The sequence below is a fragment of the Rhodococcus sp. NPDC059179 genome (assembly GCF_042754885.1).
Taxonomy (GTDB): domain Bacteria; phylum Actinomycetota; class Actinomycetes; order Mycobacteriales; family Mycobacteriaceae; genus Rhodococcus_G.
Window position 1 is genome coordinate 1 of record NZ_JBHZBV010000008.1, and the last position, 57,671, is coordinate 57,671.

A 57,671-nucleotide genomic window follows, 5' to 3' on the forward strand; every position below is an offset into this window, starting at 1 on the left:
AGGAGGAGCCGATACCGCTGTTGTATCGGCGACGACGACAACGCCGCAGGGCGGCGATTGGACGTCAGGGGCGCCGAAATGGGGATTGGGAGACATGCCCTAACCCGCCAGTACCAGCTCGCCCGCCGCCTGGTCGGCGCCTGCCAGCAGTCCCGCGTACCGCCCGCCGAGCGCGACCAGCTCCGCGTGGTCACCGCGCTCGGCGACCCGTCCGTGATCGAGCACGACGATCTGGTCGGCGCCCTGGATCGTGGAAAGCCGGTGCGCGATGGTGATCGTGGTGCGTCCCCGGCTGACGCTGTCGAGCGCGGCCTGGACGGCCCGCTCGGTCTCGTTGTCCAGCGCGCTGGTCGCCTCGTCGAGGATCAGCACCCGCGGGTCGCGCAGCAGGGTGCGGGCGATCGCGATGCGCTGCTTCTCGCCGCCCGAGAACCGGTGCCCGCGGGCGCCGACGACGGTGTCGTAGCCGTCGGGCAGGGACGCGATCAGCTCGTGCACCTGGGCGTCGCGCGCCGCCGCCTCGATGTCGGCGTCGGTGGCCTCGGGCCTGGCGTGCCGCAGGTTCTCGCGGATGGTGGCGTGCAGCAGGTACGTCTCCTGCGAGACGACGCCGACCAGTTCGGACAGTTCCGCGAGCGGGATGGATCGCAGGTCCACCCCGTCGATGCTCACCGCGCCTGCGGTCGGATCGTGCAGGCGGGCCACCAGGGAGGCGAGAGTTGTTTTGCCCGAGCCGGTTTCGCCGACCAGCGCGAGCGAGGACCCGGCGGGCACCTCGATGCTGACCGAGTCGAGCGCGTTCCGGTCCGATCCGTCGTAGCGGAAGCCGACGCCGGTGAACCGCACCGCGCCCGCCGCGTCCTGGCGGCGCAGGTGCACGGGATGCTCGGGGTCGTCGATCTCGACGGGGAGGTCGAGGTACTCGAAGATGCGGCTGAACAGGGCGAGCGAACTGGTCACCGAGACGCCGACGTCGAGCAGGCTCATCAGCGGCCGGAACAGCGCGGCCTGCAGCCCGGTGAAGGCGACCAGGGTGCCGATGGTCATGCCGCCGGAGGTGGCGGGCAGCCCGGCCGCGAGATAGAGCAGGGCGGGGATGGCGGCGAAGACGATGTTCATCGTGGCCATCCGCCAGCGGCCGGACAGCTGGGACCGGACCTCGAGGTCGGCGAGCGTCTGCGAGGTGTCCGAGAAGCGTTGCGACATGGCGGGTCCCGCGCCGAGGGTCTTGCCGAGCTGGATGCCGCTGATCGACAGGGACTCCTCGATCTGGGTCTGCATGTCGGCGAGGGTGCGCTGGCGCTGGGCGGTGATCTCCCGTCGCATCTGGGCGACCTTGCGGGTCAGCCAGATTGCGGGCGGCAGCACGATCAGGGAGAGCAGCGAGAGCCGCCAGCTCAGCACGGCCATCGCGATCGCGGTGCCGACGACGGTGGTGACGTTGGACGCGATCGAGGTGGCGGTCGAGGTGACGACCGTCTGCATGCCGCCGATGTCGTTGGTCAGGCGGGACTGGATCTCCCCTCCCCTGGTGCGGGTGAAGAAGCCCAGCGACTGCCGCTGCAGATGGGTGAACACCCGGGTCCGCAGTCCGTGCATGATGCGCTGGCCGACGGTGGTGGAGATCCAGGTCTGTACGACGCCGAGCACCGAGCCGGCGACGGTCACCGCGAGCATGCCGACCACCGCCCAGACGAGCAGCGTGACGTCCTGGTCGGGGATGGCCTTGTCGATCACGGCGCGGACCAGGAACGGGTTGGCCAGGGAGATGGCGGAGGCCGCGACGATCAGCGCGGTGACCATGGCGATCTGCGGGCGATAGGGCGAGAACAGGGCGCCGATCCGGCGCAGGCTCACCGGCGAATCGGCCAGCTGGGCGCGGTCCGCGGGATCGATCTTCTGTGCACGGGGGCCCGGTCCGGGCCCGCCGTTTCGGGGGCTTGGCATTCAACCACCCCTCTCGTGATGTCGGGGTAAGACATACTGAGGTTCCCTCACTATGAGGTTTATGTCAAGTGAGGTAGCCTAAGTCACATGGCCGAGCAGCACCCCGACACGCTCCGGGATCTCGTGATGACCAGCGCCCGCGCCCTGCGCCGACGCTGGTTCGTCGCGTTGGAACCGTGGCAGCTCTCCCCCCACGAGTACCGCGCACTGCACGTGATCGGCCGCGAAGCGGACCGGCATCCCCGGCTCGGGGACGTCGCGAAGGCGCTGCACATCGCGCCGCGATCCGCGACCGAGGTCGTCGATCGGCTCGAGCAGCGCGGGCTCACCGAACGGGTCCCGGACGCCGCCGACCGGCGCGCGACGTGCGTCCGCCTGACCGCGGCGGGTCGCCGGATCATCGGGGAACTCGAGACCGCGCGCACAGCCGACGCCGAGGACTTCTTCGCGGCGCTCGACGAGCACGACCGCGCCGAGCTGCGGCGCATCCTGGACAAACTGTAGGCAGCTGCGCTGCCTGTGCGCGTTTGACGGGCCCCTGGACCCGTCAAACGCGCACAGGTGCCGAAGGCGCCTAGAGGATGGGCGACGGCGAGTACTTCGCCGCCTCGGGGTTCTGCTCGACCAACAGCCCGACCCGACGCACCACCGAGGCGACCTGCGCCTCGGCCGCGCCGATGAAGGCGGACTTGTCGGCGAGGGCGGCGTCGAGGGCGGCCCTGTCCAATGGCAGACGCTCGTCCGCGGCGAGACGGTCCAGCAGGTCGGGCTCGCGGCCCTGCTCCCGCATCGCCAGCGCGACGGCGACCGCATGCTCCTTGATGACCTCGTGCGCGGTCTCGCGTCCGACACCGGCACGGACCGCGGCCATCAGCACCTTGGTGGTCGCGAGGAACGGCAGGTAGCGGGTCAGTTCCTTCTCGATCACGGCCGGGTAGGCGCCGAACTCGTCGAGCACGGTCAGGAAGGTCTCGATCTGTCCGTCGATCGCGAAGAACGCGTCCGGCAGCGCGACCCGGCGGACCACCGAGCAGAACACGTCGCCCTCGTTCCACTGGGCGCCTGCCAGCTCCGCAGCCATCGAGGCGTAGCCGCGCAGGACCACCTGCAGGCCGTTGACGCGCTCGCAGGAACGGGTGTTCATCTTGTGCGGCATCGCCGACGAGCCGACCTGACCGGGCTGGAAGCCCTCGGTGACCAGCTCGTGGCCCGCCATCAGGCGGATGGTGTGCGCGAACGACGACGGTCCCGCGCCCACCTGCACAAGCGCGGAGAGCACGTCGTGGTCGAGCGAGCGCGGGTACACCTGGCCGACGCTGGTCAGCACGTGCGCGAAGCCGAGGTGCTCGGCGACCTTCGCCTCGAGGAAGTCCAGCTTCTCGGTGTCGCCGTCGAGCAGGTCGAGCATGTCCTGCGCGGTGCCCATCGGTCCCTTGATGCCGCGCAGCGGGTACCGGTCGATCAGCTCACGCAGCCGGGTCAGCGCGACCAGCAGCTCGTCCGCCGCGGAGGCGAACCGCTTGCCCAGGGTGGTCGCCTGCGCGGCGACGTTGTGGCTGCGGCCCGCCATGACCAGCGACGAGTACTCGGCGGCCTTCTCCGCGAGCCGCGCGGCGACCGCGACGCCGTGCGCGTACACGTGCTCGAGCGAACGGAAGATCTGCAGCTGCTCGACGTTCTCGGTGAGGTCGCGGCTGGTCAGGCCCTTGTGCACGTGCTCGTGCCCGGCGAGGGCGTTGAACTCCTCGATCCGAGCCTTGACGTCGTGCCGGGTCACCCGCTCGCGGTCCGCGATGGAGTCGAGGTTCACCTGCTCGAGCACCCGCTCGTAGTCGGCGAGTGCCTCCTCCGGCACGTCGATGCCGAGCGAGGCCTGCGCCCGCAGCACCGCCAGCCACAGCTGACGCTCGAGCACGATCTTGTGCTCGGGCGACCACAGCTCCCGCAGATCGGGGCTGGCGTATCGGTTGGCAAGGACGTTGGGGATGCGGCTCACGAGTGCCCAGTTTACGGCCTACGTCCCCGGCTCCTCCGGCGGGAGCGGCGGCGCCGCGACGTCGATGACCTCCAGCAGCATCTCCCTGGCCAGCTGTTTGGGGTCGGGGTCGGACTCGCTCAGCGCCCCGACGACGGCCCCGTCCACCACACACAGCAGCCTGCGCAGCCCCTCCTGCCGGACCTCCCGGCCGGACCTGCGCAGCACCTCACCGAGGGCATCGTCGAACTGAATCCGCAACCGCCGCTGCACCTCCCGCAGCTGGGGGTGCCGGGCCGACGCGATGAAGCACTCGTACCGGGCGATCAGGTGCTCCCGCGCGGCGCCCTCGATCGGGCCGACCAGCAGCTCGATGATCAGTTCGACGATGGCCTCCGCGTCGCGGTCGGCCTGCGCGATCTCGTCGATGTGGGAGCGCATGGTCGACATCTCGCGGCTGCCACTCAGCTCCACCGCGCGCGCGATCAGGTCGTCGAGGGACTCGAAGTAGTAGGTGGTCGAGGCGAGCGGTAGACCGGCCCGCTGCGCCACCGCCCGGTGGCGGACCGCCTCGAACCCGCCCTCGAGCATCAGATCCGCTGCGGCCTCGACGAGCGCCATCCGACGCCGTTCACCCTTGGGAGTCGCGGCGGAAGACACCCGGCCCATCGTGCCAGCGGAGGCGCTGCGCCGAGCCGGTTTCGTTCGACCCGGTGCCGACGCGGGCGGGACGGCCGCCCCGTCAGTGTCCGAGTGCAGCACTGCGCCCCAATCTTTCCAGCGCCTCGGCCACATCGGCGGTCGCGCCTGCGAACGAGATCCGCACAGTCCGATCGCCTCTGACCGTGTCGAAGTCGACTCCCGGCGCCAGCGCCACCCCGGTCTCCCGGAGCAGTTCCGCGCACCACGACGTCGAATCGCTTGTGAGGTGGCCTATGTCGGCGTAGGCGTAGAACGCGCCGTCGGCCGGTGCCAGATCCGTGATGCCCAGCCTCGGCAGCGCGGCCAGCACCAGGTCGCGGTTCGCCGCGTACCGCAGTACGTGCCCGTCCAACTCGGCACGGGACTCGTCGGTAAAGGCCGCGACCGCCGCGTACTGCGAGATCGCCGGCGGGCAGACCGTCATGTTCGACGCGAGCCGCTGCAGCGAGCGCCGCAGCCCGGTCGGCACCAGCATCCAGCCCAGGCGCCACCCGGTCATCGAGAAATACTTGGAGACCGAGCCGACGACAACGGCCTCGCGCGAGGTCTCCCAGGCGGACGCGGTGGCCGAGTGCCCGGAGCCGAACTCGATCCCGTGGTAGATCTCGTCGGAGACGAGCAGGGTGCCGTGCTCCTCACACCAGCGCGCGAGTGCCGCGAGTTCGGCCGGGTCGATGACCGTGCCGGTCGGGTTCGCGGGGCTGGCGACGACCAGTCCGGCAGGCGGCTCGTCAAGCGCCTCGAGCATGGCGACCGTCGGCTGGAACCGGGTGTCCGGGCCGCAATCGAGTTCGATCACCCGGCAGCCGAGCGCGGCGAGGGTGTTGCGGTACGCCGGGTAGCCGGGCCTGGCCACCACCACCGTGTCGCCCGCGTCGAAGGCCGCCAGGAAGATCAGGGTGAACGCGCCGGAGGAGCCGGTGGTGACCACGACGTCCTCCGGGTCGACCGCGATCGACGACTTCCCGCTGTGATAGTCGGCGATCGCCTCCCGCAGCGGCAGGATCCCGAACGTCTCTGTGTAGCCGAGCAATTGGGTGTCGAGAGCCTCGCGGGCCGCGCGCAGCACCGGCGCAGGAGCAGGCGTCGACGGCTGACCCGCGGCCAGGGTCAGGACATCGCCATGGGTCCGGGCCCGCTCGGTGGCGGCCTTCCAGACATCCATCACGTGGAAGGTGGGGACCTGGGATCGCTTGGACTCTGCTCGCACCGGGACGAGGGTAGTGCCTTGCGCTCGAAGTCCATTGGCGATTGCCGTGACCGGAACCACACGACAGCGGCCCCGAGGATCGGATCCTCGGGGCCGCTGCCGGCAGGGGGGCTGCTATTCGGTACAGATCGTGCGCACGCTCAGTGCATGTCGTTCGCGACGATATGGGCGATGTTGCGTTCGGCCAGCGCGGTGATGGTGACGAACGGGTTGACACCCAGGTTGCCCGGGACCAACGAGCCGTCCATCACGTACAGGCCCGGGTGCCCGTGCAGCCGGCCGTGGTTGTCGGTGGCCTTGTTCAGGATGGCGCCGCCGAGGGGGTGATAGGTGAGGTTGTCCCCCCAGGTCTTGTACCCGCCGAACATGTCGGTGCGGTAGATCGTGCCTTCCTTCTTGTTGATCTTGTCGAAGATCCGCTTCGCCATGTTGATCGCCGGCTGGTTCTGCGAGGTCTGCCAGGACAGTCCGACCTTGCCGGTCGACGAGTTGTACTGGAACTGCGCGCGTTCCGGGTTCTTGGTGATCGCCAGGTACAGGCTGATGTACAGCTCGGCGCCGGCGGGGAAGGGCGCGATCTCCGCGAATGCCGGTCCCCCGACGTCGTCCCAGTTGTCGATGCCCATCGTCGGGATCGACGATTGGTTCTTGCCGGTGGCGTCCCACATGTGGTTGGCCCGGCCGACCATGACGTTGCCGTTGTTGCCCCAGCCCTGACCGACCTCACCGGACAGGTTCGGCAGGTGGCCCTGCGCCTTCATCGCCACCAGCAGCTTGCTGGTGCCGACGCTGCCTGCCGCGAAGAACACCTTGTTCGCGGTGACCGTCTTGGTCGCGATCACGCCGCCCTGCTCGTTGATCTGCTCCATCTCCACCGAGTAGCCGGCCCCGCTCGGGACAACCTTGGTGACGCGGTGCAGCGTGGTGATGGTGACCTTGCCGGTCGCCGCAGCCTGCCCGAGGTACGTCTTGGGCAGCGACTTCTTGCCGTGGTGGTTGCCGAAGATGACCTCGCCCGCCAGCGCGGACTTCGTGGCCTGGCCCGCGGCCTCCTGCTTCATGTAGTTCATGTCGTAGACGTTGGGCACGAAGACCGTCTTGAAGCCCGACCGTTCCGCGGTCTTGCGGCCGGTGCGCGCGAACTTGTACCACTCGGTCGACTCGAACCAGGCCGGATCGATGTTGTTGACGCCGAGCCCGGCGTTGGCCTTGGGGAAGAACACGTTGTACATCTCGGTGGAGTCGACCGAGGGAAGAATCTCCTCGAAGTAGCCCCGCCGGGGCGTGACGGCCATGCCGCCGTTGACCAGTGAGCCGCCGCCGACGCCGCGGCCCTGGTAGACATTGACCCCGCCCATGTTCTCGCAGTCGAGGATGCCGGTGTACTTCTCGATGTCCTTGTCGATCGAGACACCCATGAAGTGCGAGACCGGCTGGGCCGTGCGATCCCTCAGCCAGAAGCCGCGCTTGTCCGGGGAGGTGGTGTTGGTGAAGACCCCGGAGCCGGCCGTGCCCCAGTCCCGGCCCATCTCGACGATGTGGGCGTCGATGCCGGCCTGCGCCAGCCGCAGCGCGGTCACCGCGCCGCCGTAGCCGCTGCCGATGATGAGGGCAGGCACCGTGTCGCCGGTGTTGAGGGCGCGCCGCGGGGAGGCCGCGGCCGTGGTCGCAAGCATCGACGGCGCGAGCGCAACCGCACCGGCCGCAACACCCGTCGCTGCCATGAACGTCCGGCGGGAAAACTTTGATTTCGTGGTCGCGGTGAAGCTGCTTCGCGACGTCTCGTACTCGGTCAACGGAACCTCTCTGTTTGAGCGGGCCAATAAAGTAGAACTCGTTATACAGCCGTGACCACACCGAATTTCGCGATACCGGTCGGTAACAAGTGGAAACTTTGCAGGTCAAACAGAAACCACCGAAATGCCTGTGCTACAGCACTATCACCTGTACCGTTCAACGCTTCTCACGCGCCGAAGGCACCCATTGCGGGTCCGAACCCACAAAGGATGCCTCCGGCGTAGCGAGAACATGTTCACGCAGAGTTTCGGACTAGTGCATGTCGTTCGCGACGATGTTGGCGATGTTGCGTTCGGCCAGCGCGGTGATGGTGACGAACGGGTTGACACCCAGGTTGCCCGGCACCAGCGAGCCGTCCATCACGTACAGGCCCGGATGCCCGTGCAGTCGGCCGTGGTTGTCGGTGGCCTTGTTCAGGATGGCGCCGCCGAGGGGGTGGTACGTGAGGTTGTCGCCCCAGGTCTTGGACCCGCCGAACATGTCGGTGCGGTAGACCGTGCCTTCCTTCTTGTTGATCTTGTCGAAGATCCGCTTCGCCATGTTGATCGCCGGCTGGTTCTGCGAGGTCTGCCAGGACAGCCCGACCTTGCCGGTCGACGAGTTGTACTGGAACTGAGCACGTTCCGGGTTCTTGGTGATCGAGAGGTACAGGCTGACGTACAGCTCGGCACCCGCCGGGAACGGCGCGATCTCCGCGAATGCCGGTCCCCCGACATCGTCCCAGTTGTCGATGCCCATCGTCGGGATCGACGACTGCTTGTTGCCGGTGGCGTCCCACATGTGGTTGGCCCGGCCGACCATGACGTTGCCGTTGTTGCCCCAGCCCTGCCCGACCTCACCGGACAGGTTCGGCAGGTGCCCCTGTGCCTTCATTGCCACCAGCAGCTTGCTGGTGCCGACGCTGCCCGCCGCGAAGAACACCTTGTTCGCGGTGACCGTCTTGGTCGCGATCACGCCGCCCTGCTCGTTGATCTGCTCCATTTCCACCGAGTAGCCGGCCCCGCTCGGGACGACCTTGGTGACGCGGTGCAGCGTGGTGATGGTGACCTTGCCGGTCGCCGCGGCCTGCCCGAGGTACGTCTTGGGCAGCGACTTCTTGCCGTGGTGGTTGCCGAAGATGACCTCGCCCGCCAGCGCGGACTTGGGCACCGAACCGGCCGCCTCCTGCTTCATGTAGTTCATGTCGTAGACGTTGGGCACGAAGACCGTCTTGAAGCCCGACCGCTCCGCGGTCTTGCGGCCGGTGCGGGAGAACTGGTACCACTCGGTCGATTCGAACCAGGCCGGATCGATGTTGTTGACGCCGAGCCCGGCGTTGGCCCTGGGAAAGAAGGTGCTGTACATCTCGTTGGAGTCGATCGAGGGCAGGAGTTCCTCGAAGTAGCCGCGCCGGGGCGTGACGGCCATGCCGCCGTTGACCAGCGACCCGCCGCCGACACCGCGGCCCTGGTAGACGTTGACGCCACCCATGTTCTCGCAGTCGAGGATGCCGACGTACTTCTCGATGTCCTTGTCCAACGACGCGCTCAAGAAGTGCGAGACCGGCTGCGCCGTGCGATCCCTCAGCCAGAACCCACGCTTGTCCGGCGAGGTGGTCGACGTGAAGACGCCGGAGGAACCGGACCAGTCCTTGCCCATCTCGACGATGTGCGCGTCGATGCCGGCCTGCGCCAGCCGCAGCGCGGTCACCGAACCGCCGTAGCCGCTGCCGATGATGAGGGCGGGCACTGTGTCGCCGGTATTCAGCGCGCGACGCGGAGAGGCCGCCGCGGCGGTCGCCAGCAGCGACGGCGTGAGAGCAACGGCACCGGCCGCAACACCCGTCGCCGCCATGAACCTGCGGCGGGAAAACTTTGATTTCGTGGTCGCGGTAAAGCTGCTGCGCGACGTCTCGTACTCGGTCAACGGAACCTCTCTGTTTGAACGATGCACTAAAAGTAGAAACTCGTTCTACAGCAGAGGCAGCGCCAGAATCTACAGCTACCTACCGGTAACATTCCCAAAGTTTGTTTTTCCGAGTGAACCGTCGAAACGCCTGCGCCACACCAACTCTTGCCAGTACTGTTCAACGCTTCTCGGTCGCAAATGACCTCCCTACTGGTCCGATGACACAAAGAAATCCTCGTGCTTTGTATGAGTGCGCCCACCCGCGCTGACATAGGTTGCAGAGCTCCGAGGTTCCGCCCCACGGCCAGTAGCGTCGAGGGCGCCCCGCGTGGGCAGGCAAGCCCACACGAGACGCCGTCGCGCCCCGACTGCGCGCAGCTGGCTAGTGCAGGTCGCTCGCGACGATGGTCGCCATGTTGCGTTCGGCCAGCGCGGTGATGGTGACGAACGGGTTGACACCGACGTTGCCGGGGACGAGCGAGCCATCCATCACGTACAGGCCCGGGTACTCGGGCAACCGCCCGAAGTTGTCCGTCGCCTGATTCAGGATGCAACCGCCGAGCGGGTGATAGGTGAAGTCGTCGCCCCAGGTCTTGTACGTACCGAACATGTCGGTGCGGTAGATCGTCCCCTCCTTGGCGTTGATCTTGTCGAACACCCGCTTGGCCATGTCGATGGCGGGCTGGTTCTGCGACGTCTGCCAGGACAGCTCCGTCTTGCCGGTCGATGAGTTGAACTGGAACTGAGCACGTTCCGGGTTCTTGGTGATCGCCAGGTACAGGCTGATGAACAGCTCCGCGCCCGCAGGGAACGGGGCGATCTCGGCGAACACCGGCCCCGCCGGGTCGGCCCAGTTGTCGATGCCCATCGTGGGGATGCACGACTGCTTGGCACCGGTGGCGTCCCAGGCATGGTTGGCGCGGCCGACCATCACGTTGCCATTGTTGCCCCAGCCCTGGCCGACCGCGCCCGGCAGGTTCGGCAGGTGCCCCTGCGCCTTCATCTTGACCAGCAGTTTGCTGGTGCCGACGCTGCCTGCCGCGAAGAACACCTTGTCGGCGGTGACGGTCTTGGTCGCGATCGTGTTGCCCTGCTCGTCGATCTGCTTCATCTCGACCGTGTATCCGCCGCCGGTCGCGGCGGGCGCGACCTTGGTGACCTCGTGCAGCGTGGTGATGGTGAGCTTGCCGGTCGCCGCGGCCTGCGCGAGGTACGTCTTGTCGAGCGACTTCTTGCCGTGGTTGTTGCCGAAGATCACCTCACCGTCCAGCGCCGACTTGGTGACCTGCCCCGCATCCTCCTGCTTCATGTAGTTCATGTCGTAGACGTTCGGCACGAATGCCGTTGCAAATCCGGATCTTTCGGCGGTCTTCCGACCAACGCGGGCGAACTTGTAGTAGTCCGTCGACTCGAACCAGGCCTGGTCGATGTGGTTCACGCCCAGGCCCGCGTTGGCCCGGGGAAAGAACGTCCCGTACATCTCGTTCGAATCGACCGAGGGCAGGATCTCCTCGAAGTAGCTGCGCTTCGGCGTGACCGCCATGCCGCCGTTGGCCAGTGAGCCGCCCCCCACCCCGCGCCCCTGGTAGACCCGGATCCCGCCCATGTTCTCGGAATCGAGCACCCCGACGTACTTCTCGATGGGCCGGTTGACCAGCGGCACACCCAGGAGGTACCCGACCGGCTGATCGGTGTAGTTCCGGAGCCAGAACGAGCGCTTGTCGGGGTTGAGCATGTCGCAGAAGATCTTCCCGTCGGAGCCCGGGGTGGTCCACGACCTGCCCATCTCCACGATGTGGGTGTCGACGCCCGCCTGGGTCAGCCGCAACGCGGCGACCGCACCGCCGTAGCCACTCCCGACAACAAGGGCCGGCACCCGATCGCCGGTATTCAGTGCCCGTCGTGGCGCCGCCGCGGCGGTTACCCAGGACGACGAGAGCGCCACCGCTCCCGCCGCCAAACCCGTCGCCGCCAAGAACCTCCTGCGGGAGAACCGGGTGTCGGTTACTGCCTCAAAACCTTGTGATGCTCGGTGAACGCTCAACGGAACCTCTCTGTCCAGGGCCAGCAAAACTGGAACCTGTTATACGAGAGATACCGCCGGTTACCGCGTGGTAACCGGCCAATCGTTCACACTGCGGAACGGCTTCGCGAAACCGCCCGCGAGACAACGACATCGACTGTAGTGTTATACGCATTGGAGCCCTGGACGGGCGCCCAGCCGGTGTCAGGAGTGGGCTCAGATACCGATGCGTCCCTCGACGGCGGCCAGGCCGATGTCGCGGCGGTAGTGCCCGCCCGGCAACCGAACCTCGGCGAGCTTGGCGTAGGCGTCCTCGCGCGCGCCGGTCAGATCGGACCCCACCCCGACGACGCTGAGCACACGCCCGCCTGCCGACACCACGGCACCGTCCTCGCGCAGGCCGGTGCCCGCATGCAGCACACCGTCCGCGTCCGCGCCGCTGATCACGTCGCCCGTACGCGGGCGTCCGGGGTAGTTCTCTGCGGCCAGCACCACGGTGACCGCGGCGCCATCGCGCCAGCGCAGCGGCGCCACCTCGGTGAGGGCGCCGGTCGCGGTGGCGTTCAGCAGCTCACCGAGCGGCGACTCCAACAGCGCCAGCACGGCCTGGGTTTCGGGATCACCGAAGCGGCAGTTGAACTCGACCACGGCGGGCCCGTCCTTGCCGATCGCGAGGCCGGCGTACAGCAGCCCGGAGAAGCCGCTGCCCCGCTTGACCAGCTCGGCGGCCACCGGGACGACCACCTCGTCGACGATCTGGGTCACGGTCTCCGCGGGCAGCCACGGCAACGGGGTGTAGGCGCCCATGCCGCCGGTGTTCGGCCCGGTGTCGCCGTCGCCAACCCGCTTGTGATCCTGCGCGGGCAGCAGCGGGACCACCGTCTCGCCGTCGACGAGGCAGAACAGCGAGACCTCCGGCCCGTCCAGGTAGGACTCCAGCAGCACCGGGTGCCCGGTCTCGAGCAGCTCGGCGGCGTGGTCGCGGGCCGCGCCGCGGTCCGTGGTGACGACGACGCCCTTGCCCGCCGCGAGCCCGTCGTCCTTGACCACCCAGTGCGGACCGAACCGGTCAAGGGCCGCGTCCAGGTCGGCGGGGTTGTCCACGATCTCGCTGTGCGCGGTCCGCACGCCCGCCGCGGCCATCACGTCCTTCGCGAACGCCTTGGAACCCTCGATCCGCGCCGCGGCCGCGGACGGCCCGAAGCACGCGATCCCGGCCGCCCGGACGGCGTCGGCGACCCCGACCACCAGCGGGACCTCGGGACCGATCACGACCAGGTCCGCGGACACCTCCCGTGCCAGCGCCACCACGGCCTCCCCGGACGCGACGTCCACGGGGTGCTGCTCGGCGATCTTCGCGATCCCGGCGTTGCCGGGGGCGGCGAACAGGGCCGTCACCCCCGGGTCGCGCCCGAGGGCGAGAAGAAGGGCATGTTCACGGGCTCCGGAGCCGATAACGAGTACGCGCACGGACCTCAGACTACGGCCCGCCCTGTACCCGAGGCGCGGTCAGGTCGTACATTGTGACGCCATCGACCGTGGTGGAGGCGAAATTCTCTGCCACCCAAGCGGAAATCTGCGACCCCGTGCCCTCCGAGCCACCCCGGCCCATGCCGCCGCCCCCGATGAAGTAGTGGATCCTTCCGTCGGCCACGTACTGCTGGAACTGCTCGAGGGTCGGCGAGGGGTCGCTGCCGTTGAAGCCGCCGATCGCCATCACCGGCTCCTCGGTGGCCAGCTGATATCCGGAGGCACTGTTGGACCCGATGGTGGCGGCCACCCAGGTGTAGCTGTCGGCGTCGGCCTCGAGCAAGGCGGTCAGCTCCGCGCTCGGCTCGCTTCCGCGCAGCAGTCCGCCCGCGCCGCCGGTTCCGCCGGGCAGCCCCCGACCCATCCCGTCCGGCGGGGTCATCCCGACGGGCGCGCCGGGGAAGCCGTCGGCCCCGCCCGGTCGCGCACCGTCCGGTCGCGACCCGCCCTGCCGTCCGCCGCCTCCGCCTGGTCCACCCATGCCGCCGGTGCTCGGCCCGGCCGAGACGATCGAACCGGTGTGCGGGGTGCCGATCGTGTCCACCGCGTAGGCGGCCGGACCGGCCAGCCCCACGAAGAGCGCGGCGAGCACCGTGACGGTGCCGAGCCGGCCGGTGAGCCGGGGCAGGAGCATCAGTGCGACCGCGACCGCGCCGACCACCACGATCGCCCAGCGCAGCCACGGCAGGAACGATTCGCCACGGCCGAGCAGCACCCAGGCCATCGCCGCGGTCACCGCGACCGTCACGGCGAGAACGATCCGCACCCACGGTGCGTCGCGTCGACGCCACGCGGCCACGGCCCCCGCCCCGACGAGCGCGCCGATCTGCGACGCAAGGGCCACCGTGTAGTAGGCGTGGAAGATCCCGGCCATGAAGCTGAACACCAGCAGCGTCACCGCCAGCCAGGTGCCGAACAGCACGAACGCTGCCCGCTGAGGATCCCGACGGGACGCCTTGCCGCGCAGCACGATTCCCAACACCGTCAGAATCAGCGCCGCCGGGATCAGCCAGGCGATCTGACCGCCCTGGGCGGCGTCGAACATGCGGGTGATGCCGGTGCTCCCCCACATCCCGCCACCGCCGCCGGGCGGGCCGCCCGCCATCGCCTCGCCCCCGCCGGGGACGACGCTGCCGCGCTCGTTGCCGTTGAGCCGGCCCAGCCCGTTGTATCCGAGGGTGAGCTCGAGGATCGAGTTCTCCTGCGAGCCACCGATCCACGGGCGCGAGTCCGCCGGCCACAGCTCCACCGCCAGCAGCCACCAGCCCGCCGAGACCACCATCGCGGCGAGCGCCGCGAACAGCTGCACGATCCGCTTGCCGAGGCGGGGCGGCCCGAACAGCAGGTAGGTCAGCGCGAGCGGCGGCACCACGAGCATCACCTGGAGTTGCTTGGTGAGGAAGCCGAAGCCGACGAAAACGCCGACGAGCACCAGCCACCGGGTGCGGCCGTCCCCGATCGACCGCAGCAGCGCCCATGCGGCCGCCACCATCAGCAGCACGAGCAGCGCGTCCGGGTTGTTGAACCGGAACATCAACACCGCGACCGGCGTCAGCGCCAGCACCAGGCCGGCGAGAAGTCCCGCGGCGGAACCGAAGTACCGACGAACAGTGGCCCAGAGCAGCGCAACCGAGGCGACGCCCATCAACGCCTGCGGCACCAGGATGCTCCACGCGCTGAGGCCGAACATCCGCACCGACAGCGCCATCACCCACAGCGAGGCGGGCGGCTTGTCCACGGTGATCGAGTTGGCGGCATCGGACGAGCCGAAGAAGAAGGCCTTCCAGGACTGCGAACCCGCCTGCACCGCGGCGGAATAGAACGAATTGGCCCAGCCGGAGGCGCCGAGGACCCAGAGGTAGGCGACGGCGGTCCCCAGCAGCAACGCGGCGAGGAGCCACGGTTCCAGGTTCCGGCGGACCGGAGCGGGCTCTGGATCGGCGGTGACGATCGGTGGCACTTCGGTGGTGGTCACTGGGTGACTCCTTCGTGGTGATGGCGGAACACCCAGCGCAGTGCGACAAAACGGGTGACGGTGGCAATGAGATTCGCGATCACCAGGACCGCGAGCTCGAGATGTTTGGAGGCGTCCGGCAGCCAGCGGTGCGCGGCGAATAGCGATCCGCTGGTGAGCAGCAGCCCGAACGCGAACACCGCGAGGCCCTGAGCCTGGTGCCTGGCGGCGCCGGCCGAGCCGCGCACCCCGAACGTGAACGCCCGGTTGGCCGCGGTGTTGAGGACGGCGGTGATCAGCAGCGCGACGAGGTTCGCGGCCTGCGCGCCGGTCACCGCGTGCAGTGCCAGGTACAAAAGCGCGTACGCCACCGTGGACACCACGCCGACGACCGCGAACCGCACCAGCTGCCCGACCATGCCGTGCGGCACGCCCTGCACCAGCGGCTCGCGGCCCATGCTCGTGCGCAAGGCCGCGACGGGCAGCGAGCCGGTGGCCAGCGCACGACCGACCCGGGCCACGCCCTTGAGGTCGGCGACCGCGGTGGCGACGATGTCGACGGTGCTGTCCGGGTCGTCGACCCAGTCCACGGGAACCTCGTGGATCCGCAGCCCCACCCGTTCGGCGAGCACGAGCAGCTCGGTGTCGAAGAACCAGCCGGTGTCCCGCACCAGGGGCAGCAGTTCGCGGGCCACGTCGGTGCGGATCGCCTTGAACCCGCATTGCGCGTCGGAGAACTTGGCGCGCAGCGCGCCGCGCAGGATCAGGTTGTAGCAGCGGGAGATCACCTCCCGCTTGGCCCCGCGGACCACCCGGGCCGAGCGGGTCAGGCGTGAGCCGATCGCCACGTCGGAGTGCCCGGAGACCAGCGGCGCCACCAGCGGCATCAGCGCATTGAGGTCGGTGGACAGGTCCACGTCCATGTACGCGACGACCTGGGCGTCGGACGCGCTCCACACCGCGTGCAGCGCGCGGCCGCGCCCCTTCTGGTCGAGGTGCACGACCCGGACCTCGGGGAACTCGGCGGCGAGGCGACGGGCCACGGCCAGGGTCGAGTCGGTGCTGGCGTTGTCGGCGATGGTGATCCGACTGGGGTACGGGACGGACCCGGTGAGGTGTTCGTGCAGCCTGCGCACGCAGCGCTCCAGGTCGCGCTCCTCGTTGTACACCGGGATCACCAGGTCGAGGGTGACGGTGGGCGCGCCGTCGGGTGGCGGCCGATCGCCACGGCGGACAAGGGAGTTCGTCGTCATGGTGGCCACGGTGCTGGCCGAATCTGCAACCTCCCTGGACCGCAGCTGGCAACTTCCTGTGGACGCCGAAGCGGGAGGTGTGTGCTACGTCACACGGTGGCGGCGATGAGTACCGGAGCCGATCGCCGTCTCCATTGGCGAACCGATCGCACGGCGACAACGGAGATCGACGAAAGGCCTCAGACCATGGAAACCATCACCACCCCAACCGGCATCACGCTCGCCTTCGACCGCTATGTCGGCGGCGATCGCGGAACCGTCATTCTCGTCGGTGGCGCATTCAGCTACCGCGAGTTCCCCAAAATGGTGGAGCTGGCCCAGAAGCTGGCCGATGAATACCGGCTCACCGTCATCAATTACGACCGTCGCGGCCGCGGCGACAGCAGCGATTCGCCTGGCGTGTACGACGTCGAGAACGAAATCGACGATATCGCCGCGCTGGTCGAGGCGACCGGCGGATCCGCCGCACTGTTCGGCTGGTCCTCCGGCGCGGGACTCGCACTGCTGGCGGCCGCCTCGGGCCGGGTGCCCGGCATCACCAAGGTGATCGCCTTCGAGCCGCCGTTCGTGGTGAACCACGAGAACTTCGTTCCCCAGGAAAATCTCCATCTGACGCTGCACAGGCTGATTGCCGAGGACCGCCGCGGCGAGGTGGTGAAGTTCTACATGACCCACGCGATGGGCATGCCCCGACCCTTCGTCGCCGTCATGCGATTCACGCCGTTCTGGAAGAGCCTGAAGGCGACAGCCCCCGCGGCAGCCCATGATTGGGCCGTCATGGGCGACTACATGCGCGGCGAACCGCTGCGCGCGGCGAACTGGTCCGGCATCACCGTGCCGACCCTGGTCATCTCCGGAGGAAAGAGCGGCGATCTGCTGCGCACCGCCGCTCGCGCGATCACCGCGGTGCTGCCCAACGCACGGCATGTGGAACTGGCCAAGCTGAGCCACAATCCGAACATCGCGCTGCTCACCCCGCCGGCAGGTGAATTTCTCACCGGTGCATCGTCCCGCATCGCCGCACCGGGTGACCCGGCATAATCGGGCCATGGCATCCGTCTTCAGCATGATCATCGCCGGCGATCTCCCGGGCCGGTTCGTCTGGGAGGACGACGACGTCGTCGCCTTCCTGACCATCAACCCGATCACCCAGGGGCACACGCTGGTGGTTCCGCGGGCGGAGATCGACCAGTGGCAGGATCTCGACGGTGCCGTGCTCGCCAAGTGCACCGCGGTCGCGCAGATCGTCGGGCAGGCGGTGCGCAAGGGCTTCGATGCCCCTCGGGTCGGCCTGCTGATCGCCGGCCTGGAGGTGCCGCACCTGCACCTGCACGTGTTCCCGGCGTTCAGCCTCGGTGACTTCAACATCTCCGGCGCCGACCCGAACCCGTCGCCGGAGTCCCTCGACGAGGCGCAGGCGACCATCAAGGCGACGCTGCGCGAGCTCGGCCACGGCGCGCACGTCCCCGCCTGACCCCCGCCCCCACCCACACACACCGCGACCCCGCACGGCTGCTGCCGGGCGGGGTCGCGTGCGTCGTAGGGCTGCGGTCGCTCAGACCACCGACGACATGTCCGCGCGGCCGAGGTAGGCCTCGCGCAGGCTGTCCCGGTTCGTGATCGCCGCCACCGGCTTGTCCATCACGACCTTGCCCATGTCGATCACCGTCACGTGGTCGGCAACCGACAGCGCGGTGTCCACCTCCTGCTCGACCAGCAGCACCGCTAGGCCGCGGGCCTTGAGCGCCTCGACCTGACGCAGCACGTCCTTGACGATGACCGGTGCCAGGCCGCCGGACGGCTCGTCGAGCAACAGCACCTTCGGCTGCGACATCAGCGCCTGCCCGATCGCCAGCATCTGCTGCTGACCGCCGGACATGGCCCCGGCCAACAGGTTCTTCCGCTCGGCGAGCATCGGGAACATGTCGTAGACGTCGTCGAGCGAGCCCGCCAGCTTGCGCCTGCCCAGCCCGCGGGAGAAGCCCCCGAGCACCAGGTTCTGGTCCACCGTCTGCTCCCGGAAGACCTTCTTGCCCTCCTGCACGTAGGCCAGCCCGGCGGCGACCCGCTTGTGCGCTGGCATCGAGGTGATGTCCTTGCCCTCGAGCCGGACCGTGCCGGAGTTCGCCTTGTTCAGCCCGGTGATCGCCCGCAGCGTGGTGGTCTTGCCCGCGCCGTTGCGGCCCAGCAGCGCGGTGATCTGCCCGGGGACCACCGTCAGGCTCACGTCGGTGACCACCCGGATGTCCCCGTAGCCGGTGGCCAGCCGCTCGACCGTCAATCCGTGTTCCGACATCAGGACGACACCTCCTCCACGCTGATCCCGAGGTACTCGGTGAGCACCCGCGGGTTGGTCTCGATCTCTTCCGGCGGGCCCTGCGCGATGACCTCGCCGCGGGCCAGCACGTAGATGACGTCCGCGAGCTTGAGCACCAGGTCGAAGTTGTGCTCGACCAGCACCACCGTGCCACCGGCCGCCCGGATCTGACGCACCAGCTCGGCCAGGCGAAGGATCTCGTCCTCGTCGAGACCCGACGCGATCTCGTCGAGCAGCAGCAGCGCGGGCCGCGCCACCACCGCGCGGGCGAGCTCGAGCAGGCGGCGGTTGCCCAGCGGCAGGGCCGACGCCTTCTCGTTGGCCTGACCGGCCAGGCCCACGAGGTCGAGCACCCGCATGGCCTCGGCGCGGTCCTCGCGAACGATCCTGCGGTACTTGGGTAGTCGCAGGATCGCGCTGACCATGGAGACCCGGTCGGTGCTGTACCGCCCGGTCTGCACGGACTCGAGGACGGTGATGTCCTCGGGGATGTTCGGGGTCTGGAAGGTGCGCGCCACGCCGCGGCGCGCGACGGCGTCGGAGGTCAGGGTCTGCAGTTCGCCGTCACCGAGCCGAATGACGCCTGCGTCGGAGCGGTAGAAGCCGCCGATCATGTTCATCAGCGTGGTCTTGCCGGATCCGTTGGGCCCGATCAGCGCGGTCACCTCGCCGGGGCGGGCGGTCAGGTTCACCCCGTTCAGTGCCTTGTTGCCGCCGAAGGCCTTCTCCAGCCCGTCGACCACCAGAACCTGGCCGTCGATCCGCTCGCCCCGGCCGCCTGTCGCGGCGCCGTCGACCGCAGGCGTCGCAGGCACGTACCCGGCTCTACGGTCGAGCTTCTCGATGGCCAGCTTGCCGAACTTCGCCAGGCCGCCACTGAGCAGCACCCCGCCGATGATCAGGAAGATGCCGTAGAAGATCAGGGCGTAGTCCTGGAACTCGGTGGACTGGTTGGGGCCGAACTGCATGATCATTGCGCCGGCCAGCGCGCCGTAGATGCTGGCCGAGCCGCCGAGGATGCTGGCCGCCAGCACGGTCATCGCAAAGGTGAAGCCGAAGGACATCGGCGAGATGTAGAGGTCGGTGTTGGCGAACAGCGCACCGGCCAGGCCGGCCGGGATGGCACCGATGGCGTAGCCGGTCAGCTTCATCCGGTAGACCGAGATGCCCTGTGCCGAAGCGAGAACCGGACTCTGCTTGAGCGTCCGGAATGCCACACCGTGCCGCGAGAGGACCAGGTTCCGCAGCACCGCGAACCACACGATCATCACCACGACCACGACCACATAGAAGCTCTCGGAGTCGACCACGGAACCGAACAGGGTGGCCTGCTCCATCCCGCTGAGGCCGTTCTTGCCGCCGGTGGTCTCGCTGAAGATGGACAGGACGTCGGGGATCAGCAGCACCAGGAAGAACGACGTCATCGCCAGCGACCAGCTGCCCAGGCGCAGGCCCGGGATGCCGGTGAGCAGGCCGACGAGCAGCGCGACCGCGCCCGCCGCGACGATCTGCACGATCAGGTCGGTGTGGCCGTGCACGGAGAGCAGGCCGGCGGTGTAGGCGCCTGCCGCGTACATCGCGGCCTGGCCGAGCGCCAGCTCGCCCGCGTAGCCGAGGCTGAGGTTGAGGCCGCTGACAACCAGCGCCAGGATGCAGGCCAGCTGCATGTTCCGGGTGGTGCTGTATCCGAGCCCGAAGGCCGGTAGGAAGATCAGCAGGACGCCGATCGCGAGCGGGAAGACCCAGCTGGGAATTCGCCGAATGGCTAGCCACGCGGACATGGTCACACCACCCTTTCCTTGACTTTGCCGAACAGGCCTGCGGGCCTGATCATCAGGATCACGATGAGCACCAGGAAGACCGTGAGGTTGCTGTACTGCGCGCCGAGCTGATAGGTCGCGACGGCCTCGATGACGCCGACCGACAGGCCGCCGATCAGGGCTCCGTACAGCGAGCCGAAGCCGCCGATCGCCAGCGCGACGAAGCCCTTGAGCGCCAACGACGTTCCGAGCGTCGCGACCGCGAAGGTCTTCGGCCCGACGAAGACGCCGAGCAGGCCTGCGATCGCACCGGAGAGCAGGAACGCGGCGAAGATGAAGGCGCGCACGTTGATTCCCTTGAGCTTGGCGGCCTCCTCGTCCTCGGAGATGCCGACCAGCGCGAGTCCGTAGCGGCTCATCTTGGTGAAGCGGCTGAGCGCCACCACCAGCACGACGGCGACGACGAGCAGCGCGATCTCGGCCGGATAGGTTCGGCCGCCGAGGATCTCGACGACGTTGTTACCGCCGGTGAAGGGCACGGAGAGCGGGTCCCGGCCCCAGAGCAGCTGGGTCACACCGTCGAGCAGGATCGCCACACCGAGCGTGGTGACCAGCAACGTCCGATGATCGGAGACCGGCCGGATCGCCAGCACCTCCTCGAGGCCTGCCACCACCGTGACGACGAGCATCGCCATGATCACCACGACGATCACCGGGAGATCCAGGGTGACCAGCCCCGTGTAGGCGACGAACGTGCCGAGCATCATCAGCTGCGCGTGCGCGAAGTTGAAGGCCTTCGAGGAGATGTAGACGATGTTGTAGCCGATGGCCACCAACGCATAGACCGCGCCGAGCGCGAGTCCTGACCACAGAAGTGTCATCGGCGGTCAGGCCCCGCCTGCGGCCGGGTTCGCGAACTGCCCGTTGAGCAGCGGCGTCGGTGCGATGTAGGTGAAGGTCGAGGCGTCGGGGTTCGAGCTGTGGCTCTCGGCGCTGTAGTTCGGCACCGGGATCATCGCGGTCTTCGCCTGCTTCTGCACCTCGATGTCCTCGATGGCCTCGACCAGCTTGTCGAGGTCGGTGCCGCCCGCACTCTCGGCGGCAGCGGCGACCATCGGGACGGCGTCGTAGGAGGCCGCGACGATCAGCGTCGAGGCGATGGTCCCCATGCCTGCCATCGTGTCGACCGCGGTGTTGACCAGCTCGTCCGCCGGGTCGTACGCGGTGCTGTGGAACATCTGCATGACCATGTCCTTGGTCTGCGGGACGCCGAGGAAGCCGCCGGGCGGCGGGGTCGCGATCGACGAGGTGCCCGCGACGGAGTTGTTGCCGATCAACGGGACGTCCCAGCCGAGCCGTTCGAGGCTCTGGATCAGGTAGCCGAGGGGCGCGCCGTACGCGTCGACCACCAGGGCCTTGGTTCCGGCGTTCTTGAGCGACTGCAGCTGCGCGGTCATGTCCAGCGCCGCGGTGTCGTACTCCTTGCTCTCGGTGACCTTGACGCCCGCCGAGCCGAGCGCGGCGACCATCGCGTTGCCGAAGTTCTCGCCGTAGGTGCTGTTGCCGTGGATGATGCCGACGTCCTGATACTGCTTGCCCGCGATGAAGGCAGCGATGCCCTTGGCGTACACCTCGGCACTCGGTGAGATGTCGAAGTTGTACGGCGCGACCTTGGGATCGGCCCCGGATGCGGTGGGGCTCATCGTGAACGACAGGATCCGGTTCTGCGTCAGGATCGGGACGGTCGCGGTGCCGACGGTCGAGGAACCGGTGTTGACGTAGAGGTCCGGCTTGCTGTCGCCCGAGGCGATCTCCCGCAGCTTGGAGACCGCGATGGTCGGGTCTCCGCCGTCGTCGAGGACGGTGACCTTGATCTGCCTGCCGCCGATGCCGCCGGACTCGTTGGCGATCTTGGCGCTGGCCTCGACCGCCAGCACGGAGGTCTTGGCGTTCTTCGCCAGCTGGTCGGGTCCGCTGATCGCGCCCGCGACGTAGACGTCGAACGCGTCGTCCGATCCGCCCGCGCCGCCGCCGGAACAACCGGCCAGGGTCAACGCGCCTGCCCCGGCCAGGGCGACGACCGACAAACTGAACTTCTTCACTTCGGACTCCTACTCGATCCGGGGCCCAGGGAGCTGGGACCGGTGGTTTTTAGGCCGCATCCAAGCGCTTGCTCGATTCCCTATCAAGCGCTTGATCACTCTATGCATATGATCTACGTCATATCAACTGTTTGCCCACAGGGCGGTCCGTCGCGACCGGCCCAACCCCCGCCACCCAGGAGAAACCGTGACCTCAACCCCCACAGGCGACGTCGACGCGGGCGAGATCGCCCGCCGGACAGCCGACATCGAGGAGATCAAGCGCCTCTTCGCCGCCCGCCTGCGCTGCATGGACACCAAGCAGTGGGACCGCTACGCGTCGTTCCACACCGACGACATCGTCAGCCAGTCGTGGGGTGGACTCCCCCAGGACAAGCAGCCGGGAACCGACGGCGAGGCCAACCGGGTGGTCGGCGGCGAGGCCCTCACCCGGGCCATCAGCCGGCTCCTCGACGGCCCGGTCTTCGTGACCACCGTCCACCACGCGCACTGCCCGGAGATCACCCTCACCTCGCCGACCACGGCGACGGGGATCTGGTCCATGGAGGACAAGCTCTGGTGGTCCGACGTGACCACCGAGCACCACCTGCACGGGTACGGCCACTACCACGAGAACTACCGCAAGGTCGGTGGACAGTGGCTGATCAGCTACCGCAAGCTCACCCGCCTGCGCGTCGACGAGACGCCCGGCTTCTGGTCCTTCGTGGAGGCGTTGTGACCATGACGACCGAATCCCCGCTCTACCGACCACTGCGCATCCGCGGGCTCGCGCTGCCCAACCGCATCGCCATGTCCCCGATGACCCGCACCTTCTCCCCCGGCGGGGTGCCGACCGAGGACGTCGCGCAGTACTACCGCCGCCGGGCCGAGGGCGGCACCGGACTGATCGTCACCGAGGGCGTCGGCATCGACCACCCCAGCGCCATCGACCACCCGGACGTGCCGAACATGCACACCCCCGCGTCCCGCGACGGCTGGCGCCGCGTCGTCGACCAGGTGCACGAGGCCGGCGGTCGGATCATCCCGCAGCTCTGGCACGTCGGGCCCCTCTTCGGCGCGATGGTCGACCTGCCGGACGTCGCACCGATGCGTCCGTCCGGGGTGTGGGGCACCCCCGGCGTCACCTCCTACCCGCAGGAGTACGTCGAGCGGGCCGTGCCGGAGACCGCCGCGATGACCGAGTCCGACATCGCCGCCGTCATCGCCGCCTACGCCGACGCCGCCCGCACCTCCGTGGAGCTGGGCTTCGACGGCATCGCGGTCCACGGTGGCCACGGCTACCTGCTGGACTCGTTCCTGTGGTCCTCGACCAACCTGCGCGACGACGCCTGGGGCGGAGACCTGCAGCGCCGCACCGCGTTCCCCGTCGCCGTGGTCCGCGCGATCCGGGCGGCCATCGGCGACGAGCTGCCGATCGTGTACCGGTTCTCGCAGCACAAACAGCAGGACTTCACCGCCCGGATCGCGGAGACCCCCGAGGATCTGGGCGTGATCCTGCGGGCCCTCGTCGACGCGGGCGTGGACGTCCTGGACGCCAGCTCGCGCAGGTTCGACGCCCCCGCGTTCGAGGGCAGCGACCTGTCGCTGGCCGGCTGGGCGAAGAAGACCACCGGCGCGATCACCATGAGCGTCGGCTGCGTCGGCCTCGGCAAGTCACTGCGCGACGGCCGGATCGCAGGCGACACCATGGAAAGCGTCGACAACATCGACGAGCTCGAACGACGCATCGGGGCAGGCGAATTCGATCTCGCCGCCATCGGTCGCCTGCACCTGGCCGACCCGCGGATCGCGGAGACACTGCGCAACGGCGGACCGCTGCCGACCTTCGACCGCGCCCGGCACGAATCCGTCCTGACCTAGGCGGCTCCGCCACCCGTGCGCGGTTGACGGGTCTCCGGACCCGTTAGCCGCGCACGGGTGCGTCAGCGCCTTGGTCGGCGCGCGGCAGCAGCACCCGGAACACCGCCCCGCCCGCCTCGGGCGAGTCCACGGTGACGGTGCCGCCGTGCGCCGCGACGAGTGCCGCCACGATCGACAGGCCCAGTCCGCTGCCCCCGGACTGCCGGGTGCGCGAGGTGTCCGCGCGGTAGAAGCGCTCGAAGACCCGCTCCCTGGCCTGCTCGTCCAGGCCGGGGCCGGTGTCGGCGACCTCGAGCAGCGCGTGTCGACCGACGGTGCCGACGCGCACCGTGACCGAGGCCGAGGCCGGGGTGTGCCCGAGCGCGTTGCTCACCAGGTTGGTCAGCACCTGCCGAAGCCGGGCGTCGTCGCCGAGCACCTCCGGGCGGCCCGGTCCGTCGACCACCTCGAGCGTGATCGCCCGGTCCGGCGCGATGGCGCGGGCGTCGTGCACGGCGTCGGACGCCACCGCCAGCAGGTCAACGGTGTCGCGCGCGAGCGGCCGCTGCGCGTCCAGTCGCGCGAGCATCAGCAGGTCCTCGACGAGCAGGCCCATTCGCGACGCCTCGCCCTCGATCCGGGACATCAGCAGTTCGGTGTCGCGCATCGCGCCCTGCCGGTACAGCTCCGCGAACCCGCGAATGGTGGTCAGCGGGGTGCGCAGTTCGTGGCTGGCGTCGGCGACGAACCGTCGCATCTTCTGCTCGGACCGACGGGCCGACTCCTCGGACGCCTCGGTGGCGGCGAAGGCGGTCTGGATCTGGGTGAGCATCCCGTTGAGCGCCGCCGACAGCCGGCCGACCTCGGTTCGGCCGCCGTATTCGGGGACCCGGCTGTGTAGGTCCCCCGCCGCGATGGCCGCGGCCGTGTGCTCCACCTCGACGAGCGGACGCAGGCTGCGCCGCACCACGACATAGGCCGCGGCGCCGAGCGCGGCCAGCACGCCTGCTCCGATGCCGAGCTGCAGGATGATCAGCTGCTCCACGGTGTCGTCGACGTCGGAGAGGCTGACCGCCAGGGTGACGGTGCCGTCGAGGGTGGTGGTCGTCAACGCGCGCCAGTGCTGGCCGGGGTCGTCGACCGAGCCGACGGTGATCGGGTCGGGCCCAGGGTCCGCTGGCAGATCCGGCACCGCCGTGCCGTCGTTGATCACGAATCGTATAGCCCCGCCTGGTGTTTCGGACCGAACGTAGAACGGGGTCGGCGGCCGGTCCGGTCCCGGTTCGCCCGCGAGCGGCGGCAGCCGTCTGTCCTCCCGCGGTTTGGCCCAGCCCCGGGACGCGTCGCGCAGCATGGTGTCGGTGCGGTCGATCAGCGAGCGCTCCATCGACGAGGTGACCGCGACACCCGAGGCGAGCAGACCGAGCGCGGCGAGGACGAGAAGCGCGGCGACGAGGGTGAACCGCAGCGGCATTCGGCGCATCGGCGGGCTACCTGGGCTCGCGCATCACGTAGCCGACCCCGCGCAGCGTGTGGATCAGCCGCGTCTCCCCGGTGTCCACCTTGCGCCGCAGGTACGACACGTACGACTCGACCACCCCGACCTCGCCGCCGAAGTCGTAATGCCAGACGTGGTCGAGGATCCGCGTCTTGCTCAGCACCACGCCTGCATTGACCATGAAGTAGCGCAACAGGGTGAACTCGGTCGGCGACAGCGACACCGGCTCGCCCGCCTTCCACACCTCATGGGTGTCGTCGTCGAGCTCGAGGTCCGCGAACCGGATTCGGGCCGGCTCGGCGGACCGTCCGTCGCGCGAGGCCCGCCGCAGGATCACCCGCAGCCGGGCGACCACCTCCTCCAGGCTGAACGGCTTGGTCACGTAGTCGTCGGCGCCGAGGGTGAGCCCGGCGACCTTGTCCTCCACCGCGTCGCGGGCGGTGAGGAACAGCGCAGGCGCGTCGACGCCGTCGGCCCGCAGCCGGCGCAGCAGCCCGAAGCCGTCCATGCCGGGCATCATCACGTCCAGGATCAGCGCCTCCGGCCGGAAGGTGCGGGCCCGGTCGAGGGCCTCCGGTCCGGTGGCGGCGGTCTCGACCTCGAAACCCTGGAAGCGCAGGCTCACGGATAGCAGTTCGACGATCGTCGGCTCGTCGTCGACGATCAACACCCGGGCTTCGGGTCTGGTGGCGGTCACTCCGCCATCATCTTCGGCGATCTCGGCAGGACCCTGACCATCGGCTGTGAACTTCCTGTGAAGGGGCGCGGCGTCCGTACGCTAGAGTGCTCCTGCGCTCCCTCGCGGGAGTTCCCCGGTTCCTGTCGACGTCGGAACCGGACGCAGCACTCACGGTGTGGCTCACCTGTTCGTCAGGGGCACGCCGACCTCGACGGTCACAGCACCGGACGCCCGCCGTCCGGGGTCCATTCGTGCCCGTCCTCCGACTCGATCCGGGATCGGGTGCTCACGCACCTCGAGGGGTCCGGATCGCGAGGCGTCCGCCGGGCGGCCCCACCAGGGGATACGCCCGGCGAACGACCCTCCCGCCACCGCCTTGAAGAAACCGTGAATCGGGCCAGCCGCGGATGCGGCACACTCTGGGAGTGACCGCCGACCAGTGCCCGCGCCGCGAAGCCGGGTCGTCCCCCGCGACCGATCAGGGGCCGGCCGCACCCGCCGGACCGGCAGCGGTCATCCCGACGCCGCGCCATCGCCTGCCCGTGCTGGGCGACCTGCTGAGCGTCGACCCGGCGAAGCCGGTGCAGAAGGAAATGCGGATGGCCGCCGAGCTGGGCCCGATCTTCGAGCGCAAGATTCTGGGTCAACGCCTCGTCGTCGTCTCCGGGGTCGACCTGGTGGCGGAGGTCAACGACGAATCGATCTGGGCGAAGTCGCTCGGCCAGCCGATCCGCAAACTCCGCGGCGTCGCGGAGGACGGGCTTTTCACGGCGTTCAACAGCGAGCCGAACTGGCAGAAGGCGCACAACATCCTCGCCCCGGGCTTCAGCCAGGCCGCGCTGCGGGGCTATCACGGTTCGATGCTCCGCGCCCTCGACGGTCTCCGGTCGTCCTGGGATGCGGCCGCGGCGGCCGGCGATCCGGTCGATGTCCCCCGGGACATGAACCGGCTGACCCTCGACGTGATCGGCCTGGCCGGGTTCGGATACGACTTCGGCTCGTTCACGAAATCGACAGGAGCGGAGCCCGCGGAGCGACCCGTGACGGAGGATCCGTTCGTCACGGCCATGTCGCGGGCGCTGGCACACATCAACCACACCTCGAACGACCTGCCGTTCGTGCGAAAGCTGTTCGGCAGGAAGGCCGCCGCCCAGCACAAGGCCGACATCGCGCTGATGCGCTCGGTCGTCGACGAGGTGATCGAGGAGCGCGGCCGACACCCGGGTGGCCACGACGACCTGCTCGACCTGATGCTGAGCACCGTCGATCCGGCCAGCGGGGAGTCCCTCGACCCGGTGAACATCCGCAATCAGGTGCTCACCTTTCTGGTCGCCGGGAACGAGACCACGGCGGGGACACTCGGATTCGCCCTCTACTATCTGGCAAAGCACCCGCAGATCGCGGCGGCCACCCGCGCCGAACTCGACGCCGTGGCCCCCGGCGGCGAACCCCTCTCGTTCGATCAGGTCGGGAAGCTGCGTTACCTGCGCCGGGTGGTCGACGAAACCCTGCGACTCTGGCCCGCCGCGCCGGGCTACTTCCGCAAGGTCAGGGCGGACACGGTGCTCGGCGGCCGTTACCCGATGCCGCTCGGGTCGTGGGTGTTCGTGCTGTTGCCCCAGCTGCATCGAGACCCGGTGTGGGGCAACGACACCGAGACCTTCGACCCGGACCGGTTCCTGCCGGACCAGGTCCGCAAGCGGCCTCGCGACGCGTACCGGCCGTTCGGGACCGGCCCGCGAGCGTGCATCGGCCGCCAGTTCGCGCTGCACGAAGCCGTGCTGACGCTGGCGGAACTGCTGCGCCGGTACGACTTCACCGGCGACCCTGCGTACACGCTCGACATCCAGGAAGCGGTCACCCTCAAGCCGCGCGGCTTCACGCTCCTGGTCCGATCGCGATCGACCGGGGACGGCCACACACCATGAACGAATGGCACCTGATCGAAACGTTGGCCGAGGGTTCGTCGACGGTCGTGAGCACCGGCGGAACGGTGCGCGCATGGACCTCGCCCGGCCGACTGTCGCCTGCCCCTGGCATCCGGGTCGAACCACTGGTGGAGGCCGCGCGGGCGGGCCGCCGCCGCGAGATCCTGGAGGCGCAGAGCCAGAAGGGGGAACGCAGGCGGTATCGCCTCGAGGCCTTCCCGGTCCTCGGCCCGTCCGGGGACGCCCACGGCGTCCAGCTGTGGATCGGGGACGCCGAGGTCGAGCCGTCCGCGCCGCGGATCGCCTCCGGGATCTCCTGGCTGCTCGAGCGCCTCATGATCGCGCAGACGCTCGAGGCATCGATGATGTCCGGCGTCCTCCCGGAGGATCACGTCGCCGAGCGGACGCCCGCCGAGTACTACGCCAAGGCGGTGAAGTTCGACGAGTCCGAATCGCTGTTCGCGCTGGCCTTCAATCCGCAGCCGGGCTCCCGATGGGACGCCGACATGAGCGTGCTGCACGCGGACGGCCGGATCATGCGGTGGCACTGCTGGGCGCGGGCCCGAACCGAGCCGGGGCAGGCGGGCCTGCGCCTGCTCTGGCACGACGTCACCGACACGGTCGAACCGCGCAGGCCGACGCTCGCCGAACTCGGCATGCAGGAGGTGATGCGCGGGGCCGGGATCTACACCGCCCTGTTCGAGACCGAACTGGGGGTGCTGACCATGTGGCTGGCGGAGGCCGCCCCCTGGGTGCACTGGCGCGGAATCGAGGGCGGCGACAGGATCATCCACCCGGACGACCAGGGCGTGTTGGAGCTGGCCCGCTCGCGGTTCAACGCCGGGTCGTCCGAGCCGGTCGAGGCCGTGGCCCGGCTGCGGGCAGGCGACGACGAGTGGGCGCGCTCGCACCTGCGGATCTCGCCGTATCCGGGCGGGCTGGGCAATCGGCTGGCGATCGTGCAGATCTCCCGGACGCCCGAGGCCACCGACGGGTGACCGAACACACCCGCCGCCGCACACCTCGTTTGCTACGGTAAAGACCAGTCGATCACGACACCCGGACGAGCAGCACCGTACCCGGCCAGCGACAAGACGGTGCCCTGGAGAATCACACCATGGCATGGATCGTGCTCGTCATTTCCGGAGTGCTCGAAGCAGTCTGGGCCACCGCCCTCGGCAAGTCCGACGGTTTCTCGCGACTCGGCCCCTCGATCGTCTTCGGCGTCGCCCTCGTGCTGAGCATGGGCGGACTCGCCTACGCGATGCGCAGCCTTCCCATCGGCACCTCGTATGCGGTCTGGGTCGGGATCGGCGCGTCACTCACGGTCGCCTACGCGATGATCACCGGCTCCGAATCCTCGTCGGTCGTGAAGATCCTGCTGATCCTCGGCATCGTCGGCTGCGTCATCGGCCTCAAGGTGCTGCACTGATCCACCCGGCGCGCGCCCGAGCGGACGTGATGCCCGTCATCCCATGGTTAAAGTTACCCTCATGAACCTGGTGGCGATCGTCACAGTCCCGGCGCGGGCCAGCCTCGCGATCACCGACTCGGCGCTGGGTGTTGCCGAAACCGCGCTCGGCGCGGCGCGCGTCATGCTCGCCGCCTCAACGAGTTCGGGAGCAGCGAGCTTCGGCGGGTTCGCCGCGGCGAACCCGTCCGGGCCGTTGAAACTGCTGCAGCAGGTCGCCGAGCTCGCCTCGGACCAGCGCCCGCTCGGCCAGGCCATGCGCCCCGGCGGCCCGCTGGACCGACTGCTCGAACCGGGCGGCGTGGTCGACCGGCTCACCGCGCCGGGCGGCACCCTCGAGCGACTCATCGAACCGGGCGGACCCCTCGAGCGCGTGCTCGCGACGGGGGGCCCGGTGGACCGGCTCCTCGACTCGGACGGACCGGTGGAACGGCTGCTCTCGCCGGGCGGACTGCTCGACCGGCTCACCGCGGAGGACGGGCCGCTCGAGCGGCTGACCGCCACCGCGGGCCCCCTGGAGACCCTCACCAAGGAGGGCGGCCTCATCGACCGGGCGCTCGAAGAGGGCGGCATCCTCGAGACCCTGCTCGCCGAGGACGGGGCCGTCGAACGCATCATCAAGGAGGGCGGCCCGCTCGATCAGATCGTCTCCCTGTCCGAGACGCTGGCCGCGCTCGCCCCCAACCTCGAAAAGATGGGCGACAGTATCGAATTGCTCCGCGAGACGGTCGGCGTGCTCAGCGCAGCGGTTGGTCCGCTTGGCGAGCTCGCCGGCCGGCTGCCCGGACGGTGGCTCAAGGGCGGACGCGGCAACGGCACCGAGTACAGCTAACCCGTTCCGGGCAGGTGCGCGTCGAGAAAGGCGAACACCCGACGCCAGGCGTCCTCGGTCTCGTCGGGACCGTAGGCGAAACCGGTGATCCGCAGCAGCGGCGCGGGAACCGGGAGCCGGTTCGCGAAGCTGTGCCCGACACCGGGATAGGTCTTGACGTCGTGTGCGACGCCGAGCCGTCCCAGGGACCGCTCCAGCGCCGGACCCGCCCCGCGCAGGACGGGATCCCGTGTGCCGAAGCTCGCGACGATCGGGCACGATCCGTTCAGCGCCTGATCAAGATGCCGGGGTAGCACCCCGTAGAACGGGGCCGAGACGTCGAAACCCTTGGGCGCCATGGCGAGCGCGAACCCGCCGCCCATGCAGAACCCGACGATGGCGACCGCACCCGTGCAGTCCTCACGGTCGATCAGCGCCGTGCGGGCGGCGAGGAGATCATCGATCGCCCTGCCGTCCCGCCGGATCAGCTCCCGAAAGACCCGCGTCACGCAGCGCGCGCGGCCGCCGCGGGAGTACAGGTTCGGGGCGAGGACCAGGTAGCCGGCGTCGGCGATGCGGCGGACGATGTTCTTGATGTCGACGCTCAGGCCCAACAAGTCGTGCGCGACCACCACAGCAGGCCAAGGACCGTCTCCGGACGGCATCTCGAGCACCGCGCCGATCGGACCGTCGCCGGTGTCCACCGTGATCTCGGGCATCGCGCTCCTCGGGCCGGAAGACTGTGTCCGGGACAAGCATAGGTCTACCAGTCACAGCTCTCGTAGATAACAGAGCATCCGATAGTCCTCGCCGGGCTCGATGTTGACGAACCCGTGCCGCTCATAGAATCGGCGGGTGTCGACGTCGACCTCGTCGACGTTGATATGCATTTCGATCGCCCCGCGCCCCATGACATCGGCGAGCGCCGCGACGAGCAGGTCGGTGCCAATGCCGTTGTCTCGCAGCGGAGGACGCACATAGAGCTCCTCGAGTTGCGCAAGCGGACCGTCTCCGTACGGGGTGGGACGCAACGTGAGGTAGGCGAACCCGACCGCGTCCACTCCCTCAGCCAGCAGTACAAGCACGTCGTCGCGGGTCAATAGCCCCTCGAATCGAGAAGCGAACTCCTCAGCAGAGGGCGTCGGCGTCTCGAACTCCGTGTTGAAGTCGTACAGCAGGCGCCCGACCACAGCGGCGTCCGCCGTCGTCGCGCGGCGTACCTCAAAACCCTCCGACGGAATCACACCGTCCTCCGTTTCAAATCAATGCGAGCATCTCACACCGTCACTCCGGTATTGGTCGTACGAGCGCGCTGGCCTACCCGACCATGGTCAGAAGTATCGGAGCCACACGTATCCCCATGCCAGCGTTGTGCTCAGCAGGGTGACGACCATCCCATACTTGGTGAACTGCCAGAAGGTGATGCGATGGCCGGCACGGTGCGCGATACCGATCGCGACGACGTTTGCACTGGCCGCGACCGCGGTGCCGTTGCCACCGAAGCATGCGCCGAAAGCGAAGGCCCACCACAGTGCCCGTCCGGTTTCGGTGTCCGGCGCCTGCGCGGCCATGCCCTCCACGACCGGGGTCATGGTCGCGGTGTAGGGAATGTTGTCGATGAACGCGCCGAGCAGGGCTGACCCGAAGATCAGTGCGGTGGCCGCCAGGAAGTAGTTGTCGCCGAACGCCGCGACGGCTGCCGTACCGACGGCCTCGATGATTCCTGTGTGTACGAGTCCGGCGACCATCACGAAAAGGCCCATGAAGAACACCAGCGTCGCCCAGTCCACCTCCGGCAACACATCGGTGACGTCGACCCCGGTGACCACCAGCATCGCCCCGGCACCGACGAGTGCAACGATCGATGGCGCGAGATCAAACGTTGAGTGCAGCCCGAATCCGACGATGACGAGGCCGAGCACCACCAGCGACCGGGTCAACAGCCGAGTGTCCTTGATCGCGCGTCGCTCCTGCAAGGCCATCACCTGGGCCAACTGCACCTTGTCGGTACGCAGCGCCGAGCGAAACAACACCCTGGTGAAGACGACGAACAACGCGAAAATCACGATCACCGCCGGCGCCATGTGGATAAGAAAGTCGTTGAACGTCAGACCAGCTCGGCTGCCGATGATGATGTTCGGCGGATCCCCGATCAGCGTGGCAGCGCCGCCGATGTTCGATGCCAGCACCTCGGCGATCAGGTATGGCTGTGGGGCGATGTGCAGGCGGGCGCATACGACAACGGTCACCGGTGCGATGAGCATGATGATGGTGACGTTGTCGAGGACCGGCGATGCGATGGCGGTGATCAGCATCAGCATGACCATCAGCCGGAACGGCTTGCCGCGGGAGCGTTTCGCCGCCCAGATGCCCAGATAGTCGAACACGCCGGTTTGCTTGATCACGCCGACGATGATCATCATGCCGAGCAGCAGGAAGATGACGTTCCAGGCGATCCCCTCGTGTTCGGAGTAGAAGACCTGCTCCCCGGGGATCAGGCCGAGCAGCGCCATCAGGGCTGCGGCGACGAGGACCGTCTTGACTTTGTGCGCGCGCTCGGTGGCGATGAACCAGAGGGCCCCGACGAAGATCGCCAATGCGAGCACGGGTGCCATTGCTCAGCCTGCCGTCGCGACCGGGTCTCCGAGGCCGGGATCAGTCACCGGGCCCGGCAACCGCCAGGCTGGTCAGGAGCCGCTCGAGTGTCACCGCGCCGACCAGTTTGCCTGCCCGATCGACCACGGCGATCAGTGGGCTGTGCTTCCTCGCCATGACGGTGGCGATCTCGAGCAGCGTCGCCTCGGGCGGCACAGTGGTCGGCTTGGCGACCGGGCTCGGCAGGCAATCGCCGACGGTCAGCCGGCCGGGCTCCCTCCAGAACAGGTCGGCGTGCACCTCGTCGATCGTGCGGACCAGTGCCGGGTCGTCTTGATACGACTCGGGAATCGCCAGGCGCAGCACCTGGGTACCCGGAAGCACGGCGATCGGGCGGTCCGCGTCGTCGACGACGATCAGTCCGGGAAGCCGGTTCACCACCATCAGACGGACCGCGTTCGACACAGGATCATTCGTTCGAACGGTGGGCGGGGTCACCGCGATCTCGTGTGCTTGCATGGCTTCGTTCCGTTGCGCGCAGGCCGACGTGGTGATCATCATCGTCCTCGTTCTCCGATCAGTTCGTTGACCTGCCGTTCCAGCGAAGCGAGTCGATCTGCGATCGGTCGACTTTGCAGGATTTCGGCCACCTGGTCGGCCTCGTCGGGTTCCAGCGCGATCGACCGGGCAGGAACGTCGAGATCGGATTCGTCGTAGATGAGCACCCGCCGGGTGCCGGCATCGACCAGCAGGCAGAGGTGTTCCCCGGCGCGGGTGACGATGTGGTGCAACACGCCCTGGCCGGGGACAGTCGTCCGATTGATGTCCATCGAACCTCCCCATTGGATGAACCCAGTCTGCGCAGACGGTCGATGCCGTCACAATCGGCTGCGACACCCATTTGTGCTGGGCAACGATATGTATGGACAGTTTCGAGGTTGTGCGGTCACGCTGGAGGCATGAACCGTCGCGCATCGATCGTGGACCGGTTCCAAGGGCACGCACGCACCCCCGCCGGCGGACTGTTCCGGCGAGTATTCGTGATCAACGGGCTGGTGTTCACGCTCGGCACCCTCGCACTCGCGCTGACACCGGCGACCGTGTCATCGCGTATCAGGGTGACCGAGATCCCCGTACTCGTGGTGGGACTGGCCGTGATCCTGACAGCGAACGCCCTCCTGCTGCGATCGAGCCTCGCACCGCTCGACCAGCTCGCCAGTTCCATGAGCCGGGTTGATCCCCCGCGCCGCAGCGACCGCATGGGCGATCGAGGCAACGGCGACCTGCACCACCTCATCGCATCGTTCAACGCCATGCTGGACCGTCTCGAGACCGAGCGGACCTCGGCGAGCGGGTCGGCACTCGCGGCACAGGAAGGCGAGCGTCAGCGGATCGCGCGCGAACTGCACGACGAGATCGGCCAAAGCCTCACCGTCGCCCTGCTCGCACTCAAACACGCGGCCGACAAGGCGCCGACGGAACTGCGCGACGACCTTCACAACGCCCAGGAAGCGGTGCGCGCCAGCCTCGACGAGGTCCGCGGCATTGCCCGTCGGCTTCGCCCCGATGTGCTCGAGGACCTCGGCCTGCACAGTGCGCTCAACGCCCTGTGCAGTGAGTTCACCCAGGCCGCCGGGATCGATGTCGCCAAGCACATCGACCCCCAGCTCGCCCGGCTGGACCCGAACACCGAACTGGTCTGCTACCGCGTCGCGCAGGAGGCCCTCACCAACGTCGCCCGTCACGCCGGGGCCGAGAAGGTACGGCTGGACCTGCATGTCACCGGCGAACACCTGACGTTGTGCGTTGCGGACGACGGCAAAGGTGGCGTGGTCGCCGACGGGGCCGGGATCAAGGGAATGCGCGAGCGGGCGCTGCTGGTCGATGCCACACTCAGCATCGCCTCGCCCCCCGGAGAGGGGACCGAGCTCCGGCTGGTCGTCCCACTGCGCGTGGAATCGAGCGCGCGATGATCGGACAACCTGCTCGCATTCTGCTTGCGGACGATCACGCCATGGTGCGCAGCGGCCTGCGGATGATCCTCGATGCCGAGCCCGACCTGCAGGTGGTTGCCGAGGCAGCCAACGGTTACGAGGCAATCCGTGCACTCGACCACACCCCGGCGGACCTGGCGATCCTCGACATCGCGATGCCGCGGATGACCGGGCTGCAAGCGGCCCGAGAGATCAACCGGAACCATCCCCACATCCGGATCCTGATCCTGTCGATGTATGACAACGAGCAGTACTTCTTCGAAGCACTCAAGGTCGGCGCGTCCGGCTACGTCCTCAAATCCGTCGCCGACCGCGACCTGCTGGAGGCATGCCGTGCGACGCTGCGCGGCGAACCGTTCCTCTACCCCGGTGCGATCACCGCACTGATCCGCGACTACCTGCACCGGGCCCGGCTCGGCGAGTCATTACCGACCACCATCCTCACGCCTCGCGAAGAGGAGGTACTGAAACTGATCGCCGAGGGCGACACCACCCGAGAGATCGCGACCACCCTGAACATCAGCTCCAAGACGGTCGACCGACATCGAGCGAACCTTCTGCAGAAGCTCGGCCTGCGAGACAGGCTCGCGCTGACCCGCTATGCGATCCGCGCCGGCCTGATCGAGCCGTAATATCGCACTACCCCAATTCCGCGGGGTTGCGAATCGAATGCGGTGGCACTGTCCCTCGAATCAGAGCGAGCTCGTCGATCGTGACGGGTCGGTAGGGCGACGCAGGCAGACGGGCGATCAGCTCGCTCACGGGGTCCGTCAGCCGGTCCACGCGGGCAGACAGGAACGCCCACTCATGTTCGTCGGAGCCGTAATAGACGACCGTGCCGAAGGTTTCGATGAACCGCAGCCATGCGCGCCGCAGGGTGTCGTTGCGCCAGATCGTCGGACAGCCGACCTGGCAGGCGAGCACACCGCCGTCGGCGAGCACCTCGGCGCAGCGCAGCAGGAAATCCTTGCCGTACAAGCGATTGTGCTGCGCTTCCGGATCATCGTTCTCGTCCGGGAGGTCGATCACCACCACGTCGTACCGCCGCCCAGCCGCGACCGCCTCGGCGAGGAATTCCCAACCGTCGCGGTAGTGGATGCGCACCGGCCCGTCTCCGCGGTCGGCCGCGTCGAGTTCGGGAGCCGAGTATCCGTACGGAAGGTGTGCGGCGCAGGCCCGCACCGCGGCCCTGTCGATGTCCACGTGGTCGACCACCTCCGCCCCTGCGGCGACGGCGATCTGGCTGACCACACCCTCGCTGGACCCGATGACCAGCACCCGACGAACCTGCTCGGCCAGCAGAAGCGCGGGCACCAGCAACGCCTCGTGATAGATCAGCTGGGTCGCCTCGGTGCTCTGGCGTTCGTCGTCGCAGAACAGCGACACACCCTGTTCGGTCCGCCCGATCACCACGTGCTGGAAATCGGTGTCCGCCTCGTGCAGCACCTCCGACATCTCCCACGTCCGGGTGAGGCCGGCACCGACGGATTCGGTGATTCGGCGCGCCGTCGCCGGACCCCGTGGAATCACCCGGTTGCCCGAGACCTCGGCGCCGAGCGCGTCGGCGAGCAGGCGCACCGCGAGCTCCGGGTCCGCGCTCGGGCCACAGGTGAACACGTCGACGAATGCCGAACCCAGCTCCGGATACGTGTGCACCGAGGCGTGCGACTCGGCCAGCAACGCGAGAACGGTTACTCCCTGCGGCTCGAAGCGGTGCTCGATCACCTCGCACACGGTCGCCCCGGCAGCGGTCAGCGCCGTACGCAGCGTGTCCCGCAGGAACCGCGGATCGTCCAACCGGGCCGGTGCGATCCCGTGCAATTCCGCCACCACGTGAGTGCCGGCGAATTCATTGACGTGGTGCTGGTCAGGCGTCATCAGCGAGCTCTCCACCGACGAGACAGTACGTGCGCAGCGGCGGAATGCCGTTGAAGGCCACCGACGAGTAGCTGGCCGTGTATGCGCCCGCCCCGAGAATGTCGAGTTGCTCACCGGCCCGGAGGTCGAGCGGCAGCCGGTAGGGCGTGTGTTGATAGAGCACATCGTCACCATCGCATGTCGGGCCAGCCAGGATGACCGGGCCGTCGGTGCCCCCGTGCTCGGCCACCGTCTCGAACCGGTACGCGATGTATTCGTTCTCGGTTTCGGCCAGGCCGTTGTAGCGGCCGACGTCCAGATAGACCCAGCGGTGCGCGTCGGTCCCCGATTTCCTGGCCACCAGGATCACCTCGGCTCTGATCAACCCGGCATCCGCGACGAGAGCGCGGCCGGGTTCCATCACCAATTCGGGTTGTTGGCCCGGGAAATGCGCCCGCAGCGAACGCCGCACTGCCTCGGCGTAATCGGCGAGCGACGGGGCAGACCCGGAGTACGCCGCACCGAAGCCGCCACCGATATTCAGCCTGCGCAGCGTGATGCCCTCCGCCGCGAGCTCCGTGAACAGCTTCGCCGCCGTCGCGATACACCCGTCCCAGGCGGACAGGTCCAGTTGCTGGGAGCCGACATGGAAGCTCAGGCCCGCGGCGTCCAGGCCCAGCCCGGCCGCTCGGCGGAGCAGGCCCACCGCGACGTCGGGCTCGCAGCCGAACTTCCGCCCGAACGGCGTCACCGATGGCGGACCGTCGACCAGGAGCCGGACGCAGACCTGCGCGCCGGGGGCGAACTCGGCCAGGTTGTCGACATCACCCTCCGCGTCGGTGATGAACTCGCGGACGCCGCGCGCGTAGGCATGCGCGATATCGGCAGGCTTCTTGATCGTGTTCCCGTAGGACAGCGATGTCGGATCGGCGCCCTGGGCGATGCACACGTCGATCTCGGCCGGGCTTGCCACGTCGAACCCGGCGCCATGCGCGGTCAACGCCAGGGCCACTGCGGGTTCGGGGTTCGCCTTGACGGCGTAACACAGCCTCGCATTCGGGAACTCGCCCTGGAACTCGCGCAGACGATCGACGATCGCGTCGATGTCGACGACGAGGCAGGGCGTCGGCGGCGCATGGGTGGTCAGGAACTGCCTGATTCGGGATTGCGCGTCGCTCACCGAGCCATGATCGCAGGCCCGGGCCACCCTTCGCCTTGACGGAGTCGCCGGGCAACTGGGCGGCGTAGGCGTCACACACTTTCTCACGGGTGCACACCCCCGCTGGGCTGCCAACGGGGGTGTGCGTACGGCAAGGAGTGTGTGCTCTTGCGGGACAACGGATCCGGGATCGGACGGAACGGGGAGTGCACTGTCGGACCCGACCGGATCGTCTGGTACTGATACGGGCATGAAACGAATCCTCAACGCCGCCGTCGCGGCCGCCGCCGTGCCCTTCCTCCTCGTCGGCTGCGGGTCGGACACCTCGGAGAAGGCCGGTGACTCCGCCTCCCCCAGCACGGTCGAGGAGCTGGCGATCGGCGAATCGCCGCAGCCGACCGGCGACATCTACCAGGACACCTGCAACGGGATCCGCGAGTACATCAAGACCCTGAAGGACGCCGGGCTGACCGGCGAGGGCAGCACACCCGAGGCCATCGGCGCCGAGTTCGCCGCCCTCGCGAAGGCCGCGCCGGACTGGGCCACCAAGTCCGACCAGGACAAGACCGACTTCCAGCGCGGCGTGGACGCCGGCATCACGGGCGAGTGCTGACCGGCCTCCCCTTCTGACGACCAACGCCCCGCCGAGATTCTCGGCGGGGCGTTCGCGTCGAGCCTCCTGTCGGGATTGAACCGACGACCTTTCGCTTACAAGGCGAGTGCTCTACCACTGAGCTAAGGAGGCGAATAAAGCGCGCCCATCATATCCACCCGCGCGGGGCGACCGGTTCCCGGTGCCTCAAACGCCGACCCGCGCCGGGTGGGTCCCGGCCGGGCGTTCCCAATCGTCCAAGTCGGCGGCGCCTCGCGGTTCCTAGGATGGGTGCAGGTGAGACCAGAGGACGGAGCAGTTCCATGGACGACGACCTGATCGCGGGCGCAGGCGCTGAGCTCGTCACGCTCTGCGACGACTGGTACGAAGCGATCGTCTCCAACGGCGCCGAACGGATAGCCACCTTCATGTCGGACGACTGGGTGATCGTCTCCGAGTCGGGGATCTCATCCAGGGAGCAGTTCCTTGGCCTCGTCAGATCGGGCGAGCTGACCCACTCGGCCATGGACCGGGTCAGCGGCGCCAGGGTCCGGATCCACGGCGACGCCGCGGTGTTCACGGCGCGGGTGACGAACACCGCGCACTACGCGGGCCAGCGGTTCGACGTCGACGAATGGACGTCTGACGTGTTCGTGCGACGCGGTGATCGGTGGCTGTGCGTGCTGAGCCACATCACGGCGGCCGCCCCGCCGGAGGGAGAGACGTGACGCGGTCCCGCGCGGCGTCGACGTCCTAGCGGCCCGTCGCGCGGGTGACGACGTCACGAATCGCGTCGATCACCCGTTGCGGCGATTCATTGTGGATGTTGTGTCCGCTGTTCGTGTTCGTGACGTGCCGCGCGGCCGGGAACAGCGCGGCGAGATCGTCCTGCGACGCCAGCTGGGCCCGCCAGAACACCTCCGGGAAATCGGCAGGCGCATCGGCGGGCAGGCGGGCGCGGAAGGCGTTGGCGTCGAACGTGTCTCCGCTGAGCACGACGACCGGCAAGGCCGGCGCCGGCGGTGCGGCGCGAAGCTGGGCGAAGGCGGCAACGGGGTCGAATCGTTCCACGTCGTTCCATTGCGCCGTCCGCGCCGCGTTGTCCCGCTCGGTCGTCTCCAGGAACACCGTGAACTCGGCGGGGGTCAGCTCGGTCTGGAGGAACTCCGACGTGCCGTCGACGAGGACGAGTCCGGCGACATCGCGGGGATGGGTGCTCGCGTAAATCCTGGTGATCGGTCCCCCGTACGACCACCCGGCGAGCACGTAGGGGCCGGGCACCTTGGCGGCGGTCAACAACGCCTGCAGATCCGACGCGTCCCGCTCCGGCGAGGTCGGCTGCGGCACCGGCGTCGATGGCGTGAACTCCTCGTTCCCGCGGACGGTCCCGGGGCGGTCGTAGGCGCAGACCCGGGTGAAGGTGCCGACCTCGGGGTACACGGCGGATTCGCTCGGCGCTGTGGTGCCGGACGGATCGGTCACCTCGCTCCAGGTGTCGGCGGCGGCGACGGCGCCGGGCACGAGCACCACCGTCGGGGACCCGGTGCCGCGGCATTCCAGGAACATCTGCCGCCCGCCGCCGATGTCGAATGTCCGGGCAAAGTCGGCCCGAGCTGCATCCGTCGTCGCCGCGGTGTCGCCGTCCGTCGCCGGGCCGCACCCGACGAGCAGCACCGCGACACCGACGACGGAACCGGCGAACCACTTCCGGCCTGCCTCGCGGCCTTCCCGCACCGAGATGCGCATAGCTCAGGCTGTCACAGCGCCGCGGCCTGCGGAATGGTGCGGGCCGCGCCTGCGCCGCCGACCCGAACTCCCGGGTGGTTGGCCCGGACGTTGACCTCCGCCAGCGCGACCGTCCGATCGATCCGGCGCTGCCGGGTCTCCGGCTTCTTCGCCGTCGCGATCCATTCCAGGATCAGCCGCCTCGACGACGGCGGGAACTTCTCGAAGTTCGCGGCTGCGGCCTCGTTTCGGTGCAGCGGCTCCCGCAGGTCGTCGGGCAGGGCGGCGGCGTGGTCGTCGGGCACGACCTGCCAGGTGCCCTTGGCCTTGGCCAGGTCGATCAGTGCCTGGCCGTGCGCGGTCATCAGGCCCCGCTCGATCATGTTCGCCGCGCGTTCCCTGTTCACCCGGCTCCACGTGCTGCGCGGGGTGCGCGGGGTGAACCGGAGCTGGGAACTGTCCGCGTCGCGCCTGCGGTGCAGGCCGTCGATCCAGCCGTAGCAGAGCGCGTGCTCGATCGCCTCGTGATAGCGCAGGCTCGGCGTGGCGCTGTCCTTGTGATGGATGATCAGCCAGATCTCCTTCTCGGACTGGCCGTTTCGCTCCAGCCAGTCGCGCCAGGCGGTGGCGCTGCTCGCGACGAACGTGCTCACCTCGGTCGAGATCGTGTCGGTCGAGCTCATCTCACGCCTCCTTCGAGCCGAGGATGTCGAGGTAGTGCTGGTTGTACATCACGCCGAGGATGTTGCCGAACGGGTCGACGACCGACGCGGTGACGAATCCGGGTCCGCGCTCGGTCGGCTTGTCGTGCACGGTGGCGCCCAGCGAGAGCAGCCGCTCGAAGCTCACCTCGACGTCGTCGACGTGCCAGTAGGTCACCTGGCCGGCGGGCTGCTCCTGGCGGGCGTGCGGCGCGAACCGGCCGTCGATGATGCCGAGCTCGTGCTGGAAGTCGCCGATACGGAACTCGACGTACGCGATCGCCCCGCCGATCTCACGCGCGAAGTACGGCTCGATGCCGAGCGCCTCGGTGTACCAGGCCTGGGCGGCCGCGACGTCGTCGGCGAAGAAGCTGACGGTGGTGAGTCCTCGCAACATTGGTGGTTCCTTCCGGTTGGTGACACTCGCTCATTTGGTGATGAAAGCCATCCTGCCGCTCAAAGTGCTCACCAAGTGAGCACTTTTTCGAGGAAGATGAAAAACATGCGCGCAGACCGACTCGTTGCCACCCTCCTGCTGATGCAGACCCGCGGCCGGGTGACCGCCGCCGAACTCGCCGACGAGCTCGAGGTGTCCGTCGCCACCGCCCGCCGCGACCTGGAGGCCCTGTCCACGGCCGGCATCCCGGTCTACCCGCAGGCCGGTCGCGGCGGCGGCTGGTCGCTCGTCGGCGGCGCCCGCACGGACCTCTCCGGTTTGTCCGCCACCGAGGCGCAGGCGCTGTTCCTGCTCGTCGGCCCGGCCGCGGCCGTCTCGGGCGAGGCCAAGGCCGCGCTGCGCAAACTCGTCCGGGCGCTGCCGCAGACCTTCCGGGCCGAGGCCGAGGCCGCGGCCAGCGCCACCATGATCGACCCGACCCGGTGGGGCGAGCGCGATCGCCAACGACCGGCGATGGTGGAGCTGTTGCAGTCCGCGGTGATCCGCCGCCGGAAGGTCCGGCTGACGTACGTCAACGGCGCCCGGGAGCGCTCCGAGCGGCTGGTCGACCCGTGGGGCCTGGTCGACAAGGACGACGTCTGGTACCTGATCGCCGGGACCGATCGCGGCCAGCGCACCTTCCGGGTCGACCGGATCGCCGAGGCCGAGCCGACCGATCAGCCCGCCGAGCGCCCGGACGACTTCGAGCTCGCCGACGCCTGGGAGGAGGTGGTCGGGAAGATGGAGCAGCGGCGCGGGGCCACCTGGGCGACCGTGCTCATCGAGCCCAGGTTCGTACCGATCCTGCGGAACCACTTCGGCAGGCACTGCCACGCCGACGGCGACGCCGACGACGGTCGCGCCAGGATCCGCCTCGCCGCGCCGACCCCACTGGACATCGCCCGCAACCTCGCCGGCTGGGGCGCGGCGGTCGAGGTGCTCGAGCCGCAGGCCGTGCGGGACGAGTTGGCGCGGATCGGCGCGGAGCTGACCGGCAGCTACGCATCCGACTAGGACGCACCCCCGGGCATGGGGTGCACCGAAACAGTGCTCTCCGTTGCACGCCCTCCGCGGCGGAAACCGATAGCGTGGACGGCATGAGCACCTCGGAGATCGCCACGGTCCTCGCGTGGCACGACGCACTGAACGATTCCGACATCGACACCCTCCTCGCCTTGTCCAGCGACGACGTCGAGGTGGCCGGCCCGAAGGGTGCCGGGCAGGGCCTCACCGCGTTGCGCGAGTGGGCCTCCAGCGCGGGCCTGACCCTGATTCCGGGCCGCATGTTCGTGCACAGCGGTGTCGTGGTGGTCGAGGAGGAGGCCAGCTGGGCGGCGAACCCCGAGGAGAAGGCGACGGTCGCGACGGCCTTCCGCGTGGTGCACGACCAGGTGACCTCGATCTTCCGCCACGACGACCTCGAATCAGCCCTCGCGGCAACGGATCTGAGCGAAGAGGACGCGGTGTCCTGACGTGGCGAGGGGGCGCCTGCGCGACGCACTCACCTCGCTGAACAGGCTGATCGGTGAAGAACGAGCCGTGGTCGACGACCAGACCTCGGCCCCCGCCCCGCTGCAGCCGATCGACCTGACCGACGACGCCAAGGTCGCGGAGGTCCTCGACATCGCCCTCCGCTCCGGCGAGGTGCTGCTCGCGTCTGGCACGTCCGCCATGGACACCACCGCCCAGGTCCAGTTCGTCGCCGCGACGTACGGGCTCGCCCGCTGCGACGTCGACGTCACCTACAACGCGATCCGGATCAGCGCCTACCGCGGTCCGACGATGCCGCCCGCCGCCACCATGCGGATCGTGCACTACCGGGCGCTGGACTTCACCCGCCTCGCCGCCGTCGACCGGCTCACCCGCCGGCTGCGGACGGAGGCGGTCAGCCCGGACGACGCCCACGACGAGCTGACCCGGATCACCCGCGCGCCGCACCCCTACAACCGCTGGACGGCGACACTGGCCTGGGCGTCGATGGCCGCGTCCGCCTCGGTGCTGCTCGGCGGCACCCTGCTGGTGGCGGTCATCAGCTTCCTGACCACGATGGTCATCGACCGTGTCAATCGCAGGCTGAACGCGGTCGGGCTCCCGTTCTTCTTCCAGCACGTGGTGGGCGGGCTGATCGCCGCCGCGCCCGCCAGCCTGCTCTACACCTTCCGCGACCAGCTGGGCATCGCCATCCGGCCGTCGCTGATCATCGCCGCAGGGGTGATCGTGCTGCTGTCGGGGCTGTCGCTGGTCGGCTCGGTGCAGGACGCGATCACCGGCGCGCCGATCACCGCGGTCGCGCGGTTCTTCGAGGTGGTCATGATGACCGGCGGCATCATCGCGGGCGTCGCGATCTCGCTGCGGGTCGCGGGCGCGTTGGGCTCGACGCTGCCGGTGTTGACGACGGTGTCGCCGCCTGCGCTGGCCCAGATCCCGGTCCAGGTGGTCGCGGGCGCGTTCACCTCGCTGTTCTTCGCGGTCGCCTGCTACGCCGAACGACGAGCCCTGCCCATCGCCGGCATCGGCGGCGCCGCCGGGATCCTCGTCTACACCCTGGCGTTGAGCGTGGGCATCGGCCCGGTGATCGCCTCGGCCATCGCCGCGACGGTGGTCGGCTCCGTCGGCGGCATCCTGGCCCGCCGGGCGCTGACGCCGCCGCAGGTCATCGCCGTCGCGGGCATCACCCCGCTGCTGCCGGGCCTCGCCCTGTACCGGGGCCTGTACGCCCTGCTCAACAACGAATTGCTGGACGGGTTCAGCGCGCTGCTGTCGGCGTTCGGCATCGGCTGCGCGCTCGCCGCGGGCGTCACCCTCGGCGAGTGGATCGCCCGGACCATGCGGCGGCCGCGGATACTGCGCCGCACCGGAACGCTGAGACGCCCGACCCTGAGCCGACGGAGGTCGGGACAGAATCGGGCGTCGTAGTCAGTGTGTCGGCGCCGAGGGCGCCGGGTCGTCAGCTCTGGTTGCCGCGCTCGGCAGCGTCCCGCTCCATGGCCTCACGCAGGCTCTTCGGGCGCATGTCGGTCCAGTTCGCCTCGACGTACTCGACGCACGCCTGGCGGCTGTCTTCACCGAACACCACGCGCCACCCCTGCGGGACGTCCGAGAACGTCGGCCACAGCGAGTGCTGGTCCTCGTCGTTGACGAGCACAAAGAAACGGCCGTCTTCGTCGTCAAAGGGATTGGTGCTCATCTGGCCTCGCTTGTCGCAAATTCGTTCATCGGTGTTTCCAGCGCTGAGGCTTCCACCCCAGCGGACGCCTTGACCTTATCAAGATCGCCGTGGCCGGTGCGATTATCCAGCACAGAATTCACGATCTCACCCGCCCGGATGGCGACGTTGGACAGCAGCGACGAGGTGAGGCCGTGCGTCTTCTCCGTGCCGCCCTGCAAGTAGATGCCGCCGCGGACATGGTCGGGGGTGACCAGGCGGTAGTCGCGGTCCACCTCGGTGGCCACCCCACCCTCGGGGGCGAGGTCGCCGATCAGGTTGCTCAGCGGGGTCGGGGTGAAGCCGGTGGCGAGCACCAGCGCGTCGCACATCAGCGAATCGGTGAGCCCGTCGAGGTTGCTGCGCACGCTGACCTCGATGCCCTCCTCGGTCTCGACCACGCCGTCGATCTCGGACGCCCGGCGCATGAACAGCCGACGCTGGCCGCGCACCAGTTCCTGGTACTCGGTGGTGTACAACTCGTTGATCAGCTCGATGTCGACCACGGAGTAGTTCGTGCTCTTGTGCAGGGCCAGGATGCGCGCGCGGTCCTCGGGGGAGGCGCCGTGCAGCTCGTCGACGGCGCCGGGATCGAAGATGCGGTTCGCGTACGGGCTGTCGTCCGCCGGGCTGTAGCCGTAGCGCGAGAACACGCTGTGCACCTCCGCCTGCGGGAAGTTCCTGTGCAGGTACTGGACCACCTCGGCCGCGCTCTGGCCGGCGCCGAGCACCACGAACCGCTGGTGCTCGAGCTCGGGCAGCTCGCCGATCCGGAACAGGAACTGGTGGTTGTGGAAGCACCGCGCGGACGGCGTCGCCCAGTCCGGGATCCGCTCCTGCAGGCCTGCCCCGACCACGAGGTTGCGGGCCTTGACCTGACGGCCGTCGGCGGCCTCGACCGTGAACTCGTCGACGGTGCCGTCGACGCCGGGCTCACCGTGCACCTTGGTGACGGCGGTGCCGTAGCTGACGTCCGCGTCGACGCGACCGGCCGCCCACTGCAGGTAGTCGTGGAACTCGTGCCGGGTCGGGAAGAAGGTCTGGTGGTTGACGAAGTCGACCAGCCGGCCGCGATCGAACAGGTAGGAGAAGAAGCTGAACGAGCTGGCCGGGTTCCGGAAGGTCACCAGGTCCTTCGGGAACGCGATCTGCATGGTCGCGCCGTCCAGCAGCATGCCGGGGTGCCAGCGGAAGCGGTCCTGCTTCTCCAGGAAGAGCGCCTCGATCCGGTCGCCGGGGGCGCACTTGGCGTTGTGCTCCTCGATCGCGATTGCCAGCGCCAGGTTGGACGGGCCGAAGCCGACGCCGACCAGATCGTAGGTCGGCGACGAACCGCGGTCAGTGGCCGGGAGAGTCGTATCCATGACGCGTCATCCATCCTCGCCGGTTCGGCCGGCGGCTGCACTGCTAGTTGCTGACAAAGCTCGGGGTCCAACAATCGGGCCGCGCTGAATAGTAGCGCAGCCTACCCTAATTCGCAGAGCGAGGCGGGTCGTCATCCGATCGCCCCGATCCGACGGTCCTCGTCGGCGCACACGGCGGCGAGAACGGCAGGCAACCGGTCCGCCAGCGCCGCCACCACGGCGGGCTCGAGCACGTCGGTCCGGTAGCCGAGATAGGCGTGCACGGGGCCATCCCCCACCGGCTCGTAGAAGCTCAGCGTCAGGTCCGACACCGGCTCCCCGACCGGGACCGGCAGCAGTCCGCCGAAGACACCGTCCACCTCGCCGAGGCGGGCCTGCTCGTGGTGCACGACCATCACCTGCGGCCGCAGCGCGTCGCCACCGAGATCGGTTGCCACGTCATCGAATCCGACGTCCTGATGCTCGAGCGCGGACAGGTTGCTCTCCCGGACCCGGGCCAGCAAATCCGCGAAGGTCGGATCGCCGGAGGTGTCCGTCCGCAGCACCACCGTGTTGAAGAAGCAGCCGATCAACCCGGACAGGGCCTCCTCGGTCCGGCCGGCGACCAGGGCGCCGATCGGAAGGTCCTCGCCCACACCGGCTTCGGTGAGGACGAGGGCAAGCGCCGACTGCAGCACCATGAACATCGACGTCCCGGTCCGGCGGGCCAACGCGTCGATGTCGCGGTGCAGCGACTCGTCGATCGGCAGCGGCACCACGTCGCCGCGGCGCGGGCCACCCGGCCGCTCGCCCGGCAGGCTCAACGCCTCCGGCAGACCGGACAGTCGCTCCCGCCAGTACCCGAGTTGCCGCGCGTGCCTGCTCGACTCGTCCGCGGGATCGCCGAGCACCTGCCGCGACCACGCCTCGTAATCGCCGTAGGTCACCGGCAGCTGCGGCAGCTCGGGCGCGTGTCCCGCCTGCCGCGCCAGGTAGCCGGCGAGCAGTTCCCCGAGCAACGGCACCACGGACCACTCGTCGACGGCCAGGTAGTGCATCACCAGCAGCAGGGCCTGGCGTCCCGACGCGTCCTCGACCAGCAGGACCCGCAACGGGGCCTGCTCCGTGAGATCCATCGGCTGCTGCGCCAGCTCGAACACCCGCGCGTGCAGGTCGTCGTCGCCGACGTCGACCAGGCCCACTGCCGGGCGGACCGCCTCCTGGCCGTAGACGTCGCCGTCGCGCTCGAAGAACACCGTGCGCAGCGGCTCGTGCCGCGAGACGACGTCGTCCAGCGCCAGCGCCAGCAGCTCGGCGTCCAGCGGCCGCTCCGGGTAGAGCGAGAGCGCGTGGCTGGCGGTGGGCGACTGCCGGTACATCCTCCACTGCCTGCGCTGCGGCGGCGACAACGGCGCGGCGCCGTCATTCCTGGTGCCCGCGACGAGGACGGGTCTGCCGTCGGCGGTGCCGGCCTCGGTCAGCTCGGCGAGCTCCGCGACCGTCGGCGCATCGAAGACCTCCCGAATGCTCAGCTGGGCACCGAGTTCCGTGCGCACCCGGCCGACCAGCTGCATCGAGGCCATCGAGTGACCGCCGAGATCGAAGAAGTTGTCGTGCACGCCGACCGAGGGCAGGTGCAGGATCTCCGCGAACAGGTCCGCGATCACCCGCTCCCTCGGGGTCCGCGGCGCGACGTCGCCGGTCAGCTCCGACCAGTCCGGCGCGGGCAGCGCCTTGCGGTCCAGCTTGCCGTTCGGGGTGAGCGGCAGCGGCCCGTCCAGCACGATGACGACGCTCGGCACCATGTAGTCCGGCAGCGACGACGCCACGTGGGCGCGCACCGCGGCCGGGTCGACGTCCGCACCCTCGACCGGCACCACGTACCCGATCAGCCGGGCGATCGACCCGTCCCGGTCGGTGACGACGGCGGACTGGTTGACGCCCGGGCTGTCGGCGAGCGCGGCGATGATCTCGCCGAGCTCGATGCGGAAGCCACGGATCTTCACCTGGTCGTCGACGCGGCCGAGGAAGTCGATGTTGCCCTCGGCCCGCCAGCGCGCCAGGTCACCGGTGCGGTACATCCGGCCGGGCCCAAAGGGATTGGCGATGAAACGGCCCGCCGTCAGCGCCGGCTTGCCGAGGTAGCCGCGGGCCAGGCCGCGGCCCGCGATGTACAGCTCGCCCGCGACACCGACGGGAACCGGCCGCAGCCGCGCGTCGAGGATGAACGCCTGCTCGTTGGGGTCGGGGATGCCGATCGGCACGGCCTGGTTCCAGCCGGGCTGCGCCTGCCACAGCGTGTTGTTCACCGTGGCCTCGGTGAGGCCATAGGCGGCAAGCAGATTCAGCCGCTCCGCCCACCGGCCGATCAGGTCCGGCGGCACGGTCTCGGTGCCGACCAGCACCGTGCAGCCCTCGGGCACAAGGGCGCCCGGCGGCAGCGCGGCCATCAGCGACGGCGGGATGATCGCGTGCGTCACCTCGTGCTCGTGCATGAAGTCGGTCAGTTCCGGGCCCGCGACCCGGGACCGGTCCGGCACGATCACCAGTCGCGAGCCGGTGCACAGCGCCATCGACAGCTCGAACACCGCGACGTCGAACCCGACCGAGGCGAACTGCAGCACCGTCGATCCCGGGGTCAGCCGCATCCGGTCCTCCGCGGTGGCGACCAGGCTGGAGATGCCCTCGTGCGAGACCACCACGCCCTTCGGCCTGCCGGTGGATCCGGAGGTGTAGATGACGTAGGCCGCGTGGTCGATGCCGTTGGGCACCGCGGTCACCGGCTTTGGCGCCGCGGCGAGTTCCGCGACGGTCTCCGGCTCGTCGAGCAGCACCCGGCTCAGTCCCGGCGCCTCCTCGATCCGCGCGGCCTCCGCGACGGTGCTCAGCAGCACGCCCGCCTTCGAGTCGGCGAGCATGTAGGAGATCCGGTCCGCCGGGTGGCTCAGGTCGAGCGGCAGGTACGCGGCCCCCAGCTTGAGCACGGCCAGCACCGAGGCGACCATGTCCACCGAGCGCGGGACGGCAAGGCCCACCACCGATTCCGCGCCGACGCCGCGGCCGGCGAGCACCGCGGCGATCTGGTCGGACCGCTCGTCCAGCTCGGCGTACGTCGCGGCGCGGTGTTCGTCGAGCGCGGCCACCGCGTCCGGCGTGGCCGCGACCCAGCGTGCGAACGAGGCGTCCATGGTCTCCTCCGGCACCGTCCGCGCGGTGGCGTTGAAGTCCACCAGCACCAGGTCGCGCTCGCCGTGCAGGAACACGTCGACCGCGCCGATCGGGAGCGTCGGCTCCTGCGCGACGGCGTCGAGCAGTGCCAGCTGACGGCGGGCGATCGCATCCGCGGTGGACCGGTCGAACAGGTCCGCGCCGTACTCCAGCCGCAGCTGGATCCGGCCCTCGCCCGCGCCCGAACCGTCGGCCGCGGGCAGGAACTCGGTGAAGTTGAACACCAGGTCGAACTTGGCGGTCCGCTCCTGCAGCGGCACCGGCTCCAGCGTCAGCCCACCCAACTCGGTGATGTCGGCGCCGCGGCTGTGGTAGCCGACCATCACCTGGAACAGCGGGTTCCTGGCCAGCGTGCGCGCCGGGTTCAGGCGCTCCACAACGGATTCGAACGGGACGTCGGCGTGGGTGAACGCCGCGAGGTCGAGCTCGCGGACCCGGGCCAGCAGTTCGCCGAACGTCGGGTTGCCGCTCACGTCGGTGCGCAGCACCAGGGTGTTGACGAAGAACCCGACCAGCTCGTCGAGGCCCTGCTCGGTGCGGCCCGCGATGGGCGCGCCGAGCGGCAGGTCGTCGCCCGCGCCGATCCGATGCAGCAGCGCGGCGGTGGCCGCGTGCAGCACCATGAACATGCTCGCGCCGCTCTCGGCTGCCAGTGCCCGTAGCGCCGCGGTGGTGCCGGCATCGAGGTCCAGCTCGATCGCGCCGCCCGCGAAGCTCGGCCGGGCCGGCCGGGCCCGATCGGTTGGCAGCGTCAGCTCCTCCGGCGCACCGGACAGCGCCGCCTCCCAGTACGAGAGCTGCTCGCTCAGCACCGATTTCGGGTCCGCGGCGTCGCCGAGCAACTCGCGCTGCCAGAGCGTGTAGTCCGCGTACTGCACAGCGAGCGGCTGCCACTGCGGGGCCTGCCCGTGCGCCCGGGCGGCGTACGCGAGCATCAGGTCGCGCAGGAACGGCCGGTCCGACCACTCGTCGGTGGCGATGTGGTGCAGCACCAGTGCGAGGACGTGATCGTCACGCCCCTCAATGTCATGGCCCAGCCGGATCACGCTGCCGCGCAACGGGATCTCGCGGGTCAGGTCGAAGGGCCGCAGCACGGCGTCCCGGACCAGGTCCGCGATCGCGTCCTCCGTCCCGTCGACCACGGTCAGCTCGGGCGTCGCCTCGTCGAGGATTCGCTGCACCGGGAGGCCGTCGACCTCGCCGAACACGGTGCGCAGCGACTCGTGCCTGCCGACGACGTCGGCGAGCGCGGCCGCGAACAGCTCGCTGTCGAGTTCGCCCCTCAGGCGCAGCACGATCGGGAAGTTGTACGCAGCGGAATCGCCCTCGATCTGCTGGATCAGCCAGAGTCGCTGCTGTGCAGACGACATCGGCAGGTGCTCGGGCCGGACCGCGGGCGCCAGCACCGGGCGGACCGCCTGACCCCGCGCGCGGACCCGCTCCGCCAGCTCCGCCACGGTGGGCGCCTCGAACAGGTCCCGCATCGTCAGCTCGGTGGACAGCGCCGACCGGGCCCGGCTGATCAGCCGGGTCGCCAGCAGCGAGTGCCCACCGAGGTCGAAGAAGCTGTCCTCCACGCCGAGCTCGCGGACGTCGAGCACCTCGCCGAACAGATCACACAAGACCTGCTCGATGTGATCCTCCGGGCCGCGTGAACCCGAGCCGACCGCATCCGGCACCGGCGGCAGCGCGCGAACGTCGAGCTTGCCGTTCACCGTCATCGGCAGGGTGTCGGTCTCCACGAAGGCCGCGGGGACCATGTAGTCCGGCAACGATGCGCGCAGCGCCTGTGAGTACTTCTGGCCCGCATGGGGGCCAAAAGGACTCACGGGCCCGGAGGGCACCACGTAGCCGACCAGGCGCTTGACGCCGCCGGGTCCGGGGGCCGCGATGACCGCACACTGCTTGACCCCGTCCAGCCCGGCGAGGACCGACTCGATCTCGCCCAGCTCGACGCGGTGACCGCGGATCTTCACCTGGTCGTCGGTGCGGCCCAGGAAGTCGATGTTCCCATCGGCGCCGCGGCGAACCAGGTCGCCGGTGCGGTACATCCGGCCACCGATCTCGAACGGGTCAGCCACGAACCGCTCGGCGGTCAGGCCGAACCTGTCCAGGTAGCCGCGGGCGAGTCCGATGCCCGCGATGTACAGCTCACCCGCCACGGCGTCCGCGACCGGACGCAGCCACGAGTCGAGGATGTGGGCGCGGGTGTTCCAGATCGGCTTGCCGACCGTGGGGGTGGCGGAGTCCGCCGTGCCGCCGCCGAGGGTGTTGATCGTGTACTCGGTGGGGCCGTACAGGTTGTAGCCGAACGTTCCGTCCGTGTCCCGCAGCCGGTTCCAGACCGAATCCGGCACCGCCTCGCCGCCGAGCAACACCAGCGGCGGCCGGTGCTCGCCCGGACCGTCGTCGAGCAGGCCCTCCTCGAACAGGTGCTGCGCGTAGGTCGGCGTCACGTTGACGACGTCGATGGCGTGGGTGTTGCAGTACGCGACCAGCGCCTCCGCGTCGCGGCGCAGGTGCTCGTCGCAGATGTGCACCTCGTGACCCTCGACGAGCCAGAGCAGCTCCTCCCAGGACATGTCGAACGCGAACGAGACCGTGTGCGCGATCCGCAGGCGTCGACCGCCCGTCATGGCGATCGTCGGGTCGAAGATCTCCGCGCGGTGGTTGAACTGCATGTTGGTCAGGCCGCGATACCCGGTGACCACGCCCTTGGGCTTACCGGTCGATCCGGAGGTGTAGATGACGTACGCCGGGTGGTCCAGCCGCCCGGGTGATCCGGGCGCGAAGCCGCCCAGCTCCGCGTCCGTCAACGGTCCGGTGCCCTGGGCCTGGGCCTGGGCCTCGTCGCCGTCGAGCACGATCGCCGCGCCCTCGAAGCCGGCGAGGGTCTCGCGGACCGCGAGAGTGGTCACCAGCACGGCAGGGCGGGCGTCGTCGAGCATGCCGACCAGCCGTTCCGCCGGGTGGTCCAGCTCGAGCGGCAGGTACGCCGACCCGGTGCGCAGCACCGCGAACAGCGCGACGACCATCTCCACCGACCGCGGCAGGCCAAGCGCCACAATCTGTTCCGGGCCTGCGCCGTGCGCCAGAAGCCTCCGGGCCATGGCGTTGATCCGGCCGTCGAGGTCCCGGTAGGTCACCGACTGCTCGCCGAAGACCAGCGCGACCTCGTCGGGGGTGCGCGCGGCCGCCTCAGCGAACAGGTCCGCGATGGTGGCCTCGGGCAGCTCCCGCTCGATCGAGCCCGCGGCCAGCGCGGCGCGCTCGCCGGGCAGCGACAGGTCCAGCGACCCGACCGGCGCGGACACGTCGTCGGCGAACAGCTCGAGCAGCCCGACGAACCGGGCCAGCAACGATTCGACGGTCGCGGCGGCCACCGCCTCGGGACGGAACTCGAACTTGATCTTCACCCGGTTACCGGGCGTGACCACGACGGTCAGCGGGTAGTGCGTGTGGTCGACGCTGTCGCCGCCGCTGATGTCGTGCGCGCTGTTGAGCGCGGACACCTGGTTCTCGTCGACGAAGTTCTGCAGCACGTAGAGCACGTCGAAGAGCTGACGGTGATCGGACTCGCGCCCGATCGTGGCCAGGCCGAGGTAGTCGTGTGGCATCAGGCCGAGTCGCTCGGACTGGCTGCGCCGCAACAGGTCCTCCACCCGCTCCCCCGGCCGCAGCGTGGTTCGGACCGGGACCGTGTTGAGGAACAGCCCGGCCACGGTGTCGAGGCCCTCGACCTCCGGGGGTCGTCCGGCGACGGTGATGCCGAACACCACGTCGTCGCGACCGGTCGCGGCGCCGAGCACCAGGGCGAGCGCGCCGCTGAGGATCGCGTTGAAGGTGACCCCGGTCGCGGCGGCCCTCGACCGCAGCCGCTCACTCAGCTCGGGGGTGAGCACGGTGTCGCGGCGGCCGGGCAGCGCGGGCGCCGACGTCGCGGCGGCCCCGATCAGCGTCGGCTCCTCGAGACCGGCCAGCGCGTGACGCCACTCCGCCCGCCCGGTCTCGCTGTCGCGGTCGCGCAGCCAGCCCAGGTAGTCGTCGAAACCGCCCGTGGCGGACGGGAAACCACTGTCGTCGCCGCCGGACTCGTAGAGCGCCAGCAGCTGGCTGACGACGATGCCGTTCGACCAGCCGTCCCAGAGCAGGAACTGCCGGTTGACCACCAGGCGGTCGCGGTCGTCGCCGAGGCGGATCACCATCGCGCGCCACAGCGGCGGCGACGTCAGGTCGAACGGGGTCAGCCGGTCGGTGGCCATCAGCTCGGCGGCGTGCGGCTCGCGGTCCGCCTGCTCCAGCTCGCGCAGGTCGAACTCCACGATCGGGACCTCGAGGTCGGCGGTGATGAACTGCACCGGTGCGGTGAGGCCCTCGCTCACGAATCCCGCACGCAGCGTCGGGTTTCGACGCTGCAGGGTGCGCAGCGCCGCGTCCAGCCGGTCGACGTCGAGGCGGTGCTCGAAGTCCAGCGAGAACTGCGCGGTGTAGATGTCGGTGCCCTCATCGAAGGTCGCCTGGAAGTACAGGCCCTCCTGCAGCGGGGACAGCGGCCACACCGCCTCGACCCCGGCGGGGCTGCGCTCGGCGATCAGGTCCAGCTCGTCCTGGCTCAGCGCCACCAGCGGCACGTCGGACGGCGTCAGCACGCCCGGTCCGTCATGGCGCTGCGCGGTCTCGACGAGCTCACGCAGCGCCTGTGCCCAGCCCTGGCTCAGCGCCTCACCGTCGGCGTCCGTCAGCCCCAGCTCGGAGCGGCCGAACACGGCGGTGAGAACCGGGCCGTCGGCCGTGTCCTCGCACAGCGCGTTGACGATCAGCTGGTACGGCCCGCCCATGTCCGCGTCGGGATCGGTTGACAGCGCGCCGGTCTCGGGGGCCGGGGCCCACGGCACCGCGATGCCGAGCTCGGCCGACGGCATCCGGCCGAGGTAGTTGAAGAGCACCTGCGACTCCGCGCGCGCGGCGAGCAGGGCGGCGGTGCGTGCGTTCGTGTACCGCAGCATGCCGTAGCCGATGCCGCCGTCGGGCGCGTCCCGCAGCCGCTCCTTTGCGTCCTTGAGCACGTCCAGCGGTCGGTCGCCCGCCCGCAACCGGACCGGGCTGATGCTGGTGAACCAGCCGACGGTGCGGGACAGGTCGACGCCTGGCGCCAACTCCTCGCGGCCGTGCCGCTCCAGGTCGACCAGCAGGTCCGACTCGGACCGGCCGGTGTCGCGGTGCCAGCGGCTGACCGCGATCCGCAGCGCGCTGAGCAGCACGTCGGTCACGTCGGCGTTCGCCATCGCGGGCACCGCCGTCAGCAACGCGGCGGTGTCCTCGGTCGACAGCGAAACCCGGTGCTGGGAGCCGGTTCCGATGGTGGCGTGACCAGAGACCTCCGGCACCAGCGCCGCCCCGGGCGCGGTCGCGGCGGTCCAGTGCGCCAGCTCGGCGAGGCGCTCGGCGCCCTGCGCCTGCTCGGCGAGGATCCGGCCGAACCCGCGCAGCGAGGTGCCGACGGGATCGAGCGCCGGGTCCTGACCGGACGCGGCCGCCACATGGGCCATCGCGAGGTCCTCGAGCAGGATCCGCCAGGACACCCCGTCGACGACGAGGTGGTGCGCGACGATCAGCAGTCGGCCGACGGTCTCCGGTCCGGCGTCGAACCACACCGCCTGCAGCATCACGCCCGCCTCGGGGTCGAGCCGCTCGGTGGCGGTCTCCGAGTGCTCGGCGACGAGGTGGCGCAGCGACTCCGGGTCGCGGGCGTCGACGGCGGTGAGGACCGAGGCGGCGCTCACCGAGCCGGGTTCGGTGGTCACCGTCGACCACACGCCGTGGGCGTGCCGGGTCAGGCGGGCGCGCAGGCCGTCGTGGTGGTCGAGCAGGGCCTGCAGCGCGGCCGTCAGTCCGCGCTCGTCGGCGCCTGCCGGGGTGTGCAGCAGCACCGCCTGGTTGAAACGGTCGGTGCCGCCGGACCATTCGGAGAGCCGGTGCACCACGGGAAGCGGGATCACCTCTCCGATGCCGTCCGCGACGGGGGCGTCGACCGTCGCCCCGGCGACCGGGGACGCGTCGCCGATCAGCCGCGCGATCGCGGCCGGGGTCCGCTGCTCGAAGATCTGGCGCGGGGTGAGCGTGACGCCGTCGCGGCGGGCCAGGTTCACCAGCCGGATCGCGAGGATGCTGTCGCCGCCGAGGGTGAAGAAGTCGTCGCCTGCTCCCACCCGGTCCAGGCCGAGCACCTCCGCGAACTGAGCCGCGATGCGTCCCTCGGTGTCCGTGCTCGGGGCCGCCTCCGACACCGCGACCGCGAAGTCCGGCGCGGGCAGGGCCTTGCGGTCGAGCTTGCCGCTCGGGCTCAGCGGCAACGCGTCGAGCTCCACGAACGCGCTGGGCACCATGTGCGCCGGCAAGAAGGCGGCCAGCGCCTGTGAGTACTTCTGGTCCCCCTGCGGGCCGGAAGTGCTCACGGGCCCGCAGGGCACCACGTAGGCGACCAGCCGCTGCTGGCCGGGGCGGTCCTCGCGGACCAGGACGGCGGCCTGGGCCACCGACGGATCGGCGAGCAGCGCGGCCTCGATCTCGCCGAGCTCGATCCGGAAGCCGCGCAGCTTCACCTGATCGTCGGCGCGGCCGAGGTACTCGAGTTCACCGTCCACGGAGCGCACCAGGTCGCCGGTCCGGTACATCCGGGTGCCGGCCACGAACGGGTCGGCGACGAACCGGTCCGCGGTCAGCGCGGCGCGGCCCAGGTAGCCGCGGGCCAGCTGCGGCCCGGACAGGTACAGCTCACCCTCGGCGCCCGGCGGCACCAGGTTCAGGTACTGGTCGAGCACGTACAGCCGGGTGTTCGCGACCGGCGCGCCGATCGGGACGGTGTGCGCGCCTTCGGGAATCGACTGCGCCCCGAAGAAGTAGCTCACCTCGACGGCGGCCTCAGTCGGCCCGTAGAGGTTGTCCAGCCGCACCCCGGGCAGCACCTCGGCGAACCGGCGGGCGGACGCGACGGACAGCGCCTCTCCCGAGCAGGCGACCACCCGCAGCGCGCTGCATCCGGCTGCGCCCGGCTCGGCGAGGAACAACTCCAGCATGGACGGCACGAAATGCGCACGGCCGATGCCACGTTCGGCGATCAGCCCGGCCAGGTAGCCCGGGTCCCTGTGCCCGCCCGGCCTGGCCAGCACGACGGTGGCCCCGGCGATCAGCGGACCGAAGAACTCGGGCACCGAGACATCGAAGCTCGACGGCGTCTTCTGCAGCACCCGCTCCCCCACCGTCAGCGGGTTCTCGGACTGCATCCACAGCAGCCGGTTGACGATGCCCTCGTGCGGCACCAGCACGCCCTTGGGCCTTCCGGTCGAACCCGAGGTGTAGATGACGTACGCCGGATTACTTCGGACGCAGAGCCCCGCGCCTGCGCGGACGCCGTCCAGCGGCGCTCCCGAATCCCCCTGGGGCTCGGACAGATCCACCGCCAGCACCGGCAGCGCGGAGTCGAAGTCCGCGCCGTCGGTGAGCACGCACACCGGCTCGGCGTCGGCCAGCATGTAGGACAACCGCTCGGCCGGATAGTCGAGGTCGAGCGGCAGGTACGCGCCGCCCGCCTTGCCGACCGCGAGCAGCGCGACCATCAGCTCGAGGGAACGCCCGAGCGCGACGGCGACCAGTGACTCCGGTCCCACCCCGCGCCCGACGAGCTCGCGGGCCAGCCGGTTCGCCCGGGCGTGCAGCTCCGCGTAGGTCAGCGTTGCGCCCTCGAACTCCACCGCGACGGCGTCCGGGGTGCGGGCGGCCTGCTCGTCGAGCAGGTCGGTGAGGGTGCGGACCTCCGCCTGCCCCGAGGATGCGGCCCAGCTCGCCTCCAGCTCGTCCCGCTCCGCGGCGGTCACCAGGGCGAGCGCGGAGATCGGCTGGTCACCGTCGCGCAGCAGCTCGCCGAGGAAGGTCACCATTCCGTCGGCCAGCCGCGTCGCGGTGGCCGAGTCGATCACCGCGGCCTGGTATTTGACCTCCAGCCGCAACTCGTCGCCTGGCGCCACGATCAGCGTCACCGGGTAGGGCGGGTTCTCCTCGAAGGTGATGCCGGTGATCTCCAGCCGGCCGGTGGGGTCGGCGACGGCGCCCTCGCCGATCGGGTAGTTCTCGAACACCACCAGGGTGTCGAAGAG

General features: G+C 69.5%; 45 protein-coding genes, 1 tRNA gene and 1 riboswitch (1 of these 47 running past the window's edge). Of the genes, 16 read left to right on the forward strand and 30 right to left on the reverse strand.

Features of this window, described 5'->3' with window-relative positions:
* Positions 1–99: 99 nt before the first annotated feature.
* Positions 100–1,947 carry an ABC transporter ATP-binding protein gene (locus ACFXMV_RS16185; protein WP_378503328.1) on the reverse strand — a complete coding sequence of 616 codons (1,848 nt, stop codon included), beginning with the start codon at positions 1,945–1,947 and terminating at the stop codon, positions 100–102.
* Between the two features lie 87 nt (positions 1,948–2,034).
* Here ACFXMV_RS16185 and ACFXMV_RS16190 point away from each other — a divergent pair, with 87 nt between their 5' ends.
* Positions 2,035–2,451: a MarR family winged helix-turn-helix transcriptional regulator gene (locus ACFXMV_RS16190; protein WP_378502150.1), complete on the forward strand. Its 417-nt coding sequence runs from the start codon at positions 2,035–2,037 to the stop codon at positions 2,449–2,451.
* Positions 2,452–2,521: 70 nt separating this feature from the next.
* Here ACFXMV_RS16190 and purB read toward each other — a convergent pair whose 3' ends face one another.
* The 9 genes from purB to ACFXMV_RS16235 form a co-directional block, all read right to left on the reverse strand.
* On the reverse strand, positions 2,522–3,943 hold the full coding sequence (gene purB / locus ACFXMV_RS16195; protein WP_378503329.1) for an adenylosuccinate lyase: 1,422 nt from the start codon (positions 3,941–3,943) through the stop codon (positions 2,522–2,524).
* An 18-nt stretch (positions 3,944–3,961) separates the two neighbouring features.
* Positions 3,962–4,582, reverse strand: a complete 621-nt coding sequence (locus ACFXMV_RS16200) for a TetR/AcrR family transcriptional regulator (RefSeq protein ID WP_378502298.1) — start codon at positions 4,580–4,582, stop codon at positions 3,962–3,964.
* Between the two features lie 82 nt (positions 4,583–4,664).
* The gene (locus tag ACFXMV_RS16205) at positions 4,665–5,834 is read right to left on the reverse strand and encodes a pyridoxal phosphate-dependent aminotransferase (RefSeq protein ID WP_378502297.1); all 1,170 of its coding nucleotides are present in this window, start codon (positions 5,832–5,834) and stop codon (positions 4,665–4,667) included.
* Positions 5,835–5,974: 140 nt separating this feature from the next.
* Positions 5,975–7,558 carry a GMC oxidoreductase gene (locus tag ACFXMV_RS16210; protein ID WP_378503330.1) on the reverse strand — a complete coding sequence of 528 codons (1,584 nt, stop codon included), beginning with the start codon at positions 7,556–7,558 and terminating at the stop codon, positions 5,975–5,977.
* Between the two features lie 325 nt (positions 7,559–7,883).
* Complete coding sequence (locus tag ACFXMV_RS16215) at positions 7,884–9,464, reverse strand: GMC oxidoreductase (protein WP_378503351.1); 1,581 nt, start codon at positions 9,462–9,464, stop codon at positions 7,884–7,886.
* 436 nt (positions 9,465–9,900) lie between these two features.
* Positions 9,901–11,253 (reverse strand): GMC oxidoreductase, encoded by a 1,353-nt coding sequence (locus ACFXMV_RS16220; RefSeq protein ID WP_378503352.1) that lies wholly within the window; start codon positions 11,251–11,253, stop codon positions 9,901–9,903.
* A gap of 504 nt (positions 11,254–11,757) precedes the next feature.
* Positions 11,758–13,011 carry a phosphoribosylamine--glycine ligase gene (gene purD, locus ACFXMV_RS16225; protein ID WP_378503331.1) on the reverse strand — a complete coding sequence of 418 codons (1,254 nt, stop codon included), beginning with the start codon at positions 13,009–13,011 and terminating at the stop codon, positions 11,758–11,760.
* A 10-nt stretch (positions 13,012–13,021) separates the two neighbouring features.
* Positions 13,022–15,046 (reverse strand): glycosyltransferase family 39 protein, encoded by a 2,025-nt coding sequence (locus ACFXMV_RS16230; RefSeq protein WP_378501240.1) that lies wholly within the window; start codon positions 15,044–15,046, stop codon positions 13,022–13,024.
* Positions 15,043–16,278: a glycosyltransferase gene (locus ACFXMV_RS16235; protein ID WP_378501241.1), complete on the reverse strand. Its 1,236-nt coding sequence runs from the start codon at positions 16,276–16,278 to the stop codon at positions 15,043–15,045. The genes ACFXMV_RS16230 and ACFXMV_RS16235 overlap by 4 nt, the downstream gene beginning before the upstream one ends.
* A gap of 105 nt (positions 16,279–16,383) precedes the next feature.
* Here ACFXMV_RS16235 and ACFXMV_RS16240 point away from each other — a divergent pair, with 105 nt between their 5' ends.
* Complete coding sequence (locus tag ACFXMV_RS16240; RefSeq protein ID WP_378501242.1) at positions 16,384–17,319, forward strand: alpha/beta fold hydrolase; 936 nt, start codon at positions 16,384–16,386, stop codon at positions 17,317–17,319.
* Positions 17,320–17,326: 7 nt separating this feature from the next.
* Complete coding sequence (locus tag ACFXMV_RS16245; RefSeq protein ID WP_378501243.1) at positions 17,327–17,752, forward strand: HIT family protein; 426 nt, start codon at positions 17,327–17,329, stop codon at positions 17,750–17,752.
* Positions 17,753–17,833: 81 nt separating this feature from the next.
* Here ACFXMV_RS16245 and ACFXMV_RS16250 read toward each other — a convergent pair whose 3' ends face one another.
* The 4 genes from ACFXMV_RS16250 to ACFXMV_RS16265 are packed head-to-tail and all read right to left on the reverse strand — an operon-like array spanning position 17,834 to position 22,457.
* Complete coding sequence (locus tag ACFXMV_RS16250) at positions 17,834–18,574, reverse strand: ABC transporter ATP-binding protein (RefSeq protein WP_378501328.1); 741 nt, start codon at positions 18,572–18,574, stop codon at positions 17,834–17,836.
* Complete coding sequence (locus tag ACFXMV_RS16255) at positions 18,574–20,376, reverse strand: ATP-binding cassette domain-containing protein (RefSeq protein ID WP_378501327.1); 1,803 nt, start codon at positions 20,374–20,376, stop codon at positions 18,574–18,576. The genes ACFXMV_RS16250 and ACFXMV_RS16255 overlap by 1 nt, the downstream gene beginning before the upstream one ends.
* A 2-nt stretch (positions 20,377–20,378) precedes the next feature.
* A complete protein-coding gene (locus ACFXMV_RS16260; protein WP_378501326.1) occupies positions 20,379–21,236 on the reverse strand; it encodes a branched-chain amino acid ABC transporter permease in 858 nt (285 codons plus the stop codon).
* Positions 21,237–21,242: 6 nt separating this feature from the next.
* Entirely contained in the window at positions 21,243–22,457 is a 1,215-nt protein-coding gene (locus ACFXMV_RS16265) for an ABC transporter substrate-binding protein (protein WP_378501325.1), read from the reverse strand.
* 187 nt (positions 22,458–22,644) lie between these two features.
* Between ACFXMV_RS16265 and ACFXMV_RS16270 the strand changes: the two genes are divergently transcribed.
* Positions 22,645–23,175 carry a nuclear transport factor 2 family protein gene (locus ACFXMV_RS16270; protein ID WP_378502429.1) on the forward strand — a complete coding sequence of 177 codons (531 nt, stop codon included), beginning with the start codon at positions 22,645–22,647 and terminating at the stop codon, positions 23,173–23,175.
* A gap of 2 nt (positions 23,176–23,177) precedes the next feature.
* Positions 23,178–24,317: a 12-oxophytodienoate reductase gene (locus ACFXMV_RS16275; RefSeq protein ID WP_378503332.1), complete on the forward strand. Its 1,140-nt coding sequence runs from the start codon at positions 23,178–23,180 to the stop codon at positions 24,315–24,317.
* Between the two features lie 43 nt (positions 24,318–24,360).
* Here the strand turns inward: ACFXMV_RS16275 and ACFXMV_RS16280 are convergent, their stop codons facing one another.
* A complete protein-coding gene (locus tag ACFXMV_RS16280) occupies positions 24,361–25,770 on the reverse strand; it encodes a sensor histidine kinase (protein WP_378503353.1) in 1,410 nt (469 codons plus the stop codon).
* A 16-nt stretch (positions 25,771–25,786) separates the two neighbouring features.
* Positions 25,787–26,491, reverse strand: coding sequence for a response regulator transcription factor (locus tag ACFXMV_RS16285; RefSeq protein ID WP_378499829.1), 705 nt, complete (start codon positions 26,489–26,491; stop codon positions 25,787–25,789).
* Positions 26,492–26,898: 407 nt separating this feature from the next.
* Between ACFXMV_RS16285 and ACFXMV_RS16290 the strand changes: the two genes are divergently transcribed.
* The 4 genes from ACFXMV_RS16290 to ACFXMV_RS16305 all read left to right on the forward strand — a co-directional run bounded on the left by ACFXMV_RS16290 (position 26,899) and on the right by ACFXMV_RS16305 (position 30,704).
* The gene (locus ACFXMV_RS16290) at positions 26,899–28,401 is read left to right on the forward strand and encodes a cytochrome P450 (protein ID WP_378499828.1); all 1,503 of its coding nucleotides are present in this window, start codon (positions 26,899–26,901) and stop codon (positions 28,399–28,401) included.
* On the forward strand, positions 28,398–29,399 hold the full coding sequence (locus ACFXMV_RS16295; protein WP_378499827.1) for a GAF domain-containing protein: 1,002 nt from the start codon (positions 28,398–28,400) through the stop codon (positions 29,397–29,399). The genes ACFXMV_RS16290 and ACFXMV_RS16295 overlap by 4 nt, the downstream gene beginning before the upstream one ends.
* A 42-nt stretch (positions 29,400–29,441) precedes the next feature.
* A riboswitch (guanidine-III (ykkC-III) riboswitch) is annotated at positions 29,442–29,505 on the forward strand.
* Positions 29,506–29,518: 13 nt separating this feature from the next.
* Positions 29,519–29,833, forward strand: a complete 315-nt coding sequence (locus tag ACFXMV_RS16300) for a DMT family transporter (RefSeq protein WP_378499826.1) — start codon at positions 29,519–29,521, stop codon at positions 29,831–29,833.
* Positions 29,834–29,894: 61 nt separating this feature from the next.
* Complete coding sequence (locus ACFXMV_RS16305; RefSeq protein ID WP_378499825.1) at positions 29,895–30,704, forward strand: ABC transporter; 810 nt, start codon at positions 29,895–29,897, stop codon at positions 30,702–30,704.
* Here the strand turns inward: ACFXMV_RS16305 and ACFXMV_RS16310 are convergent.
* From ACFXMV_RS16310 to ACFXMV_RS16330, 5 genes are all read right to left on the reverse strand, one after another.
* On the reverse strand, positions 30,701–31,402 hold the full coding sequence (locus ACFXMV_RS16310) for a dienelactone hydrolase family protein (RefSeq protein WP_378499824.1): 702 nt from the start codon (positions 31,400–31,402) through the stop codon (positions 30,701–30,703). The genes ACFXMV_RS16305 and ACFXMV_RS16310 overlap by 4 nt on opposite strands.
* Positions 31,403–31,453: 51 nt before the next feature.
* A complete protein-coding gene (locus ACFXMV_RS16315; RefSeq protein ID WP_378499830.1) occupies positions 31,454–31,924 on the reverse strand; it encodes a GNAT family N-acetyltransferase in 471 nt (156 codons plus the stop codon).
* A gap of 90 nt (positions 31,925–32,014) precedes the next feature.
* The gene (locus ACFXMV_RS16320; protein ID WP_378499823.1) at positions 32,015–33,298 is read right to left on the reverse strand and encodes an SLC13 family permease; all 1,284 of its coding nucleotides are present in this window, start codon (positions 33,296–33,298) and stop codon (positions 32,015–32,017) included.
* 40 nt (positions 33,299–33,338) lie between these two features.
* Positions 33,339–33,839: a CBS domain-containing protein gene (locus ACFXMV_RS16325; RefSeq protein ID WP_378503333.1), complete on the reverse strand. Its 501-nt coding sequence runs from the start codon at positions 33,837–33,839 to the stop codon at positions 33,339–33,341.
* Positions 33,836–34,108 carry a hypothetical protein gene (locus ACFXMV_RS16330; RefSeq protein WP_378499821.1) on the reverse strand — a complete coding sequence of 91 codons (273 nt, stop codon included), beginning with the start codon at positions 34,106–34,108 and terminating at the stop codon, positions 33,836–33,838. The genes ACFXMV_RS16325 and ACFXMV_RS16330 overlap by 4 nt, the downstream gene beginning before the upstream one ends.
* 129 nt (positions 34,109–34,237) lie before the next feature.
* Here ACFXMV_RS16330 and ACFXMV_RS16335 point away from each other — a divergent pair, with 129 nt between their 5' ends.
* A complete protein-coding gene (locus ACFXMV_RS16335) occupies positions 34,238–35,251 on the forward strand; it encodes a histidine kinase (protein ID WP_378503334.1) in 1,014 nt (337 codons plus the stop codon).
* On the forward strand, positions 35,248–35,904 hold the full coding sequence (locus ACFXMV_RS16340) for a response regulator (protein ID WP_378500811.1): 657 nt from the start codon (positions 35,248–35,250) through the stop codon (positions 35,902–35,904). Before ACFXMV_RS16335 ends, ACFXMV_RS16340 begins: the two co-directional genes overlap by 4 nt.
* Before the next feature lie 7 nt (positions 35,905–35,911).
* Here ACFXMV_RS16340 and speD read toward each other — a convergent pair whose 3' ends face one another.
* The gene (gene speD, locus ACFXMV_RS16345; RefSeq protein ID WP_378500810.1) at positions 35,912–37,165 is read right to left on the reverse strand and encodes an adenosylmethionine decarboxylase; all 1,254 of its coding nucleotides are present in this window, start codon (positions 37,163–37,165) and stop codon (positions 35,912–35,914) included.
* A complete protein-coding gene (locus ACFXMV_RS16350; RefSeq protein WP_378500809.1) occupies positions 37,140–38,309 on the reverse strand; it encodes a type III PLP-dependent enzyme in 1,170 nt (389 codons plus the stop codon). The genes speD and ACFXMV_RS16350 overlap by 26 nt, the downstream gene beginning before the upstream one ends.
* Positions 38,310–38,538: 229 nt before the next feature.
* Between ACFXMV_RS16350 and ACFXMV_RS16355 the strand changes: the two genes are divergently transcribed.
* Entirely contained in the window at positions 38,539–38,901 is a 363-nt protein-coding gene (locus ACFXMV_RS16355) for a hypothetical protein (protein WP_378500808.1), read from the forward strand.
* 60 nt (positions 38,902–38,961) lie between these two features.
* Here ACFXMV_RS16355 and ACFXMV_RS16360 read toward each other — a convergent pair.
* Positions 38,962–39,033: transfer RNA gene (locus ACFXMV_RS16360), tRNA-Thr, on the reverse strand.
* 170 nt (positions 39,034–39,203) lie between these two features.
* On the opposite strand from ACFXMV_RS16360, the gene ACFXMV_RS16365 reads away from it, so the two are divergent.
* A complete protein-coding gene (locus ACFXMV_RS16365; RefSeq protein ID WP_378500807.1) occupies positions 39,204–39,608 on the forward strand; it encodes a nuclear transport factor 2 family protein in 405 nt (134 codons plus the stop codon).
* A 25-nt stretch (positions 39,609–39,633) separates the two neighbouring features.
* Here ACFXMV_RS16365 and ACFXMV_RS16370 read toward each other — a convergent pair whose 3' ends face one another.
* Genes ACFXMV_RS16370 through ACFXMV_RS16380 form a run of 3 tightly spaced genes read right to left on the reverse strand, consistent with a single transcriptional unit; the run spans position 39,634 to position 41,703 of the window.
* Complete coding sequence (locus tag ACFXMV_RS16370) at positions 39,634–40,626, reverse strand: alpha/beta fold hydrolase (RefSeq protein ID WP_378500806.1); 993 nt, start codon at positions 40,624–40,626, stop codon at positions 39,634–39,636.
* Positions 40,627–40,637: 11 nt separating this feature from the next.
* The gene (locus ACFXMV_RS16375) at positions 40,638–41,288 is read right to left on the reverse strand and encodes a YdeI family protein (RefSeq protein ID WP_378500805.1); all 651 of its coding nucleotides are present in this window, start codon (positions 41,286–41,288) and stop codon (positions 40,638–40,640) included.
* Between the two features lies 1 nt (position 41,289).
* A complete protein-coding gene (locus tag ACFXMV_RS16380) occupies positions 41,290–41,703 on the reverse strand; it encodes a VOC family protein (protein WP_378503335.1) in 414 nt (137 codons plus the stop codon).
* Positions 41,704–41,808: 105 nt separating this feature from the next.
* Between ACFXMV_RS16380 and ACFXMV_RS16385 the strand changes: the two genes are divergently transcribed.
* The 3 genes from ACFXMV_RS16385 (at position 41,809) to ACFXMV_RS16395 (ending at position 44,658) form a co-directional block, all read left to right on the forward strand.
* Positions 41,809–42,756, forward strand: coding sequence for a helix-turn-helix transcriptional regulator (locus ACFXMV_RS16385; protein ID WP_378503336.1), 948 nt, complete (start codon positions 41,809–41,811; stop codon positions 42,754–42,756).
* An 83-nt stretch (positions 42,757–42,839) separates the two neighbouring features.
* Positions 42,840–43,214, forward strand: a complete 375-nt coding sequence (locus ACFXMV_RS16390; protein WP_378498388.1) for a nuclear transport factor 2 family protein — start codon at positions 42,840–42,842, stop codon at positions 43,212–43,214.
* Position 43,215: 1 nt separating this feature from the next.
* Positions 43,216–44,658, forward strand: coding sequence for a threonine/serine exporter ThrE family protein (locus tag ACFXMV_RS16395; protein WP_378498389.1), 1,443 nt, complete (start codon positions 43,216–43,218; stop codon positions 44,656–44,658).
* A 31-nt stretch (positions 44,659–44,689) separates the two neighbouring features.
* Here ACFXMV_RS16395 and ACFXMV_RS16400 read toward each other — a convergent pair whose 3' ends face one another.
* From ACFXMV_RS16400 to ACFXMV_RS16410, 3 genes are all read right to left on the reverse strand, one after another.
* The gene (locus tag ACFXMV_RS16400) at positions 44,690–44,929 is read right to left on the reverse strand and encodes an MbtH family protein (RefSeq protein WP_378403479.1); all 240 of its coding nucleotides are present in this window, start codon (positions 44,927–44,929) and stop codon (positions 44,690–44,692) included.
* The gene (locus ACFXMV_RS16405; RefSeq protein WP_378498390.1) at positions 44,926–46,311 is read right to left on the reverse strand and encodes a lysine N(6)-hydroxylase/L-ornithine N(5)-oxygenase family protein; all 1,386 of its coding nucleotides are present in this window, start codon (positions 46,309–46,311) and stop codon (positions 44,926–44,928) included. The genes ACFXMV_RS16400 and ACFXMV_RS16405 overlap by 4 nt, the downstream gene beginning before the upstream one ends.
* 131 nt (positions 46,312–46,442) lie before the next feature.
* On the reverse strand, positions 46,443–57,671 hold the 3' portion of the coding sequence (locus ACFXMV_RS16410) for an amino acid adenylation domain-containing protein (protein ID WP_378503337.1). The gene runs 5,619 nt beyond the window's last position; only the last 11,229 of its 16,848 coding nucleotides appear in the window; the start codon falls outside the window, past its right edge; its stop codon occupies positions 46,443–46,445.

Coding starts and splice junctions, on each gene's coding strand:
- ACFXMV_RS16185 (WP_378503328.1), bottom strand. CDS start 1,947: ATGCCAAGCCCCCGAAACGGCGGGCCCGGACCGGGCCCCCGTGCACAG.
- ACFXMV_RS16190 (WP_378502150.1), top strand. CDS start 2,035: ATGGCCGAGCAGCACCCCGACACGCTCCGGGATCTCGTGATGACCAGC.
- ACFXMV_RS16210 (WP_378503330.1), bottom strand. CDS start 7,558: ATGGCAGCGACGGGTGTTGCGGCCGGTGCGGTTGCGCTCGCGCCGTCG.
- ACFXMV_RS16215 (WP_378503351.1), bottom strand. CDS start 9,464: ATGGCGGCGACGGGTGTTGCGGCCGGTGCCGTTGCTCTCACGCCGTCG.
- ACFXMV_RS16220 (WP_378503352.1), bottom strand. CDS start 11,253: ATGCTCAACCCCGACAAGCGCTCGTTCTGGCTCCGGAACTACACCGAT.
- ACFXMV_RS16235 (WP_378501241.1), bottom strand. CDS start 16,278: ATGACGACGAACTCCCTTGTCCGCCGTGGCGATCGGCCGCCACCCGAC.
- ACFXMV_RS16240 (WP_378501242.1), top strand. CDS start 16,384: ATGAGTACCGGAGCCGATCGCCGTCTCCATTGGCGAACCGATCGCACG.
- ACFXMV_RS16245 (WP_378501243.1), top strand. CDS start 17,327: ATGGCATCCGTCTTCAGCATGATCATCGCCGGCGATCTCCCGGGCCGG.
- ACFXMV_RS16250 (WP_378501328.1), bottom strand. CDS start 18,574: ATGTCGGAACACGGATTGACGGTCGAGCGGCTGGCCACCGGCTACGGG.
- ACFXMV_RS16255 (WP_378501327.1), bottom strand. CDS start 20,376: ATGTCCGCGTGGCTAGCCATTCGGCGAATTCCCAGCTGGGTCTTCCCG.
- ACFXMV_RS16260 (WP_378501326.1), bottom strand. CDS start 21,236: ATGACACTTCTGTGGTCAGGACTCGCGCTCGGCGCGGTCTATGCGTTG.
- ACFXMV_RS16275 (WP_378503332.1), top strand. CDS start 23,178: ATGACGACCGAATCCCCGCTCTACCGACCACTGCGCATCCGCGGGCTC.
- ACFXMV_RS16280 (WP_378503353.1), bottom strand. CDS start 25,770: ATGCCGCTGCGGTTCACCCTCGTCGCCGCGCTTCTCGTCCTCGCCGCG.
- ACFXMV_RS16295 (WP_378499827.1), top strand. CDS start 28,398: ATGAACGAATGGCACCTGATCGAAACGTTGGCCGAGGGTTCGTCGACG.
- ACFXMV_RS16300 (WP_378499826.1), top strand. CDS start 29,519: ATGGCATGGATCGTGCTCGTCATTTCCGGAGTGCTCGAAGCAGTCTGG.
- ACFXMV_RS16305 (WP_378499825.1), top strand. CDS start 29,895: ATGAACCTGGTGGCGATCGTCACAGTCCCGGCGCGGGCCAGCCTCGCG.
- ACFXMV_RS16310 (WP_378499824.1), bottom strand. CDS start 31,402: ATGCCCGAGATCACGGTGGACACCGGCGACGGTCCGATCGGCGCGGTG.
- ACFXMV_RS16320 (WP_378499823.1), bottom strand. CDS start 33,298: ATGGCACCCGTGCTCGCATTGGCGATCTTCGTCGGGGCCCTCTGGTTC.
- ACFXMV_RS16325 (WP_378503333.1), bottom strand. CDS start 33,839: ATGATGATCACCACGTCGGCCTGCGCGCAACGGAACGAAGCCATGCAA.
- ACFXMV_RS16330 (WP_378499821.1), bottom strand. CDS start 34,108: ATGGACATCAATCGGACGACTGTCCCCGGCCAGGGCGTGTTGCACCAC.
- ACFXMV_RS16335 (WP_378503334.1), top strand. CDS start 34,238: ATGAACCGTCGCGCATCGATCGTGGACCGGTTCCAAGGGCACGCACGC.
- ACFXMV_RS16340 (WP_378500811.1), top strand. CDS start 35,248: ATGATCGGACAACCTGCTCGCATTCTGCTTGCGGACGATCACGCCATG.
- ACFXMV_RS16355 (WP_378500808.1), top strand. CDS start 38,539: ATGAAACGAATCCTCAACGCCGCCGTCGCGGCCGCCGCCGTGCCCTTC.
- ACFXMV_RS16365 (WP_378500807.1), top strand. CDS start 39,204: ATGGACGACGACCTGATCGCGGGCGCAGGCGCTGAGCTCGTCACGCTC.
- ACFXMV_RS16370 (WP_378500806.1), bottom strand. CDS start 40,626: ATGCGCATCTCGGTGCGGGAAGGCCGCGAGGCAGGCCGGAAGTGGTTC.
- ACFXMV_RS16375 (WP_378500805.1), bottom strand. CDS start 41,288: ATGAGCTCGACCGACACGATCTCGACCGAGGTGAGCACGTTCGTCGCG.
- ACFXMV_RS16380 (WP_378503335.1), bottom strand. CDS start 41,703: ATGTTGCGAGGACTCACCACCGTCAGCTTCTTCGCCGACGACGTCGCG.
- ACFXMV_RS16385 (WP_378503336.1), top strand. CDS start 41,809: ATGCGCGCAGACCGACTCGTTGCCACCCTCCTGCTGATGCAGACCCGC.
- ACFXMV_RS16390 (WP_378498388.1), top strand. CDS start 42,840: ATGAGCACCTCGGAGATCGCCACGGTCCTCGCGTGGCACGACGCACTG.
- ACFXMV_RS16400 (WP_378403479.1), bottom strand. CDS start 44,929: ATGAGCACCAATCCCTTTGACGACGAAGACGGCCGTTTCTTTGTGCTC.
- ACFXMV_RS16405 (WP_378498390.1), bottom strand. CDS start 46,311: ATGGATACGACTCTCCCGGCCACTGACCGCGGTTCGTCGCCGACCTAC.